Genomic DNA, 57,671 nt, shown 5'->3' on the forward strand with positions numbered 1-57,671 from the left:
CTTATCCCCCCACCGCAACCTCGTTTCCTCAGACAGAGAAGACCCCCCTGTTCCCGGCAAGAGGGAGCGCGCCACGCGCCCCCGTCCCGGATCTCCCGGGCCGGGGGCGCGGCGCTGTCCGGGTGGCGGTGGTCCCCCACACGGGCGACGGCGGCGGTGCGGCCCCTTGCCGGAGCGGGCCCCGCGCGGTGCCCTGGGCCGCACCGTTCCCAGGAGGCCCACCATGTCCGTACGTACCGGCACGGCCGCGGCGGCGACCGCGACCGCGCTGCTCGCCCTGCCCCTGGCCCCGGCCCAGGCCACCACCCACGAGGCGGACGAGGGACGGCTCTTCCTCACCCTCTCCGGGGCCCAGAACACCTGGATCCGCGGCGTCCAGCTGCCCTGCCCGGGCCCGGGCGGCCACCATCCGCACGCCGCCGAGGCCTGCCGCCACCTGGGTCAGGGAGGCGGCCGGCCCGACGGGGTGCCGCCCGGCGCCAACCGGACCTGCGCCGACGAGGACGACCCGGTCACCGCGACCGCCGACGGCCACTGGCGGGGCGGGCAGGTCACCTGGCGGCGGACCTACCCCAACCTGTGCGTCCTGGAGGCCGCGACAGGCCCCGTCTTCCGCTTCTGACCGGCTACGGCCGCCCGGCCCGGGCTCAGGTCCCGCGCGCCGCCAGCGTCCCGATGGCCGTCAGCCCCAGCACCACCCAGGTGAACCACAGCCAGCCGTCGGTGCCGATGGTGACGGTGTAGGCGGTCACCAGCACCAGGGCGCCGGCCGTCAGGGCCGCCATCGTCTTCGCGGATCCGGGCATCCCGCACCTCCTCAACAGCGGCCCGGCGCGAAAACGCGCGGACCGCGGCCAGGAGACCATGGTCTCCCCGCCGCGGTCCGCACCGCCATACCGCGCGACCGTCCCGGTCAACGCGTTCCGGTCACCGTTCCCGCGTGCTGAGCGACGCCAGGTAGGCGTTGTAGGCCGCCAGCTCCTTGTCGCCGTCCCGGTCCGCGGCCCGGTCGCTGCGCTTGGCCTGCCGCTGCTCCGATCGGTACCACTGGTAGACGAGCGCCAGCAGCACCAGCACGGACGGGATCTCGCTGAACGCCCACGCGATGCCGCCGCCGGCCTTCTGGTCGTCCAGCGCGTCGATGCCCAGCGAGGCCGGCGGGTGCATATAGGTGCCGATCATCGGCTCCGAGGCCATCATCAGCGCGATGCCGAAGAACGCGTGGAACGGCATGCCGGCGAACAGCTCCAGCATCCGCATCACATAGCCCGGCCGGTGCGGGCCCGGGTCCACGCCCATGATCGGCCAGAAGAAGACCAGGCCCACCGCGAGGAAGTGGACCATCATCGCGATGTGGCCCGTCCTCGTCTCCATGAGGAAGTCGAAGATCGGCGTGAAGTACAGGGCGTAGAGGCTCGCGATGAACATCGGGATCGTGAAGCCCGGGTGCGTGATCACCCGCATGTAGCGGCTGTGCAGCAGCGCCACCAGCAGCTCGCGGGGCCCCTTGCGGCCGCGCCCCGCCGCCGGAAGTGCCCGCAGCGTCAGCGTCACCGGGGCGCCCAGCAGGATCAGGATGGGGGAGAGCATGCTGATGACCATGTGCTGCACCATGTGGACGCTGAACATGACCATGCCGTAGTCGTTGAGCTTGGTGCACATCACCAGCGCGATGCTCAGCACGCCGAGGACGAAGGCCACGACCCGGCCCCACGGCCACGCGTCCCCGCGCCGCCGCAGCCGCACCACGGCCCAGCCGTACAGGCCCAGGCCCAGCAGGCAGCCGATCATGAAGAACGGTTCACCGCTGAACTGCAGACCCCGCTCCAGCGTGAACGGCGGCATGTCCATGTGCATCATGCCGTGCCCGCTGTGATCCATCCGCTCTCTCCCATTTCGCACCAATGCGCCGGGACCAGAGTAGAGCCGCCCCCGGGCCGCTCCACGGCCGGGGGCGTCGTCCCCGGCGGGCGGGGGCGGCCGGGATCACAGCACGCAGTCGACCTCGGCGTAGCGCTCGGCGGGCACGGTCTTCAGCCGCTCGACGGCCTCGGCCAGCGGGACCAGGGTGATGTCCGTGCCGCGCAGCGCCGTCATCATCCCGAAGGCGCCCTGGTGGGCCGCCTCCACCGCGTGCCAGCCGAAGCGCGTGGCCAGCACCCGGTCGTACGCGGTGGGGGTGCCGCCCCGCTGGACGTGCCCCAGGATCACCGGCCGCGCCTCCTTGCCCAGGCGCCGCTCCAGCTCGACGGCGAGCTGCCGGGCCACGCCCGCGAACCGCTCGTGGCCGTAGACGTCCGTGCCGCCGGTCTCGAAGTCCATGGTGCCGGGGCGCGGCTTGGCGCCCTCAGCGACCACCACGATCGCGAAGCGCTTGCCCGCGGCGAAGCGCGCGCCGACCACGGCGGTGAGTTCGTCGATGCGGAAGGGCCGCTCCGGCACCACGATCGCGTGGGCGCCGGCCGCCGTGCCGGCCTGGAGGGCGATCCAGCCGGTGTGCCGGCCCATGACCTCGACGATCAGGACGCGCTGGTGCGACTCGGCGGTGGTCTTCAGCCGGTCCAGGGCCTCGGTGGCGACACCCACCGCGGTGTCGAAGCCGAAGGTCACGTCGGTCGCCGCGATGTCGTTGTCGATGGTCTTGGGCACGCCGACGATCGGCAGCCCCGCGTCGGAGAGCAGCCGTGCCGCCTTGAGGGTGCCCTCGCCGCCGATCGGGATCACGGCGTCCAGGCCGAGCGTCGCGACGTTGTCCAGGGCCCGCCCCACGCCGTCGCGCAGCTGCTCGGGCCGGACCCGGGAGGAGCCGAGGATCGTACCGCCGGTGGCCAGGACGCCGGCCACGGCGTCGAGGTCGAGCTTGCGGTGGTCCGACTCCAGCAGACCGCGCCAGCCGTCGTGGAAGCCGATCACGTCGTCGCCGTGGTCGACGACCGCGCGGTGCACCACCGAGCGGATGACGGCGTTGAGGCCGGGGCAGTCGCCCCCGGAAGTGAGGACGCCGATGCGCATGACAGGGAACCTTCGCGCTCAGGGCCGGATGCGGCCGTAGACCGGACCGGACCCCGTCGTCCGGAGGAATCCCCGCCACCCTAGCCGTAGTGGGTGACGGGGATCGTGACCGTCCGCTATGCGGGCTGCGTCGCCGCCGCGATGCGCTCGGCGCGCAGCGCCTCGTACCAGCGGTCGTCGACCGGCGGCAGGGCGTTGACGTCCAGCGCCAGCTTGATCAGCAGGTCCGCGATGTGCGGGTTGCGGGCCATGACCGGGCCGTGCATGTAGGTGCCGAAGACGGTGTCGTTGAACGCGCCCTCGGTGCCGTCGCCCGTGCCGTTGCCGTTGCCGAACCGGACCCGGGCGAACGGGCGGGCCGTCGGGCCCAGGTGGGTGACGCCCTGGTGGTTCTCGAAGCCCGTCAGCGGCGGCAGGCCGAGCTGGGGGTCGATGTCGGCGAGCACGTCGCCGACGCAGCGCTCGCCCTCGCCACGGGTGCTGATGACGTCCAGCAGCCCCAGGCCCTGCTCGCGCTGGCCCAGGTCGTTGATGAACTCGTGGCCCAGGATCTGGTAGCCGGCGCAGACCGAGAAGACGATCGCGCCGTTGGCCACGGCCCGGTTCAGGCCGCCGTCGCGGCGCAGCCGCTCGGCCGCCAGCCGCTGCGGACGGTCCTCACCGCCGCCGATCAGGTAGATGTCCCCGGAGGTGGGGATCTGCTGGTCGGAGCGGACGTCCACGCGCTGGACGTCCAGGCGGCGCTGGTGGGCGCGCCGCTCCAGGACCAGGACGTTGCCCTGGTCCCCGTAGGTGCTGAGCAGGTCGGGGTAGACCCACACCACACGCAGACTGTTCTGGCTCATGCTCACAATCCTTCGGTGCTGTCCGTGGGTCGTCAGTTGCCGACGCGGCGGCGGATGTCCTGGAACGCCGTGTAGTTGGCGATGACCTCGATCTTGCCGGGCGGGGCCATCTGCACGGCCTCGTCCACGGTCTCGCAGACCCGGAAGTCCACGCCCGCGACCTCCAGGCGGACCGCGAGGTCCAGCTTGCGGTCGCCGATGACCATGATCGGGTGCCCGGCGAGCCGGGTGTAGTCGACGTCCCACAGCCAGGAGGTGTCGGTGCCGTCCGCGCCGCGGGCGTTCACCGAGAGGATCACCGGCGCCGGCGGCCCGTCGATCAGCGAGAAGGTCTCCAGCCAGCCGGCCGGGTTCTTCGCCAGCAGCAGTCGCACCTCACGGCCGAGGAACTCCACCACGTCGTAGCGGCCGGCCACGGCCTGCACCTGGTACATCCGCTCCAGCGCCACCTGCGGCGGCACGCCGAAGGTCGCGGCCACGGCGGCCGAGGTGGTGGCGTTGGCCTTGTTGGCCCGGCCCGGCAGCTGGAGGTGGATCGGCCACGCGGAGCCGTGCGGGTCGAGGACGTAGTCGCCCGACAGCGCCCAGCTCGGCGTGGGCCGGCGGAAGCCGCACTCGCCGCAGAACCAGTCGTCGCCCGGGCGCTGCATCACACCACCGCAGGAGGGGCACGACCAGGCGTCGTCCTTCCACTCCTGGCCGGCGGCCACCCACACCACGTTCTGCGACGAGGACGCCGCCCATACGATCAGCGGGTCGTCCGCGTTGGCGATCACCACGGCCTTGGTGCCGGCCAGGCCCTCGCGCCACTTCTCGGCCAGCATGCGGGTCTCCGCGGCGCGGTCCAGCTGGTCGCGCGAGAGGTTCAGCAGCGCTATGGCCTTGGGCGAGGTGTCGCGCGCGACACCCGCCAGGTACTTCTCGTCCACCTCGATCACGCCGTAGCGCGCGTCCGAGCCGCCCGCGAGGGCGGAGGTGATGCCCGCGGGCATGTTCGCGCCCAGCGCGTTCGACACCACCGGCCCGCTGGCCCGCAGCGCCTCGGCGATCAGTCGTGTCGTGGTCGTCTTGCCGTTGGTGGCCGACACCAGGATCACGTCCAGGTGGGTTGCCAGCCGGGCCAGCAGGTCGGGGTCGAGCTTGAGTGCGACCTTGCCGCCGATCACCGACCCGCTGCCACGGCCCGCGGCCCGCGACACCGCCGCAGCCGCCTTGCCCGCCGTCACGGCCAGCTTGGCCCGCGGCGACAGCGGCCCCGAGTTGCCTGCCATCGTCCTAGATCCTCCATTGCTTCCGGCGCCGCGCCTGTGTACCTGGTCAGCCGGGTGGGACGCCCCCTCCGTGCCGTACCGCCGCCAGGAGGCTACGGTCGGGGATCAGCCTATCGAGATCCGGCCGTGGGCCCGAACCCACCATCAGCTGAACGTACCCTTGGGCCATGCGAAGAGGCACGATTCCCGGCAGTTCAGGACAGGTGCGGCCCATGCGGCTGCTCGGCGACCCGGGCCTCGCCGCACCCTGCGAGGCGGTCACGGAATTCGACGGCGCGCTGGCGGAGCTCGTCGAGGACATGTTCGCCACGATGTACGCGGCGGGCGGGGTGGGACTCGCCGCCAACCAGATCGGGGTGCCGCTGCGGGTCTTCGTCTACGACTGCCCGGACGACGAGGACCGCCGCCACCTCGGCCACCTGGTCAACCCCCGTCTGGTGGCCGCGGAGGGCATCACGGTCCGCGGCCCCGAGGGATGCCTCTCCGTGCCGGGCCTCGAGGCGGGCACGGAGCGGTTCGACGAGGCGGTCGTCGAGGGCTTCACCGTCACGGGCGAGTCCGTCCGGGTCCACGGCACCGGCTTCTTCGCCCGCTGCCTCCAGCACGAGTGCGACCACCTGGACGGCGGCCTCTATCTCGACCGCCTCACCGGGCTGCGCCGCCGGCGGGCCCTGCGGGCCGTGCGGCGTGCGCCGTGGGCGGCGGAGCGGACGGGCTGAGCTCAGCCCGTCCGGAGGGCCACCTCCCAGCAGGTGGCTGGAGGAGGTCGGCCGGGGTTCTTCAGAAGCCCGGCCCGCCCGGCAGGTCGCCCGAGGTGGCCAGCCGTCCCCACAGCAGGTCCGTCAGATGGCGGACCAGCGGTCCGCGGTCGTAGGGGCGCTCACGCAGCCACCAGTCCCCGGCCGCGTGCATCATTCCGACGATGCCGTGGCCCCACGCCCGCGCCAGGTCCGAGCCGTCCGGGCCGAGGTCGACCCGCTCGGCTATGACCTGGGCCAGCTCCTCTCCCATGCGGCGCAGCAGGGGGGTGGAGTGACGGCCGACGTCGAAGCCGTGCTCGGCGGGCGTGCCCTCGTCGGCCGGGTGCATCAGGAAGCGGTAGACCTGCGGCCGCGCCTCGATGGCCGCGAGATAGGTGTCCAGGGTCGTCTCGACCCGCTCGCGCCGCGCGGTGGGCGCGTCGAGCGCCGCGCGCAGTCCGTTCAGCAGGGCGTCGGTGTGGCGCACGGCCAGCGCCCGGTAGAGCCCGCCCTTGTCGCCGAAGTGCCGGTAGAGGATGGGCTTGGTGATCCCCGCCTCGGCCGCGATCGCGTTCATCGACGCCTGCGGCCCGTCCCGCAGCACCACCCGGTCCGCGGCCTCCAACAGCTCCTTGCGCCGCTGCTCCGCAGCCCGCTGCTGATCGTCCCGCTGACTGGTCTCCATTGATGTGCCTCCCCGCCCGATGGTTCAAAACGCCTGCGCAACGTAACACCCCGTCCACGGAGCGGATTCGGAGGGCAGGGGAGTTGACACTACTACTGGCGAGTAACAGACTCATGTTACCTCAGGTAAGTCACGCCGAGAGGGGACCGGGGGATCATGGGGGACTTCGCCTTCGAGCTGAACGACGATCAGAGGACCGTGCGGGACTGGATCCACGGCTTCGCCGCCGAGGTCATGCGTCCGGCCGCCGCGGAATGGGACGAACGCGAGGAATTCCCCTGGCCCGTGGTGCGCGAGGCGGCCAGGATCGGGCTGTACTCGCTGGACTTCTACGCGCAGCAGTTCTTCGACCCCACCGGGCTCGGGGTGCCCCTCACCCTGGAGGAGCTGTTCTGGGGCGACGCGGGCCTCGGCCTGGCCATCGCCGGCACCGGCCTCGCCGCGATCAGCGTCTTCACCAACGGCACCGACGAACAGATCGGCACCTGGGTGCCCGAGATGTACGGCGACGCCGACGACGTACGGATCGCCGCCTTCTGCTCCTCCGAGCCGGACGCGGGCTCCGACGTCGCCGCCATGCGCACCCGCGCCGTTCACGACGGGGCGAAGGACGAGTGGGTGCTCGACGGGGTGAAGACCTGGGCGACCAACGGCGGTATCGCCGACGTCCATGTGGTCGTCGCCGTGGTCGACCCGGAGCTCGGTGCCCGCGGCCACGCCTCCTTCGTCGTCCCGCCCGGCACCCCCGGGCTGGAGCAGGGCCAGAAGTTCCGCAAGCACGGCATCCGGGCCTCCCACACCGCCGAGGTCGTCCTGCGCGGCGTCCGGGTGCCCGGCCACTGCCTGCTGGGGGGCAAGGAGAAGCTCGACGAGCGCCTGGCGCGTGCCCGGGAGAGGGCCGCCGGCGGTGGCGCGCGGGGTGGCAACGCCGCGATGGCCACCTTCGAGGCGTCCCGCCCGGCGGTGGGCGCCCAGGCCGTTGGCATCGCCCGCGCCGCGTACGAGGTCGCCCTCGACTACGCGCGGACCCGGGTGCAGTTCGGGCGGCCGATCATCGACAACCAGGGCGTCGCCTTCCAGCTCGCCGACATGCGCACCCGTATCGACGCCGCCCGGCTGCTGGTCTGGCGCGCCTCCTGGATGGCCACGGCGGGCCGGCCCTTCACGGCGGCCGAGGGGTCGATGTCCAAGCTCTTCGCCGGCGAGACGGCCAAGGCGGTCACCGCCCAGGCCATGCAGATCCTCGGCGGCAACGGCTACACCCGGGAGTACCCGGTGGAGCGTATGCACCGGGATGCGGCGATCTACACCATCTTCGAGGGCACGAGCGAGATCCAGCGGCTGGTGATCGCGCGGACGCTCTCGGGGGTGCCGATCCGCTGATGTGCCCGGCCGGTGGGCTGTGATGCCCCCTTCCTCCCCCTTTGTTCTGTGACGCTGCGACGGTTTGATCATCCGAATGTCACAGGAGTCCCACAGGGCGCTCCACGTGTCGATCACGCCCTGACCAGCGGGTAAGAATGTGCACGTCAAAAAGCACGTACCAAGCACCACGCACCGCCACGGGGGATCCACCATCATGCGTCGTCAGCTCAGCACCGCCGCGATCATCGTCGCGCTCGCCGCCACCGCCACCGCCTGCAACAGCGACGGTGTCGACGCCAAGCCCGACAACAGCGCCGGTGCCGCACAGAGCCAGGCGCCCGCCGACCCGGCGCCCGCGCCCGACAAGGGCGGGGACAAGGGCGGCGACAAGGGCGGCTCCGGCCAGGGCGGCGCCCTCGGCGTCGGCGGCACCGCCACCGTCAAGGCCAAGAACGGTGCCGAGATCACCGTCACGCTCAAGAACTGGACCGACCCGGCCCAGAGCAACAACAAGTACCTCCAGCCGAAGCCGGGCAAGCGCTGGGTCGCCGCCCAGCTGGAGATCGTCAACAAGGGTCAGGCCGGCTACGACGACAGCCCGGCCAACGGCGTGAAGGTCCTCGACGAGCAGGGCCAGACCTTCACCCACGCCATCGGCGAGACCACCGCGGGACCCAACCTGCCGGCCACGGTCAAGCTGAAGACCGGCGAGAAGGCCCTCGGCTACGTCGTGGTCTCGGTGCCGGAGAACGCCAAGCCCAAGACGCTCACCTTCACCCCGGACTCCGGCTTCGCGAAGGACACCGCCCAGTGGACGGTCGCGAAGTGACCGTGTGACGTCGTGACCTTCCGGCCGCCGCCCGCGCGAACCGCGCGGGCGGCGTCGCCGTGCCCGGTTCAGCCCGCGAGGAGGCCCTCGGGGTCGAGCCGGGCGACGTCGTAGCGGCTGTGGAGCTCCCCGCGCACCGCCGCGGCGGCGTGGCCGGCGCCCACGGGCACGTCCACGATCGTCCAGCCGGTGGGCCAGGCGGGTGTGCCGGGGCCGCCGTTGCCGAGGTAGTCGAGGTCGGGGGAGCGGCCGAGGCCGGTGCCGAGGGCCTTGAGATAGGCCTCCTTGCGCACCCAGAGCCGGGTGAAGACCGCCGCGCGCCGGACGGCCGGCGCCGCCATGACCTCCCGGTGCTCGGCGGGGTGCAGCGCCGAGGCCACCTGGCCGACCGTCTGCGGTGCCGGTTCCTGCTCGGTGTCCACCCCGACGGGGGCCGCGGCGACCCCGATCAGGGTCAGGTCGCCGCCGTGCGACAGGGAGAAGTGCGGGGCACCGGGGGCGGCGACGGCGGGCCTGCCGTGCGGCTTTCCGCAGCAGGGGCACGGCTCGCGGGTGAACTCCAGCTCGCCGGGCGGTACGTCCAGGTAGGCGCCCAGCAGCCTGCGCAGCATCAGATGGGCGGCCGCGTACCGGGCGCCGTCGAGGGGGCGCACGAACGCGTCCGCCTTCCGGCGCTCCTCGTCGTCCAGCGGCGACCGGTCGAGGTCCGCGGAGGCGAGCCACGGGTCGGGGGTGCGCAACAGCCAGAGGTCTAGGGTCCCTTCGGCCGGCCGGTCCAGCCGCCGGGGCCAGGGGGCGCCGGTGGTGGGGCTCGTGCGGGCGGCGGAGTGGTCCAGGGGTAGCTGCACGGGTCGCTCCGGTCTATCGGTGACGAACGCCGCCGCAGCGTACAGGAGTCATATGTCTGTCGGATATCAGCTCCGCATGGGCCGTTCATTTTCGGGCCCTATTCGTAGAGATCCGAAGAGAAGCGTAAGTACGTTGACATCGGCGGTCGGATGGGTACGGACTGTAAGGGCTCGGCGACCCGGCGTCCCACATCGGCCATCACCGGGCCGCATTCTGGCTCAAACGTGATGGGTCACCATGAGGTGTGCTGTTACCGTCGTTTCCGATCTTGAGCGTGCAAGTCGGCACCCCGTGCCATCCTCCTTGGCGCGGCGATCACCGAGGTCGAGCATGGGCTTCATGAAAGAGGGCACGCCGTGGCGGTCAGGTCCGATACACACTCAGGCGCTCCCGGCACACTCCCCGGGCGCGCCACCGAGCTCCGCGCGCTGACCGCCCTCGCGGCCCGCGCCCGCGCCGGAACCGCCCGGGCCGTCCTCGTCCGCGGCCCCGCCGGCATCGGCCGGACCAGCCTCCTGGCCGCCGCCGCGGACCGGTTACGCGCCGACGGCTTCACCGTCCGGCAGCACACCGCCCCCCGCGGCGGCGACGGCGCCGACCACGACGCCGGCGCGCCCTTCGCCGCCGACCCCTACGCCCCCGGCGCCACCGGCACCGCCCCCCGCGACACGTACGCCGCCCACCGCCGGCTCTACGCCCACGTCAGCGCCCTCATGGCCGACGGGCCCCTCGCCTTCGTCCTCGACGACGCCCAGTGGTGCTCCGAAGCCACCCTCAGACGCCTCGACTTCGTCCTGCGCAGGGCCGCCGCCCGCCCCCTGCTGCTCCTCCTCGCCCAGCGCGCCGACTGCGGCGGACCCGGCACCGGCGTCCTCGCCGAGATGCTCGGACAGGGCCGCTGCACCCTGATCGAACCCGGCCCGCTCGACCCCGCCGCCACCGGCCCGCTCGTCGCCCGCGCCCTCGGCGCCCCCGCCGACCAGCGCTTCGCGCGGCACTGCGCCGACGTCACCGGCGGCAACCCGCAGCTCCTCCACCGGCTGCTCACCGCCCTGCGCGAGAAGGGCGTCCGCCCCGACGCCGACGGCCTCCGGCACGTCGCCGCCGCCCTCGACGAGGCCGTCGCCGCCGCGGTCCCCGACCGGCTGGCCTGCCGGCCCCGCCATGTGCGCGAGGCCGCCCGCGCCCTCGCCGTCCTCGGCCGGCCCGACGCCGACCTGCTCGCCGTCCTCTGCGGGGTGAGCGCGCAACGCGCCCTCGCCGCCCTCGACGCGTTGCGCCGGTGCGGGGTCCTCACCGACGACGGGCCCACCGCGCCCGGCACCGTCCGCGCCCCCGTACGCGACGCGATCCTCGCCGGCCTGCCCCCGGCCGAACTGCGCCACTTACGGGTCCGTGCCGCCCGGGTGCTCAACGACGCCGGCCGGCCCGCCACCGAGGTCGCCGACCAGCTGGTCGGGCTGGACCACCTCGACGAACCCTGGATGCCCGCCGTCCTGCGCGAGGCCGCCGCCGGGGCCCGGGGCCGCGGCGCCACCGAGGCCGCGGTCCGCTACCTGCGGCGCGCCCTGGACGCCGGCCCCGACGACGCCCAGCGCCACGGGATACGCCTCGAACTGGCCAAGGCCGCGGCCCCGGTCGCCCCCGACACCGCCCTGCGCCACCTGCGCCAGGTCCTCGGCGCCGCCGCCGACCCCCGCGAACGCGCCCCCGTCGCCGCCGAGTACGGCATGGCGGCCATCGGCACCCCCGCGGCCCCCGACGCCGTCCGGGCCCTGACCGGCGTCCTCGACGACCTGCCCGCCGACGCGACCGCCGGCCCCGCCCGCGACCTGCGCACCCACGTCCGGGCGGCCCTGCTGGTCACCGCCGTCAACGAGAAGACCTCCATGGCCGGGGTCCGCGCCCGCGCCCGCACCTGGACCGTCCCCGAGGGCGACACCCCCGCCGAACGGCGGCTGCTCTCCGTCCTGAGCGCCTTCACCGCCCTCGACGGCGGCCCCGCGACCGACGCCGCGGCCCTGGCCCGGCGCGCCCTGCGGGTGGAGGAGGCCTCGCCCGCCGGCTGGTGGGTCTTCGGCTCCTCCGTGGTCCTCGGCCTCGCCGACGACATCGACGGGGCCCTCGCCGGGTTCGACCGCTCGCTCCGCGACAGCCGCACCCGCTACGAGCCCTGGATGCAGGTCGCCACGCTCGCCGCTCGCTCCCTCACCCTCCACGGCACCGGGGACGTCGACGCCGCCCTCCGTGACGCCCGGGCCGCCGTCGAGACCGCGGCCCGCAGCGAACGCACCGCCCGCACCCCCATGCCGCACATCGCCCTCGGCACCGCCCTGCTCACCCACGGCAGGGTCGAGGAGGCCGGCGCGGCCCTCGACCGCGCCGCCTCCCGCGTCACCGACCGGCACATCTGGGAATGGCACCACTACCTCTACGCCCGGGGCCGCGTCCTGCGCGACCTGGGCGACCACGAGGGGGCCGTCGAACTGTGGCTGCGCTGCGGCGACAGCCTGGCCGAGGCCGGGGTGACCAACCCCGTCCTGGTCCCCTGGTGGCTGCGCGCCACCCTCGCCCTCAGCCGCCTCGGCCGCACCGGCGAGGCCCGCGACGTCGTCGAACGGACGACCCCCCACATCCACCGCTGGGGAACCCCGCGCGCCCACGGCACCGGACTGGTCGCCCGGGCCTCCGTCACCGCCGGCCGGGCCCGCCTGGACCTCCTCACCGAGGCCGCCGAGGTCCTCGCCGGATCGCCCGCCCGCCTCGAACACGCCCAGGCCTCCTACCTGCTGGGCAGCGGCCTCCTCGGCCACGGCGACGCCTCCGGCGCCCGCCGCCACCTGCGCCGCGCCGTCGAACTGGCCGCCCGCTACGGCTACCGGGCCCTCGCCGCCACCGCGCGCGCCACGCTGGTCACCGCCGGCGGCCGGATGTCCCGGCCCGCCGCCCGCCCCCTGGACACCCTCACCGGCAGCGAGCGCCGCGTCGCCGCGCTCGCCCAGGGCGGCGTCACCAACAAGGCCATCGCCGAAGCCCTCTTCATCAGCCCCCGCACCGTCGAGATGCACCTGACCAACGTCTACCGCAAGCTCGCCGTGCGCGGCCGCGGCGACCTGCCCGGCGCCCTCGGCGGCTACGGCCCCCTCCCCGCGTGACAGCACGACCCCCCAGGAGAGACCCGTGGAGTCGCAGGTGACGGACGAGCGACCGCCGCGCCGGCCACCGGCCGACGCCATGCCGCCGCTCGCCGGCCGCGACCGCGAGCAACGGCTGCTGGCCGGCCTGCTGGACGGCCTCGCCGCCGGCCGCCCGGCCCTGGCGGAGATCCGCGGCCTGCCGGGCACAGGCCGCAGCGCCCTGCTCGACCGGACCGCCCACCTCGCCCGCGCCGCCGGCGTCCGCGTCGCCACCGCCCACGCCTCCTGGGAGGAGACCGGCCACCCCTACGGCCTCGCCGCCCAGCTCACCCCGGCGCTGACCCCGCCCGTCCCCGCCGGGACGCCCCGCCCGCGCGCCCGCGCCGCCGCGGCCGACCGCACCGCCGACCTGTGCCGGGCCGCCCGCGCGGCGGCCAGCGCCCAGCCGCTGCTGATCGCCGTCGACGACGTCCAGTGGGCCGACCCCGCCTCCCTGCGCTGGCTGCGGGCCCAGGCCCGGCGGCTCGCCGGTGTGCCCCTGATGCTGCTCACCACCCGCGCCGGCACCGCGCCCGCCGGCCCCGGCGAACGCCTCGAACCCGCCTCCCTGGACACCGCGCACGACGTCGCCCACCACACCCTCACCCTCGGCCCCCTCACCCCCGACGAGGTGGGCGAGCTGCTCGCCGACGCCTTCGGCACCCCCGCCGACCCGGCCTTCCGGGACGCGGTGGCCCGGGCCGCCGACGGCAACCCCGCCGTGCTCCGCGCGGTCGCCGCCCGCTTCGCCCGGCACGGCCGGCGCCCCCGCGCCGACCAGCTGCCGCACCTGGCCGACAGCGTCGCCGAAGCCGTGCGCGACCGCGCCGTCCGCGCCGTGGCCGGCCTCCCCGACGACCTTCCGGCCGTCCTGAGGGCCGTCGCCGTGGCCGCCCCGCACACCGACCCCGCGACCCTCACCGCGCTGGCCGGCCCCACCGCCACCGGCACCCGGCGCGCCCTGGAACGCCTCGCCGACACCGGCCTGCTGACCGGCGGCGACCGCCCCGCGTTCCGCGAACCCACCGCCGCCCGCGCCGTACTGGCCCGCATGACCGCCGACGACCGCGAGGAACTCCACGCCCGCGCGGCCCTCCACGCCCACCGTGCCGGCCTCCCCGACACCGCCCTGGCCGGGATGCTCACCGGCGCCCGTATCCTCGGCGCCCCCTGGGCCGTCGACACCCTGCGCCGCGAGGCCGCCCGCCACCGCGCGGCGGGAGACCCCGCCGAGGCCGCCCGCCTCCTCCGGCGCGCCCTGCGCGAACCCATGGCCCCCCGGCTGCGCGTCCGCACCCTGACCGAACTGGCCGCCGACGTCCTGCCGTCCGCGCCCGACGCCGCCGACCGCCACCTGCGCCAGGCCCTGCGGGCCCCCGCCGACGCCGACGCCGGACCCTCCTGGGTACGGGCCGCGGACCTGCTGGTGGCCCGCGGGGACCTCGCCGGGGCCCAGCCCCTCATCGCCGGCGCCCTCGCCCGCAACCGCCTGCGCCCCGCCGACCGTTCGGCGCTGCGCGCCCTGTACTGGTTCGCCGAGTACAGCCGCCACGAGACCGCCCCGGCCCTGGACCGGCCCGCCGTGCCCGCCCTCGCCGAGCGGCCCGCCGACCCCGCCGAGGCCGCCGTCGCCGCCTGGCGCGAGGCCCTGCGCGGCCGGGACATCGTCCGCGCCCGGGAGCTCGCCCGGGCCGCCCTGGCCCCCGGACCCCCGTGTTCCCTCCCCCTGACCCCCCAGGTCGCGGCCTGCCACACCCTCCTCCTCACCGGCGACGTCGCCGAGGCGCACACGGGGCTCGACGCCGTACTGCTGCGTGCCGAGGACGCCGGAGCCCCGGCGGCGGCCGCCGCCGCCCACCTCGTCAGGGCCCTCTGCCTGCTCCACGAGGGACACCCAGACGCGGCCTCCGCGGCCCTCGACCGGGCCCAGGAGGTCATGCCGCCGCACTGCTGGCACCCCTTCATGAGCGCCGCCGTGACCGCCCTGAAGACCCTGGCCCACCTCGAACTCGGCGACACCGCCGGCGCCGAGCGGTCCCTCGGGCTCGCCCGCGCGTCGGACGCCGCGGGCGGCACCGGCTGGGCCTGCCTGCTCTACGCCCGCGGCCGCGCCCACCTGGCCGCGGGGAACCGCCGGGCCGCCGTCGCCGACCTGCTGGAGTGCGGCCGTCTGCTGCTCGCCCAGCAGGCGGTCAACCCCGCGCTGCTGCCCTGGCGTTCGGCCGCCGCCCGGGCCCGGGGTCTCGCACCGCACGACCGCACCGCCGCCGCGCTGCTGGCCGAGGAGCGCCGGCTCGCCCTCGCCTGGGGCGCGCCCGGGCCGCTGACCAGGGCCCTGTACGCCACCGGCGCGCTGGCCCCGCCCGTCGCCGCGCGCCCCGGCACGGACACCCCGGCCGACTGGCGGTACCGGCAGGCCCTGATCTCCCTGGCCACCGCCCGCCTGGCCGGCCCGGCCGTGGCCGCGCCGCCGCCCGGCGACCCCGCGTCCCCCGCGCGTCCCGGGCCCGGCGAGCCCGTCGTACCGGACCGCGTGCCGCCGGAACCGGCCGCTCCGGCCCGCCCGCCCGTACCCGCCCCCGCCCCGGCGCCCCCGGCCCCGCGCTCGCGGACCACCCGGGACGGGCTGACCGGCGCCGAGGCGCGGGTGGCCGCGCTGGCCGCCCGCGGCCTGCCCAACCGGGCCATCGCCGGCGGCCTCTCGGTGACCCCCCGCACCGTGGAACTCCACCTGACCAGGGTCTACCGCAAGCTGGGCATCCCCGGACGCCCCGAGCTGGCCGGGGCGCTGGAGCGCCTCGGGCTCACGACCCACGACGACCCCGCCCCGACGAAGGACACCCCATGACCCCCCTGCTCGACCGGCGCCGCGAGCTCGAACTGGCCGGCACGGCCCTGCGGACGGCGGCCACGGACGGACACGGCTCGCTCCTCGTCGTCAGCGGCGGCATCGGCACCGGCAAGACCGCCCTCCTCCGCGCCTTACCCGGCCTCGCGGAACGCCAGGGCACCCGCACCCTGACCGCGGGCGGCGCCCCGCTGGAGCAGGACCTCCCCTTCGGCCTGGCCGGCCAGCTCCTCGAACCCCTGCGCCCGGGCGCCGCCCTCGAACCGCCCGGCCCCGACCCCTACGGCGAACTCCTCGCCCTCGTCGCCGAACACGCCGCCCGCCGGCCCCTGCTGCTGCTCGTCGACGACCTCCAGTGGGCCGACGCGCCCTCCCTGCGCTGGCTCGGCCACCTCGCCAAACGGCTGACGGCCTGGCCCGTCACCCTCGTCACCGCCCTCCGCGAGGGCGACCCCGGCGCCGACGAGCCCCGCGTCCAGGACATCACCGACCGCGCCGCGCACCTCCTGCGCCCCGGCCCGCTCACCCCCGAGGGCACCGCCGAACTGGTCGGCGCCGCCTTCGGGCGGCCCGCCGACGCCGAGTACGCGGCGGCCTGCCACCGGGCCACGGGCGGCAACCCCATGCTCCTGACCGCCACCCTGGCCGCCCTCGCCGGCACCGGAGACCCCGTCGCCGAACGCGCCCACACCGTCGCCGAGGCCCGCCTGCCCGCCCTCCGCGAACGCCTCGCCGTGGCGCTGCGCTCCCAGCCCGCCCCCGTACGCGGACTCGCCAAGGCCCTCGCCGTCCTCGGCGACAACGCCGACGACGAACTTGTCGGCCGCCTCGCCGGACTGGACGCCACCGGCCGCGAGGAGGCCGCCCGCGGCCTCGGCCGGCTGGGCCTGCTGGCCGCCGGCCCCGGCACCCGGTTCGTCCACCACGCGGTACGGGACGCCGTCGAGGACTCCCTGACCCCCGCCGAGCAGGAGGACGCCCACGTCCTCGCCGCCCTGCTGCTCCACCGCGGCGGCCACCCGGCCGAGGAGGCCGCGGCGCAGCTCCTGGCCGCCACCTCCTGCCAGGACGGCTGGGCGGCCGAGGCGCTGCGGGCCGCCGCCGACGCCGCCCGGGCGCGCGGCGCGCACGAGGAGGCCGCCCGCTACCTCCGCCGGGCCCTGCTCGGCAGCTCCCCCTCCGGGCCCGACCGGGCCACCCTGCTCGTCGACCTGGCCACCGTGGAGCGGGAGTTCGACCCCCTGGCGGCGGTCCGGCACGTCTCCCAGGCCCTGCTGCTGCTCCCGGACCCGGCCCGGCGCGCCCGGGCCGCCGTCCGCATCCCGCCCTCCCTGCTCGGCGCGAGCCCGCGGACCGTCGTCGAGTCGGTCGTCGAACTCGCCCATGAACTCGGCGACGCCGGGCCGCTCACCGGCGGCGACCGGGAAGCCGCCCTCGGCCTGGAGGCACGGCTGCGCCACTGCGCGGTGACCGGCCCCGGCGGGCTGCCCCAGTGCGCCGCCCGGCTGCGCGAGCTGGGCGCCGCGCCCGCGCTGGGCACGGCCGCCGAACGCGAACTGGTCACCGTGCTGCTGCACGGCGCCACCATGGCGCAGGGCCTGCCGGCCGCCGAGGTCGTACCGCTGGCGGAACGCGTCCTCCAGTACGAACCCGCCGCCCCGGAGCACGTCCACAGCGCCCTGCCCCTCCTCGTGCACGTGCTGATCGCCGCGGACTCGCTGGAGGCCATCGGGCCCTGGCTGGAGACCGCCCGGGAACGGGCCCGGGACCGCGGCGCCACGGTCCCGCAGGCGCTGATCGCCATCGAACGCACCCATGTGCTGCTGGCCCAGGGCCGCCTGGCCGACGCGCGGGCCTGCGCGGACGAGGCGCTGGAGCTGGGCGTGGCCGACTGGGCCACCCTCCAGTCGATGACCGCCGTCGTCCTGGTGGCCCTGGAGAGCCGCGACGCCGACCTCTCCCGCCGGCTGCTGTCCTACCGCCGCGAGGGCGCCGACCACGGCTACCGCCCCTCCTCGCTCCAGCTCGTCCGCGGCTCCTGCGCCGCCCAGCGCGGCGACCTGGCCACCGCCCTGGAGTACTTCCTCGACTGGGGCCGCGGCGCCGAACGCGCCGACTGGCGCAACCCCGCCGTTTTTCCCTGGCGCGCCTGGGCCGCCGGGCTCCACTACCGGCTCGGCGACACCGCCCGGGCCCACGACCTCATCGACGAGGAGTACGAGCGGGCCACCGCCTGGGGCACCCCCGTCGCCATCGGCCGCGCCCGGCGGGTCCAGGGCGCCCTCACCCCGGGGGAGAAGGGCATCGAGCTGCTGCGGGAGTCCGCCGCGACGCTCGACGGCGCCGTCAACGCGATGGAGCGGGCCCGTACCGCCCTGCTGCTCGGCCGCCGGCTGCTGCGCGCCGGCCGGTCCGAGGCCGAACCCCTGCTGCGGAGCGCCCGCGACCAGGCCGTGCTGTGCGGGGCGCCGTGGCTCGCCGAGGGCGCGAGCCGGGACCTGCGCGCCCTCACCGGCTCCCGTACCCGCCCGACCGTGGCCGCCCTCACCCGTACCGAACGCAGGGTCGCCGGACTCGCCGCGCGCGGGGCGTCCAACAAGGAGATAGCCGAGCGGCTGGAGGTCAGCTCGCGGGCGGTGGAGAAGCACCTCACCCAGGTGTACCGGAAGCTCGACGTGGCCGGCCGGTCCCGGCTGGGGGAGATCGCCGAACTGGCCGGTGACCAGGGCGGGGGCGACCGTACCGAACCCCACCCCCCACCGAACCGAACCGAAACACCGGGGTACCGAAGGTAACCGAACCCCCCGCCCCGTCACCACAGTCTTAGCGGCCGCGCGGTTTGTTTTCGTTGACAGTCTTCACGGGCCCTCCATACGGTCATTTCCAGTGGCGGCCGGGGTGCCGCCACGTGTCGTGAATGGCCCCTCCGCACGCGAAGTCGATGCTGTCCCGCGAAAGGACGGAATATGGCCCAGGCCGTGCCGGTGACGTTCTCCACGGTGCGTGAGAACTACTTCAACCCTCCGGCTTCGACCCAGGAACTGCGCGCAAAAGAACCCATCGCACGCATGAGATTCGCCGACGGCCACCTCGGGTGGCTCGTCACCGGATATTCCGCGGCCCGGGCCGTGTTGTCGGACACCCGGTTCAGCGCCCGGGGCGAACTCAAGCACCAGCCGGTGCCGCGCGCCGCGATGCTCGAGGAATCGCCGGCCGCACCGCCAGGAATGTTCATCCAGCACGACGCCCCCGAGCACCAGCGCTACCGCAAGCTGCTCACCGGCCAGTTCACCGTCCGCCGTATGCGGCTGCTCACCGAGTGGATCGAGAAGACCACCCACGAGCACCTCGACGTGATGGAGGGCATGGGCGCGCCGGCCGACCTCTTCGAGCACTTCGCGCTGCCGCTGCCGTCGCTCGTCATCTGCGAACTGCTGGGCGTGCCCTACGCCGACCGGGAGAAGTTCCACCACGACGCCGCGGTCTGGAGCAGCTTCGGCAGGTCCACCGAGGAGGTCATGGCCGCCTTCGCCTCCCTCGGCGCCTACCTCTCCCAGCTCGTGCGGCTCAAGCGTGAGAAGCCGGCCGAGGATATCCTCAGCGGTCTGATCGCCGCGGACCCCACCCTCACCGACGAGGAACTGACCTCGATCGCCTTCCTGCTCCTCCTCGCCGGTCACGAGACCACCGCGAACCAGATGGCCCTCGGCCTCTTCGCCCTCTTCGAGAACCCCGAGCAGCTCGACGCCCTGCGCGCCGACCGCTCCCTCGTCGACGGCGCCGTGGAGGAGCTGCTGCGCTACCTGAGCATCGTCCACCACGGCCCCACCCGGGCCGCCCTGGAGGACGTGGAGATCGAGGGCACCACTATCAGGGCGGGTGAGGTCGTCATGGTCTCCCTCGCCGCCGCCAACCGGGACCCCGCGCGGTTCGCCGACCCCGAGCTGCTCGACGTCACCCGCAACGCGACCGGCCACCTCGCCTTCGGGCACGGCGTCCACCAGTGCCTGGGCCAGCAGCTGTCCCGCATCGAGCTGCGCGTGGGGCTGACCGCGCTCCTCGACCGCTTCCCCGGGCTGCGCCCGGCCGTGCCGGCGTCGGAGATCCGGCTCCGCCACGACATGCAGGTCTACGGCGTCTACGAGCTTCCCGTCACCTGGTGACGGAAGAACGCAATCCAGGACGAGCAGTTACGGAAAGGTCAGGGAGCAACAGCGTGGTAGAGAACCAGCACTTGTCGCGCCGCCGTCTGCTGGGCATGGCGGCCCTCGGCGCCGCGGCCGTCACCGGGGCGACCACGATCGGCGTGGCCCCCCGCGCCCGGGCCGCGACGCCGGCGGCCGACGGCTCGCACGTGCCGGCCGTCGTCATCGGCACCGGCTACGGCGCCGCCGTCTCCGCGCTCCGCCTGGGCGAGGCGGGCGTCGAGACGGTCATGCTGGAGATGGGCCGGCAGTGGGACAGCGCCGGACCCGACGGCAAGATCTTCCCCAATATGCTCAAGCCCGACGAGCGTTCCAGCTGGTTCAAGAACCGCACCGAGGCTCCGCTGGGCTCCTTCCTCTGGCTCGACGTCGTCAACCGGGACATCACCCCGTACGCCGGTGTGCTCGACCGGGTCAACTTCGACCAGATGTCCGTCTACGTCGGCCGCGGCGTCGGCGGCGGCTCCCTCGTCAACGGCGGCATGGCCGTGGTGCCCCGCCGCTCGTACTTCGAGGAGGTCCTCCCGCGGGTGGACTCCGCCGAGATGTACGACCGGTACTTCCCGCGCGCCAACGCCACCCTCCGCGTCAACCACATCGACAAGGGCTGGTTCGAGCAGACCGAGTGGTACAAGTTCGCCCGCGTCTCCCGGGACCAGGCGGGCAAGGCGGGCCTGGGCACCACCTTCGTGCCCAACGTCTACGACTGGGACTACATGCGCCGCGAGGCGGCCGGCGAGGTGCCGAAGTCGGCGCTGGCCACCGAGGTCATCTACGGCAACAACCACGGCAAGATGAGCCTGGACAAGACCTACCTGGCCGCCGCCCTCGGCACCGGCAAGGTCACCATCAGGACGCTCCACAAGGTCCGTGACATCGCCCGGCGCAGCGACGGCTCGTACGTCCTGTCCATCGAGGAGATCGACCCCTACGGCAAGCGCGTCGCCACCAAGCAGATCTCCTGCACCTACCTCTTCCTCGGCGCCGGCAGCCTCGGCACCACCGAACTCCTGCTGCGCGCCCGCGAGACCGGCGCGCTGCCCGACCTCAGCCCCGAGGTCGGTGCCGGCTGGGGCCCCAACGGCAACATCATGACCGCCCGCGCCAACCACATCTGGAACCCCGTCGGCGCCAAGCAGTCGTCCATCCCCGCCCTGGGCATCGACGACTGGGACAACCCCGCGGCACCCGTCTTCGCCGAGATCGCGCCCATGCCGGCCGGCCTGGAGACCTGGGTCAGCCTCTACCTGGCCATCACCAAGAACCCCGAACGCGGCACCTTCGTATACGACAAGGCAGCCGACCGGATGAACCTCCGGTGGACCCGGGACCAGAACAAGCCCGCCGTCGAGGCCGCCAAGTCGCTCTTCGACCGCATCAACAAGGCCAACGGCACGATGTACCGCTACGACCTCTTCGGCAAGCAGCTGAAGAACTTCGCGGACGACTTCTGCTACCACCCGCTCGGCGGCGCCGTCCTGGGCAAGGCCACCGACCTCCACGGCCGGGTCTCCGGTTACAAAAACCTGTATGTAACAGACGGTTCACTCATTCCTGGTTCCATCGGCGTCAATCCCTTTGTGACAATTACGGCGCTGGCGGAACGCAACATCGAGCGGGTCATCAAGCAGGACATCACCGCCTCCTGATCACGGCCGGCCGGTGCGGAAACGGAACGTCCCGCACCGGCCGGAATTCCTGAGCATGTCGGCATTTCGTTCAACGGGTTGATGGAGCACGAAAATGAGCGGATCCGAGTCGGTTCTCCCCGAGTTCGATGCGATGAAGACTGCCGCCGTCGCGGTCGTCGGATCCGCTCATCGCCCTCCCGAGGAATGCGACGCGTTCGACGCGGAATTCCTGGGCACGCCGCCCGGGGACGCGCCCCGCGGCATACCCGGCGGGCCCGCCCTCCTCGAACTCCTCTGGGAGGCGCTGGAGAACGCCGGCGTCGTCCCCACGACACCGGCCGCCCACCCCGCCGTCCACCTCACCGCCGACGCGGACACCGCCACCGGCGACCTCGCCGGCACCGTCGCCCGCGCCCTGCGGCTGCCCCACGTCGCCCTCGCCTGCGCCCCCGGCCCCCGGGCCGCCCTCGACGCCGCCTGCGACACCCTCCGCGCCGGCCGCGCCCCCCTCGCCCTCGCCGCCGGACCCGGCCTGGCGCCGCCCCGGACACCCCCCGGGCACCCCGCCGCCGTCCTCCTCAAGCCCCTCGACCGGGCCCTGGCCGACGGCGACACCATTCACCACGTCCTGCGCCCCGCCACCGCCCCCGGCACCGGCTGGACCTGGGAAGCGGCCGACACCCACCGCGCCGCGCCGCCCGCCCCCGCCGAGCCCCCGGCGCCCGCCCGCACCCCCCTGCCCTGGATCCTCTCGGCCGCCGGCCCCGAGGCCCTCCGCGCCCAGGCCCGCGCCCTCCACCGGCACCTGACCGAGCACCCCGGCCTCGACCCCGCCGCCGTCGGCCACGCCCTGGCCACCACCCGCCACCGCTTCGCCCACCGCGCCGTCGTCCTCGGCGACACCCGCGACGCGCTCATGGCCGGCCTCGCCACCGCCGCCGACGGCGGCCAGGCGAGCGGCGTCGTCCGCGGCAGCGCCACCACCACCGGCCGCACCGTCTTCGTCTTCCCCGGCCAGGGCACCCAGTGGCCCGGCATGGCCGCCGCGCTCCTCGACACCGACCCCGTCTTCCGCGACCGCTTACGCGCCTGCGCGGAGGCCCTGGCCCCGTACACCGACTGGTCGCTGGAGGACGTCCTGCGCGACGCCCCCGGCGCCCCGGCGCTGGTGGCCCCCGACGTCGTCCAGCCCGCCCTCTTCGCCGTCCAGGTCGCGCTCGCCGCGACCTGGCGCGCCCACGGCGTCCACCCCGACGCGGTGGCCGGCCACAGCGTCGGCGAGATCGCCGCCGCCCACGTCGCCGGCGCCCTCACCCTCCAGGACGCGGCCCGCGTCGTCACCGTCTGGGGCCGCGCCCAGGCCACCCTCACCGGACGCGGCGAGATGATCTCCGTGGCCCTGCCCGCCGCCGAGGTGACGGCCCGCCTGGAGCCCTACGGCGGACGGCTCGTCATCGCCGGCCACAACAGCCCCGGCAACGTCGTCGTCGCCGGCGACACCGACGCCGCCCTCGACCTCCTGGACCGGCTCACCGCCGAGGACGTCCGCGCCCGCCGCGTCGCCGTGGGCCACGCCGCCCACGCGCCCCACATCGACGACATCCACGACCCGATCACGGAGGGCCTGGCCGGCCTCGCCCCGCGCACCGCCGGCATCCCCCTCCACAGCGCCTGGGCCGGCGGCCCGATCGACGGCGAAGAGGCCGACGCCGCCCACTGGTTCCGCGTCCTGCGCGACCCCGTACGCTTCGAGGACGCCACCCGCGCCCTCCTCGGCACCGGCCACGACACCTTCGTCGAGATCAGCGTCCACCCCTCGCTCACCGCCCCCCTCCTGGAGACCGCCGCCGCGACCGGGCACACCGCCGTCGCCATCGGCTCCCTGCGCCGCGACCAGGGCGACGAGACCCGCCTGCGCACCTCCCTGGCCGAGGCCTGGGTCCAGGGCACCGACGTCGACTGGGCCGCCCTCCTCCCCGCCCCCGCCACCCGCGTCCCGCTGCCCACCTACGCCTTCCGGCGCCCCACGGACACCGACGACGACACCACCGGCTCCTTCCGCTCCCGGCTGCGCGCCCTCCCCGCCGCCGAACGCGACCACTTGGCCGCCGACCTCGTACGGGCCACCACCGTCGCCCTGCTCAACCTCCCCGACGCGATCGCCGTCGGCGCCGACCGCGCCTTCCGCGACCTCGGCCTGGACTCCGTCACCGCCATCGAGCTGCGCAACCGCCTCAACGAGGCCACCGGCCTCGCCCTGCCGCACACCGTCGTCTTCGACCACCCCACGCCCGGCGGCCTCGCCGCCCGCCTCGTCGCCGAGGCCCTCGGCATCCACGGCACCACCGCCGACCCCGACGCCGACACCCTCCCGCCCGTCTGGGACGAGCCCATCGCCGTCGTCTCCATGGGCTGCCGCCTGCCCGGCGGCATCCGCACCCCCGAGGACCTCTGGGACCTGCTGCGCGCCGGCGGCGACGCCGTCACACCCCTGCCGCGGGACCGCGGCTGGGACGTCGAGGGTCTCTACGACCCCGAACCCGGCCGCCCCGGCCGCTACTACCAGCGCGAAGCCGGCATGCTGCACGACGCCGTCGACTTCGATCCCGAGTTCTTCGGCATCTCCCCCCGCGAGGCCCTCGCCATGGACCCCCAGCAGCGGCTGCTGCTGGAGACCGCCTGGGAGACCTTCGAACGGGCCGGCATCGACCCGACCACCCTGCGCGGCAGCCGCACCGGCGCCTTCGTCGGCGCCATGACCATGGACTACGGCCCCCGCCTGTACGAGGCCGGCGAGGACCTCAGCGGCTACCTGCTCACCGGCAACACCGCCAGCGTCGCCTCCGGCCGCCTCTCCTACACCTTCGGCCTCGAAGGCCCGGCCATCACCGTCGACACCGCCTGCTCCTCCTCGCTCGTCGCCCTCCATCTGGCCGTCCAGGCCCTGCGCCAGGGCGAATGCTCGCTCGCCCTCGCGGGCGGCGTCACCGTCCTGCCCTCGGCCGGCTCCTTCGTCGAGTTCAGCAAGCAGCGCGCGCTCGCCCCCGACGGACGCAGCAAGGCCTTCTCGGCCGCCGCCGACGGCTTCGGCCTCGCCGAGGGCGCCGGCCTCGTCCTGCTGGAACGCCTCTCCGACGCCCGCCGCAAGGGCCACCCCGTCCTCGCCGTCGTCCGCGGCACCGCCATCAACCAGGACGGCGCCTCCAACGGCCTCACCGCCCCCAGCGGCCCCGCCCAGCAGCGCGTCATCCGCCAGGCCCTCGCCGGCGCCGGCCTGACCGCCGCCGACGTCGACGTCGTCGACGCCCACGGCACCGGCACCACCCTCGGCGACCCCATCGAGGCCCAGGCCCTCCTCGCCACCTACGGCCAGGACCGCCCCGCCGACCGGCCCCTGTGGCTCGGCTCCCTCAAGTCCAACATCGGCCACACCCAGGCCGCCGCCGGCGTCGCCGGCGTCATCAAGATGGTCATGGCCCTGCGCCACGGCGTCATGCCCAGGACCCTCCACGCCGACGAACCGTCACCGCACATCGACTGGACGACCGGCGCCGTACGCCTGCTCACCACCGAGTCCGCCTGGCCCGAGACGGGCCGGCCCCGCCGCTCCGGCGTCTCCTCCTTCGGCATCAGCGGCACCAACGCCCACGCCATCCTCGAACAGGCCCCCGACGAGGCTCCCGACGAGACGCCCGAGGCGCCCGGCACCGATCACGCCGAGGAGCCCGCCGACGTCGCCGCCGTGGCCTGGCCGCTGTCCGCCCGCACCCCCGACGCGCTGCGCGAACAGGCCGCCGCCCTGCTCGCCCGCGTCGAGGACCGCCCCGGCGCCCGCCCGGCCGACATCGGCCACGCCCTGGCCACCACCCGCACCGCCTTCGAACACCGCGCCGTCGCCGTCGGCACCGACACCACCGAACTCGCCGAAGCCCTGCGCGCCCTCGCCACCGGTGCCACCCCGCCCGCCGCCACCGCCCAGGGCACCGCCGCACCCGCCCGCCGCACTGTCTTCGTCTTCCCCGGCCAGGGCTCCCAGTGGGCCGGCATGGCCGTCGGCCTCCTCGACACCTCCGCCGTCTTCCGCGAGCGCCTGCGCGCCTGCGAGGAGGCCCTGGCACCGTACGTCGACTGGAGCCTGGAGGACGTCCTGCGCGGCGCCCCCGGGGCCCCCGCGCTCAACAGCGCCGACGACGTCGTCCAGCCCGCCCTGTGGGCCGTCATGGTCTCCCTCGCCGAACTCTGGCGCTCCTTCGGCGTACGGCCCTCCGCCGTCGTCGGCCACTCCCAGGGCGAGATCGCCGCCGCCTGCGTCGCCGGCGCCCTCACCCTCGAGGACGGCGCCCGCGTCGTCGCCCTCCGCAGCCGCCTGCTCGGCCGGCTCGCCGGACTCGGCGGCATGATGTCCGTCCCCGAACCCCTCGACGCCGTCACCCACCGACTGGAGCGCTGGAACGACCGCCTCTCCGTCGCCGCCGTCAACGGCCCCCGCTCCGTCGTCGTCTCCGGCGACGCCGACGCCCTCGACGAACTCCTGGAGGCCTGCACCGCCGACGGCGTCCGCGCCAAGCGCGTCCCCGTCGACTACGCCTCCCACTGCGCCCACGTCGAGATCATCGAGGCCGAACTCGCCGAAGCCCTCGACGGGATCACCCCGCGCGTCCCCCACACCCCCTTCCACTCCACCGTCACCGGCGACATCGTCGGCACCGCCGCCCTCGACGCCGCCTACTGGTACCGCAACCTCCGCTCCACCGTCCGCTTCGAACCCGTCGTCCACACCCTGATGGAGACCGGACACCACGTCTTCGTCGAGGTCAGCCCCCACCCCGTCCTCGCCGTCGGCCTCCAGGAGACCGCCGAGGCCGCCGGCGCCGACGAGGCAGTCGTCGTGGCCTCCCTGCGCCGCGATCACGGCGGCCCCGCCCGCTGGCTGACCGCCCTCGGCGACGCCTGGACCCAGGGCGTGGACGTCGACTGGCCCGCCGTCCTCGCCGGCCGGCCCGTCCACCGGACCGACCTGCCCACCTACCCCTTCCAGCGGCGCCGCTTCTGGCTCCCCTCCGGGCCCTCCGTCCCCGCCGACGGCGCCGGCCGCGCGGCGCACACCGCCGAGGAGGCGCGCTTCTGGGAGGCCGTCGAGGGCGAGGACCTGGAGGCGCTCGCCGCCTCCCTCGGCGTCGACGCCGACGCGGCCTTCGGCGACGTCCTCGCCGGACTCGCGGACTGGCGCCGCCGGGCCCACGAGACGTCCGTCATCGACGGCTGGCGCTACCGCGTCACCTGGCGGCCCGTCACCCCGCCCCGGGAGGCCGGTACCCCGCCCGGCACCTGGCTGCTCGTCACCCCCGGCGGCGGGGACGACACCACGACGAACGCCGTCCGCGACGCGCTCGGCGCACACGGCGCCACCGTCGAGACCCTGACCGCCGGCCACCAGGACGACCGGCGGACCCTCGCCGCCCGCCTCACGGACCTCGCCGACCGGCCCCTCGCCGGCGTCGTCTCCCTCCTCGCCGCCGACGACACCACCACACCCGGCAGCGAGGCCGGCACCGGCCTGACCGCCGCCGTCGCCCTCCTCCAGGCCCTCGGCGACGCAGGCGTCAACGCCCCCCTGTGGTGCCTCACCTCGGGCGCCGTCACCACCGGCCCCGCCGACCCGGTGCGCAACCCCGACCAGGCACGCCACTGGGGCCTCGGCCGCGTCGCCGGCGCCGAATACCCCCACCGCTGGGGCGGCCTCATCGACCTGCCCCAGACGCCCGACCCGAGCACCCTGGCCCACCTCACGGCCCTCCTCACCGCCCCCGGCGGCGAGACCGAACTCGCCCTCCGCGCCTCCGGCCCCCTCGCCCGCCGCCTCGTCCGCGCCACCGCCGGCACCACCCCCGCCGACGGCTTCCGCACCCACGGCACCGTCCTCGTCACCGGCGGCACCGGCACCCTCGGCGCCCACGTCGCCCGCTGGCTCGCCGCCTCCGGCGCCCAGCACCTCGTCCTCACCAGCCGCAGCGGCCTCGCCGCCGACGGCGCCGCCGAACTCCGCGACGAACTCGAGGCCCTCGGCACCCGCACCACCGTCGCCGCCTGCGACACCGCCGACCGCGACGCGCTCCGCCGGCTGCTGGAAGAACTCCCCGAGGAACACCCGCTCACCGGCGTCTTCCACGCCGCCGGAGTCCTCGACGACGGAGTCCTCGACGCCCTCACCGGCGAACGCCTCGAACGCGTCCTGCGCCCCAAGACGCGCGCCGCCCTCAACCTCCACGAACTCACCCGCGAACTCGGCCACGAGCTCGACCACTTCGTCCTCTTCTCCTCCATCGCCGGCGTCGTCGGCAACGGCGGCCAGGGCGGCTACGCCGCCGCCAACGCCTTCCTCGACGCCCTCGCCCAGCAGCGCCGCGCCGCCGGCCTCCCCGCGACCTCCGTCGCCTGGGGCTCCTGGGGCAGCGGCCGGATGATGGGCGACGCCGCCGAGGCCCACCTCACCCGGCGCGGCATCCTCCCCATGGCCGCCGACCTCGGCATCCAGGCCCTGCGCAGGGCCCTGGAGAACGACGACACCGCCGTCATGATCGCCGACGTCGACTGGGACCGCTTCGTCCCCGCCTTCGCCGTCACCGGCGACTACCCCCTCCTGAACGACCTGCCCGAAGCCCGCCGCCTGCTGGACACCGCCGGCCAGGACACCCCGGCCGGCCCCACCGGCACCACCGCGGGCCCGGCCCTCGCCCAGCGCCTCGCCGGCCTGACCGACGCCGAACGCACCCGGACCGTCCTCGACCTCGTCCGCACCCAGGCCGCCACCGTCCTCGGCCACGCCGGCCCCGAACGCGTCCAGCCCGCACGGGCCTTCCGCGAGGTCGGCTTCGACTCCCTCACCGCCATCGAACTGCGCAACCGCCTGGCCACCGCCACCGGCATGCGCCTGCCGACCACCGTCGTCTTCGACTACCCCAACCCCAAGGAACTCGCCGCCTTCCTCCTCACCGAGATCGGCGACGCACCGCGCGACGAGGCCCGGACCGCCGCCCCCGCCCCGGCCGCCCGTCCCGCCGACGACGAGCCCATCGCCATCGTCGGCATGAGCTGCCGCTTCCCCGGCGGCGTTCGCACCCCCGAGGAACTGTGGCGGCTCCTCACCGCCGGCACCGACGCCCTCACCGGCCTCCCCACCGACCGCGGCTGGGACCTCGACAACCTCTACCACCCCGACCCCGAGCACACCGGCACCACCTACGCCCGCGAAGGCGGCTTCCTTCACGACGCGGCCGACTTCGACGCCGCCTTCTTCGGTATCTCGCCCCGCGAGGCCCTCGCCATGGACCCCCAGCAGCGCCTGCTGCTGGAGACCTCGTGGGAGGCGTTCGAACGCGCCGGCATCGACCCGGCCGGCCTCAAGGGCAGCCGGGCCGGCGTCTTCATCGGCTCCAACGGCCAGGACTACGGCCAGGAATACGCCTCCGGAACCCGCCGCGCCCCCGACGGCGTCGAGGGCTACCTCCTCACCGGCCGCGCGGCCAGCGTCGTCTCCGGCCGCCTCTCCTACACCTTCGGGCTGGAAGGCCCGGCGGTGACCGTCGACACGGCCTGCTCGTCGTCGCTCGTCGCCCTCCACCTCGCCGTCCAGGCCCTGCGCAACGGCGAATGCGAGATGGCCCTCGCCGGCGGCGTGACCATCATGTCCACCCCCGGCATCTTCCTGGAGTTCAGCCGCCAGCGCGGCCTCGCCGCCGACGGCCGTTGCAAGGCCTTCTCCGCCGACGCCGACGGCACCGGCTGGGGCGAGGGCGCGGGCATGCTCCTCGTCGAGCGACTCTCCGACGCCCAGCGGAACGGCCACCAGGTCCTGGCCGTGGTCCGTGGCTCGGCCGTCAACCAGGACGGCGCCTCCAACGGCCTCACAGCGCCCAACGGCCCCTCGCAGCAGCGCGTCATCCGCGCCGCCCTCGCCGACGCCGGCCTGACCGCCGCCGACGTCGACGCCGTCGAGGCCCACGGCACCGGCACCCGGCTCGGCGACCCCATCGAGGCCCAGGCCCTGCTCGCCACCTACGGGCAGGACCGGGGCGACGACGGACGGCCGGTACTGCTGGGCTCCCTCAAGTCCAACATCGGCCACACCCAGGCCGCGGCGGGCGTCGCCGGCGTCATGAAGATGGTGCTGGCCCTCCGCAACGGACTGCTGCCCCGCACCCTCCACGTCACCGAACCGACCCCGCACGTCGACTGGGCGGCGGGCGCGGTCGAACTGCTCACCGCACCGGCGGAATGGCCGCACGACGACACCCGCGTACGCCGCGCCGGCATCTCCGCCTTCGGTGTGAGCGGAACGAACGCCCACATCATCGTGGAACAGGCCCCTGACGCGCCGCTGACGCCGGACGCCGGTCTTGTCGGCTCAGGGGTCGTGCCGTGGCTGGTCTCCGGCCGGGACGCGACGGCCCTCCGCGCCCAGGCCGGGCGGCTGCTGGAGCACGTACGGACCCACCCGGAGCAGGACGCGGCCGACATCGGCCACACCCTGGCCACGGCACGCGCCGCCCTGGAGTACCGCGCGGCCGTCGTGGGCGCGGACCGCGAGGAACTGGAGCGCGGGCTTGAGGCACTGGCCCGCGGAGAGGCGAACGGCACGGCAGCGGGCGCGGGCGCGGGACAGCTGGCGTTCCTGTTCTCGGGTCAGGGTAGCCAGCGGCTGGGGATGGGCCGTGAACTGTACGCGGCCTTCCCGGCGTTCGCCGGGGCGTTCGACGCGGTGTGCGCTGAGTTGGACGGGCACCTTGAGCGTCCGCTGCGGGATGTGGTCTTCGGTGATGATGCCGGGCTGCTGAATCAGACTGGTTTTGCGCAGCCGGCGTTGTTCGCGGTCGAGGTGGCGTTGTTCCGTCTGGTGGAGTCGTGGGGTGTGCGGCCGGATTACCTGGCCGGGCATTCGATCGGTGAGCTGGCGGTGGCGCATGTCGCTGGTGTGCTGTCGCTGGCCGATGCGGCGGCGTTGGTGGCCGCTCGTGGGCGTTTGATGCAGGCGCTGCCGGTGGGTGGTGTGATGGTGGCGGTGCAGGCGTCGGAGGGCGAGGTTCTTCCGCTGCTGGTCGGTCACGAGGACTTCGTCGGTATCGCGGCGGTCAACGGTCCGGCGTCGGTGGTGCTTTCCGGTGCTGCCGATGCCGTGCGTGCCATTGCCGAGCGTTTGGTGGTCGAAGGTCGTAAGACCAAGGAACTCGCCGTTTCGCACGCGTTCCACTCGCCGTTGATGGAGTCGATGCTGGCGGACTTCCGGGCGGTGGCGGAGCGTGTGGAGTTCGCGGCGCCGGAGATTCCCATCGTCTCGACGCTGACAGGCCGGGCGGCTTCGGCCGAGGAGCTGTGCGATCCCGAGTACTGGGTTCGCCATGTCCGTCAGGCCGTGCGCTTCGGGGACGCCGTCGAGGTGCTCGCCGCCGAGGGCGTGACCGCCTTCCTGGAGATCGGTCCCGGCGGTGTGCTGACCGCCATGGTCGAGGGCGGCACCGCCCTGCCGGCCCTGCGGGGTGACCGTGCCGAGGATCTGTCGGTCGTCACGGCCGTCGCCCAGCTGCACGTCCACGGCATCGCCGTCGACTGGCAGTCCGTCCTCGCCGGACGCGGCGCCCGCGTCGTCGACCTGCCGACCTACGCCTTCCAGCGCGAGCGCTTCTGGCTCCGGGCGCCCGCGGCGGCCACCGACCCGGCGGCCATCGGCCTCGCCGACGCCGACCACCCCATGCTGGGCGCCACCGTAGGCCTGCCCGACGGCGGCATGGTCCTCACCGGCCGGCTGTCCCTGGCCACCCACCCGTGGCTCGCCGACCACGCCGTGTCCGGCGTGGTGCTCGTCTCCGGCACGTCCTTCGTCGAGCTCGCCCTGCGCGCCGCCGACGAGACGGGCAGCGGCGGCATCGAGGAACTGACCCTCTCCGCCCCGCTCGTGCTGCCCGAGCACGGCGCGGTCCAGCTCCGGCTCACCGTCGGCGCCGAGGACACCACGGGCCGCCGTACGCTCACCCTCCACTCCCGCCCCGAGGACAGCCTCGGCGCACCCGAGTGGACCCTCCACGCCGAGGGCGCGCTCGCCCCCGCGGACGCCGCCGAGCCGCCGACCGCCGACCTCACCGCCTGGCCGCCCCCCGGGGCCGAGCGCGTCGCCACCGACGACATCTACGACAAGCTCACGGACCTGGGCTTCGGCTACGGCCCCGTCTTCCGCGGCCTGCGCGCGGCCTGGCGCCGGGGCGACACCCTCTTCGCCGAGGCCGCCCTGCTCTCCGAGGCGGCCGACGACGCCGGCGCCTACGGGCTCCACCCCGCGCTCCTCGACTCCGCCCTGCACGCCTCCTGGCTGGGCCTGCTGTCGGGTTCCGAGACCGGGCAGGGCCTGCTGCCGTTCTCCTGGGGCACGGTGCGCCTGCGGGCCGGCGGTGCCCCCGCCGTCCGTATCCGGCTGACCCCCGCCGGCACCGACGCCGTCTCCGTCCTCGTGACCGACGCGACCGGACAGCCCGTCGCCTCCATCGGCTCGCTCGTGCTGCGCCCCGTCTCCGTCGAGCAGCTGCGCGGCGCGGCCGCCAGGTCCGGGGCCGGGTCCGGCCAGGACTCGCTGTTCCGGCTCGACTGGGTGCCGGCCACGGGCCTGTCCCCGGTGGACGGGAGCGCGCGGTCCGGCCTCGTCGGGACGCTCGCCGAGCTGGACGCTTCGGCGGACACCCCCGTTCCCGCGTACGTCCTCGCCCCGATCGGCACGGTCGACGGAAGCGGCACCGGCGCGGGGGAGGAGCCCGAGCTGTCCCCGGCGGCCGTACGGGCGACGAGCGTCCGCGCCCTGGAGCTCGTACAGCGGTGGCTCGCCGAGGAGCGCTTCGCCGACTCCCGCCTGGTGCTCGTGACGCGCGACGCCGTCTCGCCCGACGGCGATCCGCACACCCTCGACCCGGCCCAGGCTGCCGTGTGGGGTCTGGTGCGGTCGGCGCAGTCGGAGAACCCGGGCCGGTTCGTGCTGGCCGACCTGGACGCCGACGGCGACATCGGGACGGCCCTGCCCGCCCTCGTCGCCGGCGAGCCCCAGTTCGCCGTCCGCGACGGCGACGTGCTGCTGCCCCGGCTCGCCCGGACCACTGCGAGCGCCGCCGGCGAGGAGCACGCGCTCGTCACCTCCTTCACCGCCCACGGCACTGTCCTCGTCACCGGCGCCACCGGTACCCTCGGCCGGCTCGTCGCCCGCCACCTGGTGACCGAGCACGGCATCCGGCACCTCGTACTCGCCGGCCGCCGGGGGACGGCGGCCGAGGGCGCGGCGGAGTTCGAGGCCGAGCTGCGCGCGCTGGGCGCCGAGGTCGTCACCGCCGCCTGCGACGTCGCCGACCGGGACGCGCTCGCCGCGCTCCTCGCCGCGATACCGGCCGAGCACCCGCTGACCGGCGTCGTCCACGCCGCCGGCGTCACCGACGACGGCATCGCCGCCGCCCTGACCCCCGAGCGCCTCGACCGGGTCCTGCGCCCCAAGGTGGACGCCGCGCTCAATCTGCACGACCTCACGCGCGGCATGGACCTGTCGGCCTTCGTCCTCTTCTCGTCCGTCTCCGCCACCCTCGGCGGCGCCGGCCAGGCCAACTACGCCGCCGCGAACTCCTTCCTGGACGCCCTGGCCCGGCGCCGGCGCGCGGCGGGTCTCCCCGCCGTCTCGCTCGCGTGGGGCCTGTGGGCCGAGGGCAGCGGCATGACCGGCAAGCTGGACTCGGCCGACCTGGCCCGCATCCGGCGCATGGGCCTCGCCGCGATGGACTCCGCCGAGGGCCTCGCGCTCCTCGACGCCGCCTGCGCGGCCGACGACGACGTCCTCTTCCCCGTCCGCCTCGACCACGCCGGGCTGCGCGCCCGCGCCGCTGACGGCGACGTCCCGGCCCTCCTGCGCGGCCTGGTCACGGCGCCCGCGCGGCGCCGGGCGGGCGGTGCCCGGCGGACGGCCGCCGACACCGCCGCGACGACCACCACCGCGTCGACCCTGGCCGACAGCCTGGCCGGGCTCGCCTCGGACGAGCAGGAGAACATCCTGCTGGAGCTCGTCCGGAAGCAGATCGCCACCGTGCTCGGCCACGCCTCGCCGGAGCTGATCGACCCCGAACGCGCCTTCAAGGACCTCGGCTTCGACTCCCTCACCGCGGTCGAGCTGCGCAACCTCCTCAACGCCGCCTCCGGCACCCGCCTCCCGGCCACGCTCGTCTTCGACCACCCCAATCCGGTCGCCCTCGCCCGCTTCCTGCACGAGGAGCTGCTCGGTTCCGTCGCGCAGGGCGAGCCGCGGCGGCCGGTGGCGGTGACGGCCGTGCCCGTCGACGAGCCGATCGCGATCGTGGGCATGGCCTGCCGCTACCCCGGCGGTGTCGCTTCGCCCGAGGACCTGTGGCGCCTCGTCACCGAGGGCGGCGACGCCGTCGGCGGCTTCCCCGCGGACCGTGGCTGGGACCTCGCGTCGCTGTACCACCCGGACCCGGACCACGCGGGGACCAGCTACACCCGCGAGGGCGGCTTCCTGTACGAGGCCGGCGAGTTCGACCCGGACTTCTTCGGGATCTCGCCGCGCGAGGCGCTGGCGATGGACCCGCAGCAGCGACTGCTGCTGGAGACCTCGTGGGAGGCGTTCGAGCGGGCCGGAATCGACCCCGCGTCGGTGCGCGGCTCCCGGACCGGCGTGTTCGCCGGCGTGATGTACCACGACTACGGCGGCCGGCTCACCACCATCCCCGAGGGCTTCGAGGGCTACGTCGTCAACGGCAGCGCGGGCAGCATCGCCTCGGGCCGCGTGGCGTACACCTTCGGGCTGGAGGGCCCGGCGGTGACGGTCGACACGGCCTGCTCGTCGTCGCTGGTGGCGCTGCACCTCGCGGGACAGGCCCTGCGCCAGGGCGAGTGCGAGATGGCGCTCGTCGGCGGTGTGACCGTCATGGCGACGCCGAACATCTTCGTCGAGTTCAGCCGCCAGCGCGGCCTGGCGGCGGACGGCCGCTGCAAGGCGTTCTCCGCCGACGCGGACGGCACCGGCTGGGCCGAGGGCGCGGGCATGCTGCTCGTCGAGCGGCTCTCGGACGCCCGGAAGAACGGCCACCCGGTGCTGGCCGTGGTGCGCGGTTCCGCCGTCAACCAGGACGGTGCCTCGAACGGTCTGACGGCTCCCAACGGTCCGTCGCAGCAGCGGGTGATCCGTGCCGCGCTGTCGGCGGCCGGCCTGTCGGCGGCGGACGTGGACGTGGTGGAGGCGCACGGTACGGGTACGACGCTGGGTGACCCGATCGAGGCCCAGGCGCTGCTGGCCACGTACGGCCAGGAGCGCCCGGAGGACGGCCGCCCGCTGTGGCTGGGCTCGCTGAAGTCGAACGTGGGCCACACGCAGGCCGCCGCCGGTGTGGGCGGTGTCATCAAGATGGTGATGGCGATGCGACACGGTGTGCTGCCGCGGACGCTGCACGTCGGAGAGCCGTCGCCGCACGTGGACTGGTCGGCGGGCGACGTACGGCTCCTGACGGAGCCGGTCGAGTGGGCGGAGGGCGCCGACGGTCGTCCGCGCCGGGCGGGCGTGTCGTCGTTCGGTGTGAGCGGTACGAACGCGCATGTGGTGCTGGAGGAGGCAGCCGCCGCTGCTGACGTCGCGCCTGTGGTGGAGCCGGACGGTTCCGGTGCGGTGGTGGCGTGGGTGTTGTCGGCGAAGGACGAGTCGGCGGTGCGGGAGCAGGCGCGGCGGTTGGCGGCGTTTGTGGCCGAGCGGCCGGAGCTTGAGCCGGTGGATGTCGGCTTCTCGTTGGCGACGTCGCGTGCGCTGTTCGGTCATCGTGCGGCGGTGGTCGGCCGGGACCGTGGGGAGTTGCTGGCGGGGCTGGCGGACCTGGCCGTGGAGGAGGCCGGCAGTGCTGGGCGGCTGGGATTCCTGTTCTCGGGGCAGGGGAGCCAGCGGGTCGGCATGGGCGGTGAACTGTACGCGGCCTTCCCGGAGTTCGCCGATGCCTTCGACGCGGTGTGCGCTGAGTTGGACGGGCACCTTGAGCGTCCGTTGCGGGATGTGGTCTTCGGTGATGATGCCGGGCTGCTGAACGAGACCGGTTTTGCGCAGCCGGCGTTGTTCGCGGTCGAGGTGGCGTTGTTCCGGCTGGTGGAGTCGTGGGGTGTGCGGCCGGACTTCCTGGCCGGTCACTCGATCGGTGAGATCGCTGCTGCTCATGTGGCGGGTGTGCTGTCGCTCGCCGACGCCGCCGCCCTCGTCGCGGCCCGTGGTCGTCTGATGCAGGCGCTGCCCTCCGGCGGTGTGATGGTGGCGGTGCAGGCGTCGGAGGACGAGGTCCTTCCGCTGCTGGCCGGTCACGAGGACGAGGCCGGTATCGCGGCGGTCAATGGCCCCACGTCGGTGGTCCTTTCCGGTGCCGCGGACGTCGTACGCCGGATCGCCGAGCGCCTGGCGGCGGACGGCCGGAGGACCAAGGAACTGACCGTCTCGCACGCGTTCCACTCGCCTCTGATGGAGCCCGTGCTCGCGGACTTCCGCGCGGTGGCCGAGACGATGTCGTTCGCGGCGCCCGAGGTCCCGATCGTCTCCACCCTCACGGGCCGGTCGGCCTCCGCCGAGGAGCTGTGCGATCCCGAGTACTGGGTCCGTCATGTCCGTCAGGCCGTTCGTTTCGGGGACGCGGTCGAGGCGCTCGTCGCCGAGGACGTGCGGACGTTCCTGGAGATCGGTCCCGGCGGTGTGCTGACCGCCATGGTCGAGGGCGGCACCGCCCTGCCGGCCCTGCGGGGTGACCGTGCCGAGGATCTGTCGGTCGTCACGGCCGTCGCCCAGCTGCACGTCCACGGCATCGCCGTCGACTGGCAGTCCGTCCTCGCCGGACGCGGCGCCCGCCGCGTCGACCTGCCGACCTACGCCTTCCAGCGCGAGCGCTACTGGCTGGAGGCGCCCGTCGCCACCGGCGATGTGACCTCGGTCGGACAGGCCGCCGCTGACCACGGTCTGCTGGGCGCGGCGGTCAGCCTGCCCGACGAGGGTGGTGTGCTGCTCACCGGTCGGCTGTCGCTGGCCACGCACGCCTGGCTCGCCGACCACGCGGTGTCCGGTGTGGCCTTGCTGCCGGGTACGGCGTTCCTGGAGATGGCGGTGCGGGCGGGCGACGAGGTCGGGTGCGGTCTCGTCGAGGAGCTGACCCTCGCCTCGCCGCTCGCGCTGCCCGAGCGGGCGGCGGTCCAGATCCGGGTCACCGTCGGCGCGGCCGACGACTCGGCACGCCGGACCGTGAAGATCCATTCCCGTACCGAGCACGACGGGCCCGACGAGACCCCGTGGACGTGCCACGCCACCGGTGTCCTGGCCGAGGCATCCACCACCGGTCGGCCCGAGCCGGCCGACCTGCGGGCGTGGCCGCCCGTGGGCGCGGACGCGGTCGGGACGGACGGTTGCTACGAGCGCCTCGCCGAGGCCGGGTTCGGCTACGGCCCGGTGTTCCAGGGCCTGCGGGCGGCCTGGCGGCGCGGGGACGAGCTCTTCGCCGAGGTGGCCCTGCCCGAGCAGACGCCCTCCGCGGGCTTCGCCCTCCACCCCGCGCTGCTCGATTCGGCACTGCACGCGATGGGAGTGAGCGCGTTCCTGGCAGACGGCCACGAGGGCAGGCTCCCGTTCGCCTGGAGCGGGGTCGCCGTGCACGCGACGGACGCGACGTCCCTGCGCGTCCGGCTGACGCGCACCGGACGGGAGTCCGTTGCCCTGGCGATCGCCGATGAGGCGGGTCTGCCCGTCGCCACGGTCGACGACCTCACCCTTCGCGCCGTCACCGCCGAGCAGCTCTCGGCCGCCCAGCGCGCCCGGCACGACTCGTTGTACCGGGTGGAGTGGGTTGCTGGTGCGATTGGCAGCGGTGCTGGTGCTGCTGTTGGTGATGTCGATGTGGTGGTGGTGCCTGCCGGTGTTGATGTGCGGTGGGCGTTGGGTGTGGTGCGGGAGCGGTTGGTGGGGGAGCGTCGTGTTGTTCTGGTGACGCGTGGTGCTGTGGCTGTTGGTGCGGGTGTTGTTGATCCGTGGCAGGCGGCTGTGTGGGGTTTGGTGCGTTCGGCGCAGTCGGAGCATCCGGACCGGTTCGTGCTGGCTGATGTCGATGTCGATGCCGACGTCGATATGGACGAGCGTGTGTTGTCGGCTGTGCTGGGCGCGGGTGAGTCGCAGGTCGTGGTGCGTGGCGGTGAGGTGTTGGTGCCTCGTCTGGTACGTGCCGAGGTCGGTGAGCTCGCCGAGGATGTCCCGGTGTTCGGTGTCGAGGGCACCGTCCTGGTGACGGGTGCTTCCGGTGTTCTGGGCCGGCTCGTGGCACGGCATCTGGTGGTCGAGCACGGTGTCCGTCATCTGCTGCTCCTCAGCCGTAGCGGGCTCGCCGATGACGAGCTTGTCGCGCTCGGTGCTTCCGTCGAGGCGGTCGCTTGCGATGTTTCCGATCGGGAGGCGTTGGCGGGTGTGCTGGCGGGGATTCCGGTCGAGCGTCCGTTGGTGGGTGTGGTGCACGCGGCGGGGGTGACGGACGACGGTGTGGTCTCGGCTCTCGACGAGGAGCGTCTGGATCGCGTCTTCGCTCCCAAGGCCCTGGGCGCCCTGCACCTGCACGAACTGACGGCGGATGCCGACCTCTCGGCCTTCGTGCTCTTCTCCTCGGCGTCCGGTGTGCTGGGCAGCGCGGGGCAGGGCAACTACGCGGCCGCGAACTCGTTCCTGGACGCGTTGGCGGAGCAGCGGCGTGCGGCGGGTCTGCCGGCGGTGTCGCTGGCGTGGGGTCTGTGGGCGGAGACGAGCACGCTCAGTGGCGCGCTCGGCACGGCCGACCAGCACCGCATCGCCCGCTCCGGCATCGCCGCGCTCGAGACCGACGAGGGCCTCGCGCTCTTCGACGCCGCCGTCCGCGCCGACCACGCCGTCCTGGTGCCGGCCCGCCTGGAGCTCGGAACCCTGCGCACGCGGGCCCGGTCCGGCGCGGTGCCGCCGCTCTTCCGGAACCTGGTCCGTACGCCCGCCCGCCGGGCCGTCGAGGGCACCGGAACCACCGAAGCCGGCCGGTCCACGCTCGCGCAGCGCCTCGGCGGCCTGCCCGAGGCGGACCGTCTCGGGGCCCTGCTGGACCTGGTACGCGAACAGGTCGCGGCCGTCCTGGGACACACGACGGCGGAAAGGGTCGGCGTCGACCGGCAGTTCAAGGACCTCGGCTTCGACTCCCTCACGGCGGTCGAGCTGCGCAACTCCCTGAACGCCGTCTCGGGCCTCCGCCTCCCGGCCACGCTCGTCTTCGACCACCCCACCCCCGAGTCCCTCGCGCACCACGTGCTGGGCGAGCTGTTCGGCTCCGCCGCGCAGGACGAGAGGCAGCGGTCGGTGGCGGTGACCGCCGTACCCGTCGACGAGCCGATCGCGATCGTCGGCATGAGCTGCCGCTACCCCGGTGGCGTACGGACGCCCGACGAGCTGTGGCGCCTGGTGACCGAGGGCGGTGACGCCATCGGTGAGTTCCCGGCGGACCGTGGCTGGGACCTGGCCTCGCTCTACCACCCGGACCCCGACCACGTGGGGACCAGCTACACCCGTGAGGGCGGCTTCCTGTACGAGGCCGGCGAGTTCGACCCGGCGTTCTTCGGGATCTCGCCGCGCGAGGCCCTCGCCATGGATCCGCAGCAGCGGCTGCTGCTGGAGACGTCCTGGGAGGCCTTCGAGAGGGCGGGCATCGACCCGGCGGCCGTACGCGGCTCCCGGACCGGCGTGTTCGCCGGCGTGATGTACCACGACTACGGAAGCCGGCTCACCACCGTGCCCGACGGCGTCGAAGGACACCTCGGCATGGGAACCTCCGGCAGCGTCGCCTCGGGCCGCGTGGCGTACACCTTCGGGCTGGAGGGCCCGGCGGTTACGGTCGACACGGCGTGCTCCTCGTCCCTCGTGGCACTGCACCTCGCGGCGCAGGCCCTGCGTCAGGGCGAGTGCGAGATGGCGCTCGTCGGCGGTGTGACCGTCATGGCGACGCCGGACACGTTCGTCGAGTTCAGCCGCCAGCGCGGCCTGTCCGCCGACGGCCGCTGCAAGGCCTTCGCGTCGTCCGCCGACGGCACGGGCTGGGCCGAGGGCGCGGGCATGCTGCTCGTCGAGCGCCTGTCGGACGCGCGCCGCAACGGCCACCGGGTGCTGGCGGTGGTCCGGGGCTCGGCGGTCAACCAGGACGGTGCGTCGAACGGTCTGACGGCGCCGAACGGTCCGTCGCAGCAGCGGGTGATCCGTGCCGCGCTGTCGGCGGCCGGCCTGTCGGCAGCGGATGTGGACGTGGTGGAGGCGCACGGTACGGGGACGACGCTGGGTGACCCGATCGAGGCGCAGGCGCTGCTGGCCACGTACGGCCAGGAGCGACCGGAGGACGGCCGGCCGCTGTGGCTGGGCTCCATCAAGTCCAACATCGGCCACACGCAGGCGGCCGCCGGCGTCGCCGGCGTCATCAAGATGGTGATGGCGATGCGGCACGGTGTGCTGCCGCGAACGCTCCACGTCGACGAACCCACGTCCCACGTCGACTGGGAGACGGGTGCCGTACGCCTGCTGACCGAGTCCGTCGCATGGCCGGCGGACGGTCGTCCGCGCCGGGCGGGTGTCTCCTCCTTCGGTGTGAGCGGTACGAACGCCCATGTGGTGCTGGAGGAGGCAGCCGCCGCTGCTGACGTCGCGCCTGTGGTGCAGTCGGACGGTTCCGGTGCGGTGGTGGCGTGGGTGTTGTCGGCGAAGGACGAGTCGGCGGTGCGGGAGCAGGCGCGGCGGTTGGCGGCGTTTGTGGCCGAGCGGCCGGAGCTTGAGCCGGTGGATGTCGGCTTCTCGTTGGCGACGTCGCGTGCGGTCTTCGGTCATCGTGCGGCGGTGGTCGGCCGGGACCGTGGGGAGTTGCTGGCGGGGCTGGCGGACCTGGCCGTGGAGGAGGCCGGCAGCGCTGGGCGGCTGGGATTCCTGTTCTCGGGGCAGGGGAGCCAGCGACTGGGGATGGGGCGTGAGCTGTACGCGACCTTCCCCGTCTTCGCCGATGCCTTCGACGCGGTGTGCGCTGAGTTGGACGGGCACCTTGAGCGTCCGTTGCGGGATGTGGTCTTCGGTGACGATGCCGAGCTGCTGAACCAGACGGGCTTCACTCAGCCGGCGTTGTTCGCGGTCGAGGTGGCGCTGTTCCGTCTCGTCGAGTCGTGGGGCGTACGGCCGGACTTCCTGACCGGTCACTCCATCGGCGAATTGTCGGCAGCGCACGTCGCCGGAGTCATGGCCCTGTCCGACGCCGCCGAGCTCGTCGCGGCCCGTGGTCGTCTGATGCAGGCGCTGCCTTCCGGCGGAGTGATGGTGGCGGTGCAGGCGTCGGAGGACGAGGTCCTTCCGCTGCTGGCCGGTCACGAGAACGAGGCGGGCATCGCCGCCGTCAACGGCCCGACGTCGATCGTCCTTTCCGGTGCCGCCGACGCAGTACGCGCCATCGCCGAGCGTTTGGCCGCTGACGGTCGCCGTAAGACCAAGGAACTGACCGTCTCGCACGCATTCCACTCGCCGCTGATGGAGCCCATGCTGGCCGACTTCCGGGCCGTGGCCGAGCGCGTGGCGTTCGCGGCGCCCGAGGTCCCGATCGTCTCCACCCTCACGGGCCGGTCGGCCTCCGCCGAGGAGCTGTGCGAACCCGACTACTGGGTCCGTCACGTCCGTCAGGCCGTACGCTTCGGTGACGCGGTCGAGACCCTTGTCGCCGAGGACGTGCGGACGTTCCTCGAGATCGGTCCCGGCGGTGTCCTGACCGCCATGGTCGAGGACGGCACGGCGATTGCCGCCCTCCGCTCCGACCGTCCCGAGGACGTGGCCCTGACCGCCGCCCTCGCCGCGCTTCATGTCCACGGCACCGCCGTCGACTGGCGGGCCTTCTTCGCCGGGCGCGGTGCGGGGCTGGTCGAGCTCCCCACGTACGCCTTCCAGTACCGGCGTTACTGGCTGGAGTCCGGTGCCCCGGCCGGCGATGTGGCCTCGGTGGGTCTGGCGGCGGCCGAGCATCCGCTGCTGGGTGCGGCGGTCGAGCTGGCCGACGGTGAAGGTGCCGTTCTGACCGGGCGGTTGTCGCTGTCCGCTCAGCCGTGGCTGGCGGAGCACGCGGTGATGGGTACGGTCCTGCTGCCCGGCACCGCTCTCGTCGACCTCGCGCTGCGCGCGGCCGACGAAGTGGGCTGCGACCGGGTCGAGGAACTCCACCTGCCCACTCCGCTCGTTCTCCCGGCGCGTGGTGCTCTTCGCCTGCAGGCCGTCGTGGGCGCGGCCGACGACGAGGGCCGGCGCCCGGTGAACGTCTACTCCCGGCCCGAGACCACGGACGCCCATGCCCGTACCGACGCCGACGAGCCGTGGACCTGCCACGCGACGGGTGTGGTGACGCCGTCGCAGCACCCCGCCGAAACGTTTGACCTGGCGGCCCAGTGGCCCGGTTCCGGCGCCTGCGGTGACGTCGACCCCGTCGACCTCGACGGCGCCTACGAGCGGCTGGCCGAGAGCGGCTTCGACTACGGCCCGGTCTTCCAGGGCCTGCGCGGCCTGTGGCGCGTCACCGGTGACGACGGTGTCGTCCAGGTGTGCGCCGAGGTCGCGCTGCCCGAGGAGACCCCGGTCGCCGGGTTCGGCGTCCACCCGGCCCTGCTCGACGCGGCACTCCACGCCGTCGGCCTGGGCGGGCTGCTCCCCGTCGGCGACGAGGACGGCCGGACGGGCAGGATCCCGTTCTCCTGGAACGGGGTGAGCGTGTACGCCACCGGTGCCACGTCCCTGCGGGTGCTGCTGACGGTCTCCGGTTCCGACGCGGTCTCGCTGCGGATCGCCGACGGCACCGGCCGCCCGGTGGCATCCGTCGACTCCCTCCTCCTGCGGTCCGTCTCCGGCGCCGAGCTGGCGCGGGCCGCGGGCGGGGCGCGCCGTCACGAGGGGCTCCTCCGCGTCGAGTGGACCGCCGCGCGGCCGGCGGGGTCCGCGGGGGAGTCCGCCCTCGCCGCCACCGGGCCGTGGGCCGTCATCGGTGACGACGACGGTCTGCGGGCCGCCTTCGAGGAAGCCGGCGTCGGCGCGACCTTCCACGCCGACCTCACGGACCTTGAGCGCGAGGCCGCGGACGGTGTGCCCCCGGTGGTCGTCCTGGCCGCCGCGGGTGTCGGGCCGGACGGCGACCGCCCGGTCCGGCACGCCCACGCCACCACGCACCGCATGCTGGACCTGCTGCGCCGGTGGCTGGCGGACGACCGCCGGGACGGGTCGCGGCTCGTCGTCCTGACGGCCAACGCGATGGTCGCGAAGGACGACGACAAGGAGATCGACCCCGCTCAGGCCGCCGTGTGGGGCCTGGTGCGGTCGGCGCAGTCGGAGGACCCGGGCCGGTTCGTCCTGGTCGACCTGGACCGCGCCGCCGCCTCCGTCCGCGCGCTGCCCGCGCTGCTCGCCACGGGCGAGGAGCAGTTCGCGCTGCGGGACGGCGAGGTCCTCGTACCCCGCCTCGTCCCGGCCCCCGCGGAAGCCGCCACCGGAGTCCCGGTCGGCACTCCCGCCTTCCCCGCCGGCGGCACCGTCCTCGTGACCGGTGCGTCCGGCACGCTGGGCCGGATCGTCGCCCGGCACCTGGTGGCCGAGCACGGCGTACGGAGCCTGCTGCTGGTCAGCCGGAGCGGCGTCGACGGCGCGGGGATGCCCGAGCTGGAGACGGAACTCACCGCGCAGGGCGCTCGCGTGGCCGTCGTGGCCTGCGACGTCGCCGACCGGGAGGCGCTGGCCGCCGTCCTGGCGGGCGCGGTCCCGCAGGACGCTCCGCTGACGGCGGTCGTGCATACGGCCGGTGTGGTGGACGACGGCGTGATCGCGTCCCTGACGCCCGAGCGGGTCGACCGTGTCTTCGCCCCCAAGGTGGACGCGGCGCTGCACCTGGACGAGCTGACCCGCGACATGGAGCTGTCGGCCTTCGTGCTCTTCTCCTCGGCGGCCGGTGTCTTCGGCAGCCCGGGGCAGGCCAACTACGCGGCCGCGAACGCCTACCTGGACGCCCTGGCCCGGCGCCGGCGCGCCGCCGGCCTGCCGGCCCTGTCGCTGGCCTGGGGCCTGTGGGAGGAGAGCAGCGGGATCACGGGCGAGCTGAACGAGGCCGACCGGAGCCGCATGGCGCGCGGCGGGGTCCTTCCGCTGCCGACCGGGGAGGGGCTCGCGCTCCTCGACGCGGCGCTCGCCGGCACGGACCCCGCTCCCGTGCCCGTCCGGCTGAACCGGCCCGCCCTGCGGGCCCGGGCGGCCGAGGGAACGCTGCCGCCGCTGCTCGCCGACGCGGTGCGCCTGCCCGTACGCCGTACGACGCGGGCGACGGCGGGTACGGAGGCGGCGGGCGCGCCGTCGCTCGCCGAGCGCCTGGCCGGGCTCGGGGAGTCCGAGCAGCGCAAGGTGCTGCTGGACCTGGTGTGCGGGCACGTGGCGGCCGTCCTCGGTCTGGCCTCGGCGAACGCGGTGCGGCCGGGACAGGCGCTCCGCGACCTCGGGTTCGACTCGCTGACGGCGGTGGAGCTGCGCAACCGGCTGTCCAAGGACACCGGCCTGCGGCTGCCCCCCACCCTGATCTTCGACTACCCGACGCCCGGGGAGATCGTGGAGCACCTCAAGGCGGAGACAGTCGCTACCGCGCCCGCCCCCGTCGCACCGGCCGCGGGCGGCGGGGACGTCACCGGGCTGCTCGCCGAACTGGACCGGATCGAGGCGGCCCTCAAGGCCGCGGCCGCGACGGCGCCGGCGGACGACGACGCCCGCCGTACCGAGATCGCGTCGCGGCTGCGGGGCATGGCGGCCGAGTGGGCGCCCGCCACCGCCTCCGAGCAGGTCGCCGAGGAGATGCACGCGGCGACCGATGACGAACTGTTCGACTTCATCGGCAAGGAATTCGGGATCTCCTGAACAGGGGAGTTGGCCGCCAACTCTCGTACCCCACAACGAATCCGCCGGCTCCGGCTCCCTTCACGGGCCTTCCGCAAGAGGTGACCTCAGGTGAACGACCCTCAGGTGAACAACGAAGACAAGCTGCGCTACTTCCTCCGGCGCGTGACGGCGGACCTCCACGAGGCCCGCGAGCGGCTGCAGGAGATCGACACCGCTCGCCAGGAGCCGATCGCGATCGTGGCGATGAGCTGCCGCTACCCCGGCGGCGTCCGCTCGCCCGAGGACCTGTGGCGGCTGCTCGTGGCCGGCGGGGACGCCGTCACGGAGTTCCCCGCCGACCGGGGCTGGGACCTCGACGCGCTCTACGACCCCGACCCGGACCACCGCGGCACGAGCCACGTCCGTGAGGGCGGGTTCCTCGACGACATCGGCCTCTTCGACGCCGGGCTCTTCGAGATCTCACCCCGCGAGGCGCTCACCATGGACCCCCAGCAGCGGCTGCTGCTGGAGACCTCGTGGGAGGCCTTCGAGCGGGCCGGCGTGGACCCGGGCTCGCTCCGGGGCAGCCGTACCGGCGTGTTCGCCGGCGTCATGTACCACGACCACTCGGCGGTGCTCCAGCAGGCCGTCGAGGACGTCGAGGGCTACATCGGCACGGGCAGCGCGGCCAGCGTCGTCTCGGGCCGCGTGGCGTACACCTTCGGGCTGGAGGGCCCGGCGGTGACGGTCGACACGGCGTGCTCGTCGTCCCTCGTGGCCCTCCACCTGGCGGTGCAGGCGCTGCGGCAGGGCGAGTGCGACCTCGCCCTCGCGGGCGGCGTCACGGCCATGTCCAACCCCACGGCGTTCATCGACTTCAGCCGGCAGCGCGGCCTCGCCGCCGACGGCCGCTGCAAGCCCTTCGCGGCCGCCGCCGACGGCACCGGCTGGGCGGAAGGCGTCGGCATGCTGCTCGTCGAGCGGCTCTCGGACGCCCGGAAGAACGGCCACCCGGTGCTCGCGGTGGTACGGGGCTCGGCGATCAACCAGGACGGCGCGTCGAACGGGCTGACGGCCCCCAACGGCCCGTCCCAGCAGCGCGTCATCCGCGCCGCGCTCGCCTCGGCGGGCCTGACGCCGGCGGACGTGGACGTCGTCGAGGCGCACGGTACGGGCACCACGCTCGGCGACCCGATCGAGGCCCAGGCCCTGCTCGCCACCTACGGACGCGACCGCGCGGCGGACCAGCCGCTCCGGCTCGGCTCGCTGAAGTCGAACCTGGGCCACACGCAGGCCGCCGCCGGTGTGGGCGGCGTCATCAAGATGGTCCTGGCCATGCGGCACGGCCTGATACCGAAGACGCTGCACGTCGACGAGCCCACGCCGCACGTCGACTGGTCGGCGGGCGGGGTACGGCTGCTGACCGAGCCGGTCGAGTGGGCGGAGGCCGCCGACGGTCGCCCGCGCCGGGCCGGCGTCTCCTCCTTCGGCTTCAGCGGAACGAACGCCCACACGATCATCGAGGAAGCACCCGAACCGGCGGCCGCCGCCGACGAACCCGCCACGGCCCCGCCGCTGCCCACGCCCGTCGTGCTGTCCGGCAGGACCGAGGCCGCGCTGCGCGCCCAGGCCGCCCGCCTGCTCGACCACGTCACCGAGCACCCCCGGCACACCGTCGCCGACCTCGCCCTCTCCTCGGCCACCACGCGCGCCGCCCTCGACCACCGGGCCGCCGTCGTGGCCTCGGACCGGGACGAACTGCTGCGCGGCCTGGAAGCACTCGCCCAGGGCGGGGCGGCGACGGCCACCGGCGTGATTGAGGGCACCGCGACGCCCCGCCAGACGGTCGCCGCGCTCTTCTCGGGCCAGGGGAGCCAGCGGGTCGGTATGGGCCGTGAGCTGTACGCGGCTTTTCCGGTGTTCGCCGGGGCGTTCGACGCGGTGTGCGCTGAGTTGGACGGGCATCTTGAGCGTCCGTTGCGGGATGTGGTGTTCGGTGATGATGCCGGGCTGCTGAACGAGACCGGTTTTGCGCAGCCGGCGTTGTTCGCGGTCGAGGTGGCGTTGTTCCGTCTGGTGGAGTCGTGGGGTGTGCGGCCGGATTACCTGGCCGGGCATTCGATCGGTGAGCTGGCGGTGGCGCATGTCGCTGGTGTGCTGTCGCTGGCCGATGCGGCGGCGTTGGTGGCCGCTCGTGGGCGTTTGATGCAGGCGCTGCCGGTGGGTGGTGTGATGGTGGCGGTGCAGGCGTCGGAGGGCGAGGTTCTTCCGCTGCTGGCCGGTCACGAGGACTTCGTCGGTATCGCGGCGGTCAACGGTCCGGCGTCGGTGGTGCTTTCCGGTGCTGCCGATGCCGTGCGTGCCATTGCCGAGCGCTTGGCGGGCGAAGGTCGTAAGACCAAGGAACTCGCCGTCTCGCACGCGTTCCACTCGCCGTTGATGGAGCCGATGCTGGCGGACTTCCGGGCGGTGGCGGAGCGTGTGGAGTTCGCGGCGCCGGAGATCCCCATCGTCTCGACGCTGACAGGCCGGGCGGCTTCGGCCGAGGAGCTGTGCGATCCCGAGTACTGGGTCCGTCACGTCCGTCAGGCCGTGCGCTTCGGGGACGCCGTCGAGGCGCTCGCTGCCGAGGGCGTGACCGCCTTCCTGGAGATCGGCCCCGGTGGCGTCCTCACCGCCCTGTCCCGGGACGTCCTCGGCGACACACACCCCGCCGTGACCGTCGCCGCCCTGCGTGCCGACCGCCCCGAAGCCGTCGCGATCACCACCGCCGCTGCCCGACTCCACGTCCACGGCGTCCCCCTCGACTGGCGCGCCGTCCTCGCGGACCGGGGCGCCCGCCGCGTGGACCTGCCCACCTACGCCTTCCAGCACGAGCGTTACTGGCTCGAGACGCGCCCCGTCACCGGCGACCTCGGCCACGCGGGCCTCGGCACGGCGGACCACCCGCTGCTCGGCGCGGTCGTGACCCTCGCCGACGGCGACGGACTGCTGCTCACCGGCCGACTCTCGACCGCCACCCACCCCTGGCTCGCCGACCACACCGTCATGGGCGCCGCACTGGTCCCCGGAACGGCGCTCGTCGAGCTCGCGATCCGGGCCGGCGACCAGGTCGGGTGCCACCACCTGGAGGAACTCACCCTCTCCGCTCCCCTCGTCCTGCCCGGCGACGACGGTGGCCTCGTACTCCAGATCGTCGTGGACGGCGCGAGCGACGGCCGCCGGGCGATCCGCGTGTACTCCCGCTCCGACGGTGCCTCCGACGACGCCCCCTGGACGTGCCACGCCACCGGTGTCGTCACGGCGAGCGGCGGCGCCGCGCCCTTCGATCCGGAGACCGTCTGGCCGCCGGCCGAGGCCGTCCCCGTCGACACCGGCACGCTCTACGAGCGCATGGCCGGCCTGGGCCTCGACTACGGCCCGGTGTTCCGGGGCGTACGCGCCGCCTGGCGCCTCGGCGACGAGGTCCTCGCCGAGATCGCGCTGCCCGACGACGTCACCGCCACGGGCTTCGGCCTCCACCCGGCCCTGCTGGACGCGGCGCTGCACGCCGTCGGCCTCGGCGACTTCGTCGAGGACACCGGGCAGGCCCGCATCCCCTTCGCCTGGACCGGCGTCGAACTCCACGCCACCGGCGCCCACGCCCTGCGGGTCCGCCTGGCGCCCGCGGGACGCGATGCCGTATCGCTGCGGGTGATGGACGGCGCCGGCGGCCGGGTCCTCTCGGCCGAGTCGCTCACGCTGCGCCCGGTGAGCGCCGACCAGCTCGCCCGCGTACGGGACGGCGAGCAGGACTCGTTGTACCGGGTGGAGTGGGTTGCTGGTGCGACTGGCAGCGGTGCTGGTGCTGCTGTTGGTGATGTCGATGTGGTGGTGGTGCCTGCCGGTGTTGATGTGCGGTGGGCGTTGGGTGTGGTGCGGGAGCGGTTGGTGGGGGAGCGTCGTGTTGTTCTGGTGACGCGTGGTGCTGTGGCTGTTGGTGCGGGTGTTGTTGATCCGTGGCAGGCGGCTGTGTGGGGTTTGGTGCGTTCGGCGCAGTCGGAGAATCCGGACCGGTTCGTGCTGGCTGATGTCGATGCCGACGTCGATGTTGATGAGCGTGTGTTGTTGGCTGTGCTGGGCGCGGGTGAGTCGCAGGTCGTGGTGCGTGGTGGTGAGGTGTTGGTGCCTCGTCTGGTACGTGCCGAGGTTGGTGAGCTCGCCGAGGATGTCCCGGTGTTCGGTGCCGAGGGCACCGTCCTGGTGACGGGTGCTTCCGGTGTTCTGGGCCGGCTCGTGGCACGGCATCTGGTGGTCGAGCACGGTGTCCGTCATCTGCTGCTCCTCAGCCGTAGTGGGGTTGCCGATGATGAGCTTGTCGCGCTCGGTGCTTCCGTCGAGGCGGTCGCTTGCGATGTTTCGGATCGGGAGGCGTTGGCGGGTGTGCTGGCGGGGATTCCGGTCGAGCGTCCGTTGGTGGGTGTGGTGCACGCGGCGGGGGTGACGGACGACGGTGTGGTCTCGGCTCTCGACGAGGAGCGTCTGGATCGTGTCTTCGCTCCCAAGGCCCTGGGCGCCCTGCACCTGCACGAGCTGACCCGCGACCTGGAGCTGTCGGCCTTCGTGCTCTTCTCCTCCGCCGCCGGTCTGTTCGGCAATGCCGGGCAGGGGAATTACGCGGCCGCGAACTCGTTCCTGGACGCGTTGGCGGAGCAGCGGCGTGCGGCGGGTCTGCCGGCGGTGTCGCTGGCGTGGGGTCTGTGGGCGGAGACGAGCGCGCTCAGTGGCGCGCTCGGGACCGCCGACCAGCACCGCATCGCCCGCTCCGGTATGCGGGCCCTGGAGTCTGCGGCCGGCCTGGCCCTGCTGGACAGCGCGCTCTGCGCCTCCGGCGACGCCGTCCTCGTACCCGTCCAGTGGGACATGCGGGCCCTCCGCGAGCAGGCCCGTGCCGGTCTGCTCCCGCCCCTGCTGTCGGGCCTGGTCCCCGCTGCCCCCGTACGTCGCGCGGAAGCCGTATCGGCGACGGGCGGTGGCGCGGCGGCGGAGTTGGCGCGGCAGCTGGACGGGCTCCCCGAGGAGCGCCGCCACGGCCTGCTCGTGGAGCTCGTCCGCACCCACGCCGCGGCTGTTCTCGGCCACGGCCGCCCCGAGACCGTCAAGGCGGCCCAGCCCTTCCGCGAGCTGGGCTTCGACTCGCTGACGGCCGTCGAACTCCGTAACCGCCTCGGCGCCGCCACCGGCGTACGGCTGCCGGCCGGCCTGGTCTTCGACTACCCCACGCCCGAGGCCCTCGCCCGCCACCTGCGCGACGAACTCACCGGCACAGGAGCTCGTACAGCCGGTACCTCGGTCACCCGTCGCCCCGACGACGATCCCATCGCCATCGTGGCCATGAGCTGCCGCTACCCCGGCGGCGTCCGCACCCCCGAGGACCTCTGGCGGCTGCTGGCCTCCGGTACGGACGCCATCGCACCGTTCCCCACCGACCGGGGCTGGGACCTCGACCTGCTCGCCGACGGGAATGCCCCGGCCGACGGCGAGGCCTCCGGCAAGGCGGGGACCAGCCACACGCACCAGGGCGGATTCCTCTACGACGCCGGCGACTTCGACGCCGCCTTCTTCGGCATCTCGCCGCGCGAGGCCCTCGCCATGGACCCGCAGCAGCGGCTGCTGCTGGAGACGTCCTGGGAGGTCTTCGAGCGGGCCGGAATCGACCCGGCGGCCGTACGCGGCTCCCGTACCGGCGTGTTCGCCGGCGTGATGTACCACGAGTACGCCTCCGCCCTGCACACCGTCCCCGAGGGGGTCGAGGGCTTTCTCGGCACCGGCAACTCCGGCAGCGTCATCTCCGGCCGGCTGTCGTACACCTTCGGGCTGGAGGGCCCGGCGGTGACGGTCGACACGGCCTGCTCGTCGTCCCTCGTGGCCCTGCACCTGGCCGTGCAGGCGCTGCGCAACGGCGAGTGCGAGCTGGCCCTCGCGGGCGGCGTGACGGTGATGGCGGGCCCCGGCGCCTTCGTCGAGTTCAGCCGTCAGCGCGGGCTGGCGGCCGACGGCCGCTGCAAGGCGTTCTCCGCCGACGCGGACGGCACCGGCTGGGCGGAGGGCGTGGGCATGCTGCTCGTCGAGCGGCTCTCGGACGCCCGGAAGAACGGTCACCCGGTCCTCGCGGTCGTCCGGGGTTCCGCCGTCAATCAGGACGGCGCCTCCAACGGCCTCACCGCCCCCAACGGCCCCTCCCAGCAGCGTGTCATCCAGCAGGCCCTCGCCAACGCCGGGCTCACCGCCCGCGACATCGACGCCGTCGAGGCGCACGGTACGGGGACGACCCTGGGCGACCCGATCGAGGCACAGGCGCTGCTGGCGACGTACGGGCAGGAGCGTCCGGAGGGCGACCGTCCGCTGTGGCTGGGTTCGTTGAAGTCGAACATCGGTCACACGCAGGCGGCTGCCGGCGTCGGCGGCATCATCAAGATGGTCGAGGCCATGCGGAACGGGGTTCTGCCCAGGACGCTGCACGCCGACGAGCCCTCGCCGCACATCGACTGGACCTCCGGCACGGTCCGGCTGCTCACCGAGCCCGTCGCCTGGGCGGAGGACGGCCGCCCGCGCCGGGCGGGCGTCTCCTCCTTCGGCTTCAGCGGCACCAACGCGCACGTCATCGTCGAGCAGGCCCCGCGGGACCCGGAGCCCGTCGGCGACGAGCGCGCGGACGCCCCGCCCGCCGCGACGGCCTGGGTGCTGTCCGCGAAGACCCCCGACGCCCTGCGCGACCAGGCCGCGCGCCTGCTCGACCGCGTACGGAACGACGACGGGCTGTCCGCCGAGGACATCGCGTACTCCCTGGCGACCGGCCGTGCCGCCCTGGACCACCGGTCGGCCGTCGTGGCGGAGGACCGGGCCGGCCTGGTGGCAGGCCTGGGCGCCCTGGCGAACGGCGAGCCGTCGACGGCCGTCGTCGCGCACGACGGTCCCGCGCAGGGGGGCAGGACGGCGTTCCTGTTCTCGGGGCAGGGGAGCCAGCGGCTGGGGATGGGGCGTGAGGCGTATGCCGCCTTCCCGGTGTTCGCCGACGCCTTCGACGCGGTGTGCGCCGAGTTGGACGCGCACCTTGAGCGTCCGCTGCGGGACGTCGTCTTCGGTGACGACCCCGAGCCGCTCAACCAGACCGGTTTCACTCAGCCCGCGTTGTTCGCGGTCGAGGTGGCGTTGTTCCGCCTCCTCGAGTCGTGGGGTGTACGGCCGGACTTCCTGGCCGGGCACTCCATCGGTGAACTGGCCGCCGCGCATGTGGCGGGGGTGTGGTCGCTGGCCGACGCGGCCGCGCTGGTCGTCGCCCGTGGCCGCCTGATGCAGGCGTTGCCGGTGGGTGGGCTGATGCTGGCGGTGGAGGCGTCGGAGGACGAGGTGCTGCCGCTGCTGGCCGGTCGCGAGGACGTGATCGGGATCGCGGCGGTCAACGGCCCGTCGTCGGTGGTCCTGTCGGGCGTCGACGAGGCCGTGATCGAGGTCGGTGGTCTGCTGGCCGCCGAGGGGCGTCGTACGAAGCGGTTGCCGGTGTCGCACGCGTTCCACTCGCCGTTGATGCATCCGATGCTGGCGGCGTTCCGCAAGGTCGCCGAGGGCATCTCGTACAGCGCACCCACCTTCCCCGTCGTCTCCACGCTCACCGGCCGGCCGGTCACGTCCCACGACGTGTGCGACCCGGACTACTGGGTGCGGCACGTGCGGCACACGGTGCGATTCGCGGACGCCGTCCGTTCGTTGAGTGCCGAGGGTGTGTCCGTGTTCGTCGAGATCGGTCCCGGTGGGGTGCTGAGCGCGATGGCGCAGCAGACGCTCGACGCGGCCACATCCGTTGTCGTTCCAGTGCTGCGGGCCGACCGGGCCGAGGGGCCGGCCGTGACCGCCGCGCTGGCCCGGGTGCACGTGGCCGGTGTTCCCGTCGACTGGAACGCCGTCTTCGAGGGCCGTGGGGCCCGGCGGGTCGATCTGCCGACGTATCCCTTCCAGCGGCAGCGCTTCTGGCTGGAGAACACCCGGCCGGGCCTCGGCGACGTGGCGTCGGCCGGTCTGACGGCGCCCGGTCACCCGCTGCTCGGCGCGGCGGTCGGCCTGGCCGACGGCGAGGGCGTGGTGCTCACCGGGCGGCTGTCGGTCGCCACCCATCCCTGGCTCGCCGAGCACGTGGTCCTGGGCAGCGTCCTGCTGCCCGGCACCGCCCTGGTGGACCTCGCGCTGCACGCCGGTGGCGAGGTCGGCTGCGAGCGGCTGGACGAACTGACGATCCAGGCCCCGCTGGTGCTCCCGGAGAGCGCGGGGGTCCGGCTCCAGGTGCTCGTGGCCGCCCCCGGCGAGGACGGCGGCCGGACGGTGACCGTGTACTCCCGCCGGGAGGACGCGGAGCCCGACGCGCCATGGACGGCGCACGCCACGGGCACGCTCTCCGCCGGGCCGTCGATGACATCCGACGAGACGCCCGACCTCGTGGAGTGGCCGCCCGCCGGCGCCGAGCCGCTGCCCGACGGGGCCGTGACCGAACTGTACGAGCGCATGTCCGGACTCGGTCTCGACTACGGGCCGACCTTCCGCGGCGTCCGCGCCGCGTGGCGCCGGGGCGAGGACCTCTTCGCCGAGCTGGCGCTGCCCGGGGCGGGCACCGCGGACGTCGCCGGGTTCGGTGTCCACCCGGCGCTGCTCGACGCGGCGTTGCACGCCGTCGCGCTGGGCGGGCTGCTGCCCGACACCGGCCAGGCGCGGGTGCCGTTCTCTTGGAGCGGCGTGCGGGTGCACGCCGACGGGGCCACGGCGCTGCGCGTCCGGCTGGCACCCGTAGCGCCCGGAACGCGGGACGCCGTGTCGCTGCGGGTCGCCGACGCGGCCGGGCGGCCCGTGGCCTCGGTGGACTCCCTCGTGCTGCGCCCGGTGTCCGCCGAGCAGCTCGCCGCCGTGCGCGACGACCGGAACGACGCCCTCTACCGTGTCGACTGGACCTCCCTGCCGCTGCCTACCGCTCCCGACGGGCCGGCCGCGGGCGAGTGGGCGTGGGCGTACCTCGGCGCGGACGGGGAGCGGTTCGCGAGCGGTGCTCCGGCCGCGGCGCTGCGCGCCCGTGGCCTCGCGCCGGTGTCGGTGCCCGACGCGTCCGTCCGTCCCGTCGCCCGTGCGCTCGCGCTGGTCCGGGAACACTCGGCGGACGGTCCGCGTCTCGTCCTGCTGACCCGTGGCGCCATGGCGACCGACACGGCCGGCACCGTTGACGCCTTCGGCCCCGACCCGGAGGCCGCCGCCGTGTGGGGGCTGGTCCGTTCGGCCCAGGCCGAGCACCCGGACCGCTTCGTGCTGATCGACCTCGACCTCGACCTCGACTCCGATGCCGACGCCCTCGCCGCCACCCTGACGGCTGCCCTCGCGACGGGCGAGCCGCAGCTGGCGGTGCGCGGGGACCGGCTGTTCGTTCCCCGGCTCGCCCGGGCGGCCGTGGACCCGGTCGCCGAGCGGCTGCCGTTCGACCCGGAGGGCACCGTCCTGGTGACCGGGGCGACCGGCGCCCTGGGCCGGCTCGTGGCACGGCACCTGGTGGCCGTCCACGGCGCCCGGCACCTGCTGCTCACCAGCAGGCGGGGACCGGCCGCCGACGGCGCCGCCGCGTTCCAGGCCGAACTGGAGGCGCTGGGCGTACGGGTGACGACCGCCGCCTGTGACGCCGCCGACCGGGACGCGCTCGCGGCCCTGCTGGCGGCCGTACCGGCCGAGCACCCCCTCACCGGCGTGGTGCACGCGGCCGGCGTGCTGGACGACGGGGTCGTCGGCTCGCTGACGCCCGAGCGGCTCGACCGGGTCCTCGGGCCCAAGGCGGACGCCGCCCGGCACCTCGACGAGCTCACCCGCGGCAGCGACCTCGGGCTCTTCGTCCTGTTCTCCTCCCTCGCCGGTACGTTCGGCAACGCCGGCCAGGCCAACTACGCCGCCGCCAACGCCTACCTGGACGCCCTGGCGCAGCGGCGCCGGGCCGAGGGGCTCGTGGCCTCCTCGCTCGCCTGGGGCCCGTGGGCCACCGACGGCGCGGGCATGCTGGGCGACGGGGCGGACGCCGAGGCGCTGGCGCGCATGGCGCGCGCCGGGGTCGCCCCGCTGTCGGCCGGCGAGGGGCTCGCGCTCTTCGACGCGACGGCCGCGGCGGACGGCGGGGCCCGCGTACCGGTCCGGCTGAACCTGCCGGCGCTGCGCGCCCGCGCGGCGACCGCACCGCTGCCCGCCCTCCTGCGCGGCCTGGTGCCGGGGCCCGCCCGGCGGGCCGCGGAGGCCGCGCCCGGCGAGCCCTCGCTGCGGCGGCAACTGGCGGGCGCGTCCCAGGAGAAGCGCCGCAGGGTGCTGCTGGCCACCGTACGGGCCGAGGTCGCCGCCGTGCTGGGGCACGCCTCGCCGGAGGCGATCGGGGCCGGGCAGGCGTTCCGCGACCTGGGCTTCGACTCGCTGACGGCCGTCGAGCTGCGCAACCGGCTCGGGGCCGCCACCGGACTGCGCCTCCCGGCGGGCCTGTTGTTCGACTACCCGACGCCCACCGCCCTCGCCGACCACCTCGACGCCGCGCTCCCCGCCGACGACGGGGAATCCGGGACGCCCTCGCTCCTGGCCGAGATCGACCGGCTCGAAGCCGCGCTGATCTCGTCGCCGCTCGTCACGGGAGGCGGGAGCGGCGGGAACGGCGGTAGCGCCGCCGTCACCATGCGCCTCGAAGTGCTGCTCGCGAAATGGAACGACGCGACCCGGGACGACGCCGGCACCGGCGGCACCACCGGCACGGACGCGGGCGTGGACGCGGCCTCCGTCGAATCCGCCACCGACGAGGAGCTGTTCGAGCTCCTCGACAGCGAGCTCGGCACCACCGACTGACCACCGATCGACAGCACGAACTCCCTTGGCATCGAGGAACAGAAATCAGATGACGACTGACGCGAACAAGCTCCGGGACTACCTGAAGCGTGCCACTGTCGATCTGCGCCACGCGCGTCAGCGCCTGCGCGAGGTGGAGAGCAAGAGCCATGAGCCCATCGCCGTCGTGAGCATGAGCTGCCGCTACCCCGGCGGCGTCGGCTCCCCCGAGGAACTGTGGGAGCTGGTCGCGGAGGGCCGGGACGCCATCTCCCCGTTCCCCACCGACCGCGGCTGGGACCTGGAGGCCCTCTACGACCCGGACCCGGAGACACCGGGGACCACGTACGCCCGCGAGGGCGGATTCCTCCACGACGCGGGGGAATTCGACCCGGCGTTCTTCGGCATCGGCCCCCGCGAGGCCCTCGCCATGGACCCGCAGCAGCGGCTTCTGCTGGAGGCCTCGTGGGAGGCCGTCGAGCGCGCCGCGATCGACCCGGTGGCGCTGCGCGGCAGCCGCACCGGCGTGTTCGCGGGCGTCATGTACCACGACTACGTCTCCCGGCTCCCCGGCATACCCGAGGGCATCGAGGGATACGTCAGCACCGGCAACTCCGGCAGCGTCGTCTCCGGCCGTATCGCCTACACCCTGGGCCTGGAGGGCCCGGCGGTGACCGTCGACACCGCCTGCTCGTCCTCGCTGGTCGCCCTGCACCTCGCGGTGCAGGCGCTGCGCAACGGCGAGTGCGACCTGGCGCTGGCCGGCGGCGTGACCGTGATGGCCGGGCCCGCCACCTTCGTCGAGTTCAGCCGCCAGCGCGGGCTGTCGCCCGACGGCCGCTGCCGGGCGTTCTCCTCCACCGCGGACGGCACCGGCTGGTCCGAGGGCGTCGGCGTGCTGCTCATCGAGCGGCTGTCCGACGCCCGCCGCAACGGCCACCCCGTGCTGGCGGTCGTCCGCGGCTCCGCCGTCAACCAGGACGGCGCCAGCAACGGCCTCACCGCCCCCAATGGGCCCTCCCAGCAGCGCGTCATCCACCAGGCGCTCGCCAACGCCCGGCTGTCCCCGTCCGACATCGACGCCGTCGAGGCCCACGGCACCGGCACCTCGCTCGGTGACCCCATCGAGGCCGACGCCCTGCTGGCGGCCTACGGGCAGGAGCGCCCGGGGGACCGGCCGCTGTGGCTCGGTTCCATCAAGTCCAACATCGGCCACACCCAGGCGGCCGCCGGCGTCGCCGGTGTCATCAAGATGGTCCAGGCCCTGCGCAACGGCGTGCTGCCGCGCACGCTGCACGTCGAGGAGCCCACGCCGCACGTCGACTGGCGGGCCGGGGCGGTGTCGCTGCTGACCCGGCCCACGGACTGGCCGGAGACCGGCCGGCCGCGCCGCGCGGGCGTCTCCGCCTTCGGCGTCAGCGGCACCAACGCGCACGTCCTCCTCGAACAGGCGGAGGAGGAGCCGGTGGTGACCGGGGACGGCGAGCCCGGGGACACCACCTCCGCCCCCTCCGCCCCCTCCGCCCCCTCCGCGCCCTCCACCCCCCTCCCGCTCGTCCCCTGGCCCCTGTCCGGCAAGAGCGAGGCCGCCCTCACCGCCCAGGCCGCGCGCCTGAGCGCGTACCTCGCCGCCCACCCCGGCACCGACGCCGCCGACATCGCCCACTCGCTCGCCACCACCCGCACCGCCTTCGAGCACCGCGCCGTGCTCCTGGCCGCCGACCGCGCCGGGCTCGACGCCGCCCTCGCCGGCCTCGCCGCCGGTGAGCCCGACCCCGCCACCGTCGTGCGCGGCACCGCCGAACACACCCGCCAGGTCGCCTTCGTCTTCCCCGGTCAGGGCTCCCAGTGGGCCGGCATGGCCACCGAACTCCTCGACGCCTCGCCCGTGTTCCGCGACCGCATGCGCCAGTGCGCCGAGGCGCTCGCCCCGCACGTCGACTGGAGCCTGGAGGACGTCTTGCGCGGCGCCCCCGGCGCGCCCGGCTTCGACCGCGTCGACGTCGTCCAACCCGTGCTCTTCGCCGTGATGGTCTCCCTGGCCGAGCTCTGGCGCTCCTACGGTGTGCGGCCGGCCGCCGTCGCCGGGCACAGCCAGGGCGAGATCGCCGCCGCCTGCGTGGTCGGCGCCCTGTCGCTGGAGGACGCCGCGAAGGTCGTCGCCCTGCGCAGCCAGGCCCTGACCGCCCTCTCCGGCCGCGGCGGCATGATGTCCGTCGCCCTGCCCCTCGACCGGCTCACCCCGCGCCTCGGTCCCTGGGGCGACCGGCTGGCCGTGGCCGCCGTCAACAGCCCCTCCTCCACCGTCCTGTCCGGCGACCCCGAAGCCCTCGCCGAACTCCGCGACGCCCTCGTCGCCGACGACGTCCGGGCCCGCCTCATCGCCGTCGACTACGCCTCCCAC

At 74.6% G+C, this 57,671-nt stretch carries 18 protein-coding genes and 1 pseudogene (1 of these 19 cut by a window edge); 12 read left to right on the forward strand and 7 right to left on the reverse strand.

What is annotated here, in order from left to right:
* Window positions 1-223: 223 nt before the first annotated feature.
* Complete coding sequence (locus tag AC07BS_RS15235) at window positions 224-622, forward strand: SSI family serine proteinase inhibitor (RefSeq protein ID WP_478650737.1); 399 nt, start codon at window positions 224-226, stop codon at window positions 620-622.
* A 25-nt stretch (window positions 623-647) separates the two neighbouring features.
* Here the strand turns inward: AC07BS_RS15235 and AC07BS_RS15240 are convergent, their stop codons facing one another.
* The 5 genes from AC07BS_RS15240 to AC07BS_RS15260 form a co-directional block, all read right to left on the reverse strand.
* Window positions 648-806 carry a hypothetical protein gene (locus AC07BS_RS15240; protein ID WP_478650739.1) on the reverse strand — a complete coding sequence of 53 codons (159 nt, stop codon included), beginning with the start codon at window positions 804-806 and terminating at the stop codon, window positions 648-650.
* 121 nt (window positions 807-927) lie between these two features.
* Window positions 928-1,881 (reverse strand): cytochrome c oxidase assembly protein, encoded by a 954-nt coding sequence (locus AC07BS_RS15245; RefSeq protein ID WP_478650741.1) that lies wholly within the window; start codon window positions 1,879-1,881, stop codon window positions 928-930.
* Window positions 1,882-1,986: 105 nt separating this feature from the next.
* A complete protein-coding gene (locus AC07BS_RS15250) occupies window positions 1,987-3,012 on the reverse strand; it encodes a 6-phosphofructokinase (protein ID WP_478650743.1) in 1,026 nt (341 codons plus the stop codon).
* A 116-nt stretch (window positions 3,013-3,128) separates the two neighbouring features.
* Window positions 3,129-3,857: a type 1 glutamine amidotransferase gene (locus AC07BS_RS15255; RefSeq protein ID WP_478650745.1), complete on the reverse strand. Its 729-nt coding sequence runs from the start codon at window positions 3,855-3,857 to the stop codon at window positions 3,129-3,131.
* 32 nt (window positions 3,858-3,889) lie between these two features.
* Entirely contained in the window at window positions 3,890-5,128 is a 1,239-nt protein-coding gene (locus AC07BS_RS15260) for a MurT ligase domain-containing protein (RefSeq protein WP_478650747.1), read from the reverse strand.
* A 167-nt stretch (window positions 5,129-5,295) separates the two neighbouring features.
* Here AC07BS_RS15260 and def point away from each other — a divergent pair, with 167 nt between their 5' ends.
* Window positions 5,296-5,847 carry a peptide deformylase gene (gene def / locus AC07BS_RS15265; RefSeq protein WP_478650749.1) on the forward strand — a complete coding sequence of 184 codons (552 nt, stop codon included), beginning with the start codon at window positions 5,296-5,298 and terminating at the stop codon, window positions 5,845-5,847.
* 61 nt (window positions 5,848-5,908) lie between these two features.
* On the opposite strand, the gene AC07BS_RS15270 is transcribed toward def, so the two are convergent.
* Window positions 5,909-6,553 carry a TetR/AcrR family transcriptional regulator gene (locus AC07BS_RS15270; RefSeq protein WP_478932488.1) on the reverse strand — a complete coding sequence of 215 codons (645 nt, stop codon included), beginning with the start codon at window positions 6,551-6,553 and terminating at the stop codon, window positions 5,909-5,911.
* Window positions 6,554-6,709: 156 nt separating this feature from the next.
* On the opposite strand from AC07BS_RS15270, the gene AC07BS_RS15275 reads away from it, so the two are divergent.
* Window positions 6,710-7,936, forward strand: coding sequence for an acyl-CoA dehydrogenase family protein (locus AC07BS_RS15275; protein WP_478932490.1), 1,227 nt, complete (start codon window positions 6,710-6,712; stop codon window positions 7,934-7,936).
* A 196-nt stretch (window positions 7,937-8,132) separates the two neighbouring features.
* Window positions 8,133-8,747 carry a DUF4352 domain-containing protein gene (locus AC07BS_RS15280; protein WP_478650755.1) on the forward strand — a complete coding sequence of 205 codons (615 nt, stop codon included), beginning with the start codon at window positions 8,133-8,135 and terminating at the stop codon, window positions 8,745-8,747.
* Between the two features lie 68 nt (window positions 8,748-8,815).
* Here AC07BS_RS15280 and AC07BS_RS15285 read toward each other — a convergent pair whose 3' ends face one another.
* On the reverse strand, window positions 8,816-9,595 hold the full coding sequence (locus tag AC07BS_RS15285; protein WP_478650757.1) for a 4'-phosphopantetheinyl transferase family protein: 780 nt from the start codon (window positions 9,593-9,595) through the stop codon (window positions 8,816-8,818).
* Between the two features lie 357 nt (window positions 9,596-9,952).
* On the opposite strand from AC07BS_RS15285, the gene AC07BS_RS15290 reads away from it, so the two are divergent.
* The 8 genes and pseudogenes from AC07BS_RS15290 to AC07BS_RS15325 form a co-directional block, all read left to right on the forward strand.
* Window positions 9,953-12,751 carry a helix-turn-helix transcriptional regulator gene (locus tag AC07BS_RS15290; RefSeq protein ID WP_478932493.1) on the forward strand — a complete coding sequence of 933 codons (2,799 nt, stop codon included), beginning with the start codon at window positions 9,953-9,955 and terminating at the stop codon, window positions 12,749-12,751.
* A 25-nt stretch (window positions 12,752-12,776) separates the two neighbouring features.
* Window positions 12,777-15,620: an AAA family ATPase gene (locus tag AC07BS_RS15295; RefSeq protein ID WP_478932495.1), complete on the forward strand. Its 2,844-nt coding sequence runs from the start codon at window positions 12,777-12,779 to the stop codon at window positions 15,618-15,620.
* Entirely contained in the window at window positions 15,617-18,415 is a 2,799-nt protein-coding gene (locus tag AC07BS_RS15300; RefSeq protein WP_478932497.1) for a LuxR C-terminal-related transcriptional regulator, read from the forward strand. The genes AC07BS_RS15295 and AC07BS_RS15300 overlap by 4 nt, the downstream gene beginning before the upstream one ends.
* 171 nt (window positions 18,416-18,586) lie before the next feature.
* Window positions 18,587-19,783: a cytochrome P450 gene (locus tag AC07BS_RS15305; RefSeq protein ID WP_478650765.1), complete on the forward strand. Its 1,197-nt coding sequence runs from the start codon at window positions 18,587-18,589 to the stop codon at window positions 19,781-19,783.
* 95 nt (window positions 19,784-19,878) lie between these two features.
* Window positions 19,879-21,474: a GMC oxidoreductase gene (locus AC07BS_RS15310; protein WP_478650769.1), complete on the forward strand. Its 1,596-nt coding sequence runs from the start codon at window positions 19,879-19,881 to the stop codon at window positions 21,472-21,474.
* Window positions 21,475-21,568: 94 nt separating this feature from the next.
* Window positions 21,569-44,449 carry a type I polyketide synthase gene (locus AC07BS_RS15315; RefSeq protein WP_478932499.1) on the forward strand — a complete coding sequence of 7,627 codons (22,881 nt, stop codon included), beginning with the start codon at window positions 21,569-21,571 and terminating at the stop codon, window positions 44,447-44,449.
* A gap of 147 nt (window positions 44,450-44,596) precedes the next feature.
* Window positions 44,597-55,288, forward strand: a pseudogene (locus tag AC07BS_RS15320) (SDR family NAD(P)-dependent oxidoreductase); the annotation flags it as partial.
* A 49-nt stretch (window positions 55,289-55,337) separates the two neighbouring features.
* The coding region annotated (locus tag AC07BS_RS15325; protein ID WP_478932501.1) for a type I polyketide synthase crosses the window boundary (this coding region is incomplete at its 3' end): on the forward strand, window positions 55,338-57,671 show 2,334 of its 4,111 nt. Its footprint extends 1,777 nt past the window's final position.

The sequence above is a fragment of the Streptomyces sp. NPDC044063 genome, assembly GCF_056434285.1.

Excerpts from the sequence above, each read along its gene's own strand:
- AC07BS_RS15235 (WP_478650737.1), top strand. The coding sequence starts at position 224 with ATGTCCGTACGTACCGGCACGGCCGCGGCGGCGACCGCGACCGCGCTG.
- AC07BS_RS15240 (WP_478650739.1), bottom strand. The coding sequence starts at position 806 with ATGCCCGGATCCGCGAAGACGATGGCGGCCCTGACGGCCGGCGCCCTG.
- AC07BS_RS15245 (WP_478650741.1), bottom strand. The coding sequence starts at position 1,881 with ATGGATCACAGCGGGCACGGCATGATGCACATGGACATGCCGCCGTTC.
- AC07BS_RS15250 (WP_478650743.1), bottom strand. The coding sequence starts at position 3,012 with ATGCGCATCGGCGTCCTCACTTCCGGGGGCGACTGCCCCGGCCTCAAC.
- AC07BS_RS15255 (WP_478650745.1), bottom strand. The coding sequence starts at position 3,857 with ATGAGCCAGAACAGTCTGCGTGTGGTGTGGGTCTACCCCGACCTGCTC.
- AC07BS_RS15260 (WP_478650747.1), bottom strand. The coding sequence starts at position 5,128 with ATGGCAGGCAACTCGGGGCCGCTGTCGCCGCGGGCCAAGCTGGCCGTG.
- def (WP_478650749.1), top strand. The coding sequence starts at position 5,296 with ATGCGAAGAGGCACGATTCCCGGCAGTTCAGGACAGGTGCGGCCCATG.
- AC07BS_RS15270 (WP_478932488.1), bottom strand. The coding sequence starts at position 6,553 with ATGGAGACCAGTCAGCGGGACGATCAGCAGCGGGCTGCGGAGCAGCGG.
- AC07BS_RS15275 (WP_478932490.1), top strand. The coding sequence starts at position 6,710 with ATGGGGGACTTCGCCTTCGAGCTGAACGACGATCAGAGGACCGTGCGG.
- AC07BS_RS15280 (WP_478650755.1), top strand. The coding sequence starts at position 8,133 with ATGCGTCGTCAGCTCAGCACCGCCGCGATCATCGTCGCGCTCGCCGCC.
- AC07BS_RS15300 (WP_478932497.1), top strand. The coding sequence starts at position 15,617 with ATGACCCCCCTGCTCGACCGGCGCCGCGAGCTCGAACTGGCCGGCACG.
- AC07BS_RS15305 (WP_478650765.1), top strand. The coding sequence starts at position 18,587 with ATGGCCCAGGCCGTGCCGGTGACGTTCTCCACGGTGCGTGAGAACTAC.
- AC07BS_RS15310 (WP_478650769.1), top strand. The coding sequence starts at position 19,879 with ATGGCGGCCCTCGGCGCCGCGGCCGTCACCGGGGCGACCACGATCGGC.
- AC07BS_RS15315 (WP_478932499.1), top strand. The coding sequence starts at position 21,569 with ATGAGCGGATCCGAGTCGGTTCTCCCCGAGTTCGATGCGATGAAGACT.